Origin of the sequence: Nocardiopsis sp. NPDC006832 (assembly GCF_040635885.1) — a bacterium.
Taxonomy (GTDB): Bacteria; Actinomycetota; Actinomycetes; order Streptosporangiales; family Streptosporangiaceae; genus Nocardiopsis.
In genome coordinates this window covers 57,146-107,301 of sequence record NZ_JBEYLC010000014.1, presented here as the reverse complement: position 1 = coordinate 107,301, position 50,156 = coordinate 57,146, and the positions used below count along the sequence as shown (strand labels likewise).

Sequence of the window (50,156 nt, the reverse complement as noted above, 5' to 3'; positions counted from 1 at the left end):
GGGGAGGGCGTTCGTGAGCTGTTGGTCCGCCACTTCCAGGGGCAGAGCCGGGACGAGACGTTCGGCAACGGACGTGAGGCGCGGCGTCTGTTCGAGGAGATCGTCCAGGCCCAGGCCGGGAGGATCGTCGCCGGTGACGCCAGTTCCGTCGAGGCCCTCGCGCTGATCCTGCCCGAGGACCTGGAAGGTGTCGTGGACACCGGTCTGTCCGCGCGGGTGGGCGGTCCTCGGGACGCCGAACAGACCCGAGAGCTCATGGCCCGCCTGGAGAACATGGTGGGGCTCGCCGGGGTCAAGCGGGAGGTCGCCGACCTCATCAGCCTCATCTCCGCGAACCGACGCCGCGAGGAGGCGGGACTGGCCACCTCGATGTCCTCCCAACACCTGGTGTTCTCCGGTCCGCCCGGGACCGGCAAGACCACCGTGGCGCGCATCTACGGTCAGCTCATGGCGGCCCTGGGCGTGCTCGCGCAGGGGCAGGTGGTCGAGGCCGCCCGAGCCGATCTGGTGGGCTCCTACATCGGCCACACGGCGCAGAAGACCAAGGACGTGTTCGAACGGGCCCGCGGTGGGGTCCTGTTCGTCGACGAGGCCTACACGTTGGCTCGTCCGGGTGGTTCCGGCGGTGACTTCGGTCAGGAGGCCATCGACACCCTGCTCAAGCTCATGGAGGATCACCGTGACGAGGTGGTGGTGATCGCCGCGGGCTACACCGGCGAGATGGATGGTTTCCTGGCGAGCAACCCCGGGCTGGCCTCCCGCTTCTCCCGCACCGTCGAATTCGCTCCCTACGGCGGTGATGAACTACTGAGCATCTTCGTGGGAATGGCCGAAGGAGCCGACTTCTTGGTCCCCGAGGAGACCCGCGCGGCTCTGGCGGAGACCATGGGGCGCGAAGAGGCACGCCTGTCCGACGGCAACGGACGGGAGGTCCGCAAGCTGTTCGAGGCGAGCGTGACCCGGCAGGCGCGCCGGATCGAGGCCGCGGCCCTGGCCGGGGGCGTCCCCGACGTGAGCGAACTCCAGACACTGTCACCGGAGGACGTCGTCGGGTTCTGACCGACCCTGGCCACAAGGGGTACGGGCCGTATCGGGTTCCCGGACCCTGGGGTGGATACGGTACATAGCGCAGACCCTTTGGCGCGGCGCCGCGGCCGCTACCCCCTTGGGAGTCGATGGATGATCACGGTCCGCGTCTCGAAGACGGATTCCGCCGCGAGTTCTTCCCTGGGGCAGGTGCTCAGAGACCCCCGGTACACGGGCTCGGACCTCTACCTGCGGGTGGAGCCGGGCGAGTACGTCGAGCCCCAGGCGGTCGGAGTGCTACGGCGTGTGGTCGTGATGCCCACCGAAGGGGCGGGCACCGTCACGGTCACGGCGGGCAACGAGACCAACGTCTTCAACGTGCACAAGGGCGGCGACCTGGAGCTGTACGGGGTCGGCGTGCGTAGTTCATCGGACGAGTACCCGCCGCTGTACGTGCAGGAAGGGGCCCGGCTGCGCGCGGTCGACTGCGTCTTCACCTCACCGCGACGGGTGACCGTGTCCGGGGCGCACGCCGAGGTGATCGGCTGCCGATTCGAGGACAGCGGTCTGTTGTGGGACGGCAGCGAGGGCTTCGTACGCGACTGCTACTTCGCCGGCGCGGTGATCGCCGTCCAGGGGAGGTGTTCCCCGAAGATCGGCGGGACCATCTTCGCCGGGGCCCACGACGACTGGCACACCCTGTACGTGGCGGGGGCCTCCCCGGAGGTGACCGATTGCGCGCTGGTGGACGGCGGTGGCATCTACGTCCGGGATCGGGCCGCGCCCGAGTTCACCGACGTGCGGGTCACGGGCTCGCACGACTGGCCGGTCCGGGTCTACGAGCGTTCCCGTGCCGACTTCACCCGGCTGGTGGTGGAGTCGCCGCACAAGGAGGAGACGGACGCCTTCTTCGTCCATGGCGACTCCCAGAGCACCCTCCGCGACTGCGAGATCCTCGGCTCCACCCGGACCGGGCTGGCCATCGAGGGTGGTCGACTCATGGTGCGGGGCCTCAAGGTGGAGGGGGCCGCCGCCGACGCCGTCCTCATCGACGGCGCCGAGGCCACGGTGACCGACCTGCGCTGCGAGCAGGTCGGCAAGGCCGCCCTGCTGGTCGCCGATGGTGCCCGCGTGAAGGTGTCGGGGATGTCGGTGGCCGAGAGCGTCCAGGAGGGGCGTGGCGCGATCGCGGCGGTGCGTTCGCGTTTCGAGGTCGACGACCTGCGGGTGAGCCGATGGCATGGCCCGATGGCCATCGTGGTCGGTGGTACAGGGGGATTCGAGGACATCGTCGGCCACGACGTGGGGTCGGGGATCCACAGCCGTGAGGACGCCACGGTCACCGTGCGCGGCATGGTGCTGCGCGATGCCCGTGAGGACGGCCTCAACATCCTCGACGGCACCGAGGTGCGTCTGGTCGACGCCGACCTCTCCGAATGCGGGGAGGACGGCGTCTACGCGCAGGGTGGCTACGTCACGGTCCGCTCCTCCACGTTCTCGGGCAGCGGAGAGCGTGGTGTGCGTGTGGGTGAGGGCGCCGTGGTGGCCCTGGAGGACACCGCGATCAGGGACGGTCGGGGCGACGGTCTCATGGTGGAGGACGGTGGGCGGGTACGGCTGGTGCGCTGCACCGTGTCCGGCAACGACGACGAGGGTCTGTGGGCCGCCGCCGGCGCTTCGGTCTACCTGGAGGACAGCACCTTCAGCGACAACCGTGGGGGCGACGGCGAACGTGTGGTCGCCCGGGGCGGGGGTTCCTCCGGTCGTTCCGTCGGCGGGAACGGGGACGGGTCGGTACGGGACCGCGAACGCTCGCTGGACTCACTGCTCACCGAACTGAACGCGCTGGTCGGACAGGAACGGGTCAAACGGCAGGTCCGGGCCCTGGTCGACCTGCAACGGGTGAGCGCCGAACGGGTCGCGGCGGGGCTGCCCGGGTTGAACGTGGGCCGCCACCTGGTGTTGGCCGGACCGCCCGGGATCGGGAAGACGACCGTGGCCCGGCTGTACGGGCAGATCCTGAGGTCGTTGGGCGAGTCCGAACGTGGACGGTTCATCGAGGTGGCCCGGCCGGACCTGGTGGCCGAATACCAGGGAGGCACCCGGGACAGGGTGGCCGAGGCCGTGGAGCGGGCCCGCGGCGGGGTGCTGTTCGTCGACGGGGCGCACGCCCTGTTCGGTGAGTCCGGAACACCGGATGTGCACGGTCGAGAGGTGATCGACACCCTGGTCGCGCTGATGGAGGCGCCGGGCGAGGAATTCGTGTTGGTCCTGGCGGGGCACTCCGATCGGCTTCGGTCCCTGCTCGACGCCTCCCCCGGGCTGCGCGCGCGGGTGGCGCGGACCGTCGAGTTCGAGGAGTACTCACCCGAGCAACTGGCCGGGATCTTCGCCGGGGAGGCCGCTGAGCGCGGCTACGACCTGGGGGAGGGGGTGCATGACCTGTTGGTCGGTCACTTCCAACGCCGGGTCCGGGGCGTGGCCTTCGACAACGGGCGCGAGGTCCGCAGGGTGCTCGGTGGTGCGGTCCGGACCCAGTCCGAGCGGATCGTCGAGGGTGGTTACACGACCGTGGACGACCTCACCCGGCTCCTGTCCGAGGACCTGGAGGGGGTGACCGACCCCGTCGCGACCGATCCCGATCGGCGGATGGGCGGCCAGGTCACCGCGTTGATGGCCCGGCTGGACTCCCTGGCGGGCCGTGGTGAGGTCAAGGAGGCACTGGCCCGCCAACTGTCGAGCCTGCTGACATCACCCCGACGTGGTGGAGAGGAGGGGGAGGACCGGCGCTCACGCCACCTGGTGTTCTCCGGCCGGACCGGGACCGGGCGTTCCACCGTGGCCGGTCTGTACGGTGAACTCCTCGCCGCCCTGGGGCTGGCCGCGCGCGGACATTCGGTACGGCTGCGGGCCGAGGACCTGGTGGATCGGGGGCGCCCCTCCAAGGAGGCGCTGGCGGCCTTCGAACGAGCACGAGGCGGGGTGCTGTCGGTTCTCCTGCCGGAATCGGGAGGTTCCGGGGGAACCGGACTCGGTCAGGAGACGGCCGACGTCCTCGGCGGTCTGATGCGGACCCACCACGACGACGTCGCGGTGGTCCTGACCGGCGATCCCGAGTCGGTGGCGTCCCTGATGCGGGCCGGTCTTCGCCTGGCGGAGCGGTTCGCCGGACTGGTGGAGTTCGCGCCCTACAAGACCGACGAACTGGTGGAGGTCTTCGCGGCGATGGCCGAGGAGACCGGTCTGCGGTTGCCGAAACGGACCCGAGAGGCGCTGGCGGACCTGATCGGAGCGCCGACGGACGGGTTCGCCGAACGCGGCGGGATCGAGGTCCGCGCGCTCTTCGAGGAGTGTGTGGCGCGCCAGACGCGGCGGATCGAGGCCGCGGCCCACGGGGGCGAGATCCCCGAGGTGGCCGAACTCCAGACCCTGCTTCCCGAGGACCTGCCGCAGGGTTGGGGGAGCGGCGACTGACGCTCTGGACCGCTCCCGGCCTCTTGGTCCAATGATTACTCCGTGTGTGTCGGCGTTGAGCCTGCCGTGTCCGAAGTGTGGGTAGGTGGGCGATATGAGTCTGATGTTCATGTTGTTCGCCCTGATGGGCGCGGTGGTGGTTCTGGGCGTCGGATCCTACGTCCTACGAGGGGTGCTCGCCCGGATGGAGACGCGCCACGCGCTTCCCGAGCCGGAACCCCCGCCGCGAGCCGGCCCCAAGGAGGTCGTGGGCGGTTACGTTCCGGCGCAGCGTGATCCCGACGAGCTGCCCGCGGGGCTGCGCGCACGGGTACGCAACCTGATGGTCCTGGGGCATACCGACGAGGCGCTCGGTCTGGTCGCCTCGCACCTGGGCGGTGACCAGGCGCGCGCCCGCCGGGTGCTGCGACGTCTGGACGGGGGAGGGCGCCCGGCGCTGGAATCCTGAGGCGGTCGTCGGAGCGGTCAGATGTCCGGTCGGCTTTGCCAACGGGCCCAGACGGCGGTGGCGACGAAGAGGACGCCGCCGAGCAGTGCGAGCCAGAACAGGCCTTCGATCAGAGTGCCGACGATGGCGAGGATCAACCAGATCGCGAGCAGGGCGAGGACGAAGTACACCATGGGGCTCCCTGTGCGGTCATGTGGTCCGATGATCACCTACCCCACCGGTCGAGGACTGAAGCGCCGCCGCCGTGACCTGTGAGGACGGTGCCCCGTGGTGTCCGTTACGTCGCGTTGCCCCTGTGATCGGTGTGTGCGGTTGCCGACTTCTGGGGAAGGGAGGGTCATGAGTCTGGAAGAGGCATCACGTCAGCTGGAAGCCGCGATCCATGATGCGCGAGTGGCCTTCGACTGCATCCTCCTTGAGGAGTTGGACCGCGCGCACACCAACGCCATCACCGCCAGAGCGGCGGTGGACGCGGCGGAGCAGGCCATTCGGGTGGAGTTCGAACGCCGCCAGGCCGAGAAGGACGACAAGACGGACAAGGCCGGTTCGGGGTCCACGGAGAAGAAACCGGACTAGGGAATCGGACCGATTCACCCGGAGGTTATCGAACATACTTTCGAACAATGGGTATGCTGGGGGGCATGCCCGATCAGTCCCTGACGCCGGACTGGCCCGTGAGTGTGCACCCACCCGGGTCGGACTCCTTCGAGCAGACGGCCCTGGAGTGGTTGTTCGACCACGTGCCCGCCGACTACCGGTTGCACGGAGTCCTGCGCCGCCATCCCGTCGCTCTCTCCCGCCTGGCCCGCCAGTACGTCTCGGCGACGTTGGAGGCGGCCAGGGAGGGATATCGAACGGCCCGGGTGGACCTGCGTGGTCACCTGCCCCCGCACGCTCTCGACCAGGTCATGAGCGCCTACCTCGCCGAGGGTCGGCGCACGGCCGGGCTCCTCCGCTCCGTCGAGGCCGTGGACGAGGCCCTGCGCGCGGCCGGAACCGGGCGTTCCGATGGCGACTGAGGCGACCCCACGCCGCCCGAACTCCGGTTCAGGCGGTGACCCGTACCAGGATCGCGACCTCCTCACCGGTGTTCACCAGGTGCCGGCCTCCCCGCGTGCCACCGCCCACCACACGGGCCCGGCCCGAGGTCAGTTCCGCGGCCGACAGCATCTGACCGTCGGTGTCGGAGGTGATCAGGTGGGCGCGTCCGCTGACCAGGTACAGCGCCTCCAGGGTGTGCGCATTCTCGGCGCGCGGAGAGGGCCCGGCGATGAAGCCGTTGGGCTCCAGGGCCACGGACGTGACCCGGAAGCGCCCACGGACCAGGCGGCGGACGCTGCGCGGGGCGGGCTGCCAGCTCCCTCGGCGGGTCGGCCAGAGGGTCGGGCGCAGCGCGGTCGCGGCGTCCCTGGCGGCGACGACCACCTGTCCGAGAGTGGGCAGGCGGCGAGCGCCCAGGTGGGCGTAGCCGGAGGTGCGTCCGGCGTCCACGACGTCGCCGATCCCGTCCAGGGACACGGTCGCGGTGCGTTGTCGGGGGGCGTGCTCGGTCGGAACGCGAGGGGCGGTGGCCGGCGCGGAGGTCTGCTGCGGCATCGTGAGAGGATCCTTCACGTGTGCGTGATCACCGGTGTGGTGGGCGATCACGGGAAAGTCGTCATGGGGCCCGGGAGGTCCCGGAACGGTGGGGTCGATGCCTCCGAACGCGCGTTCGGAGAGGAAGATCACCCAAGCGAAGACCCGTCACGGCCGTCTCACGTCGAAGGACGGGGGCCGATCACGGGCCGGTCGTGCGGGGTCGGTGGAATCCGTCCCCTCGACTGCGACTCAGTGACGACAACACGGACACGCCGCACAAGCCTGCAGGCAGGAGGCCCCGTTGGGGGCCGTACGAGCCGAGGCGACGGTGCGGGTGCGCGGATACATGGCAGTAAGGAGATCAGCAAAGCCGGTGGTGAGTCAAGCGGACACCGGAAGACGAGCGCGTCGAACCGCTCACGCCGGAGACGTACCGGGCATGTTGCGGGTGGCGTCCCGTGGTGGTGACATGTGGAGCCCGGGAGAACGGCGTTCTCGCCGCTTCGGGCCCCACCTCCCAGAACAGCCGTAGTGACAGGAGTGGCAGTGCAGCCGTCCGTTCCCAGAGGGCAGCCTTGAACCCCGAGGCGCAGGGACTGTGGGCGCGTGTGCTGGTACGGGCCGTCGTCGTGGCCGCCACCGGGGTGATGGCGCTGGGTTTCCTCGGCGTGGAGGCGGCACTGCTCATCTGCTTCCTGTGCGTGCTCACCTACGTGCTCCTGTGGCTGCGGGCCAGGTACGGGAGCTTCCTCTTCGCGGGGGGCGAGAGACCGTCGCCGGAACCGGACTCCGAATCGGAACCGGGAGGCGGGGAGGAACCGGGTGGCTCGGACGGCGCCGGCGGCCCTCCGAACCCCCGAAGACCCATCGACGACGCCTGAGACCCCCACCGAGGTCGGACTTCGCGCGGTTTCCCGAGCTCCGCGCCATGGGCCGGATTCGAGGGAAGGCCGCCGTGTCTTTCCACGAACCGGAGAGCGCCGAGCGGCGCGCGGCGTAGATTCTAGGTCTATGACGGACCAGGACCTTCTGCACGACCTGCGTTCCGGTCGCGCGTGCCCGGCCGGCGTCTACGCTCGTCTCCTCGACGCCTACGGGGAGGAGTTGTACCGGTACTGCGTCCTGGTCCTACGCGATCGGGACACCGCGCACGTCGTGCTGCGGGACACCCTGATCGTGGCCAGGGCGCACAGCGTCCGCCTACGGGACTCCGCGCGGTTGGGGGAGTGGCTGCACGCGTTGGCCGAGGTGGAGTGCGGCCGCCACCGTGCCTGCGGGGCGGGTGGGGAGAGGATCGCTCGTCCGACCCTCGCGGGGCCCCACGGTCTGGTCCGGGTCCGTGTGCTCAACGGTCTGACCCGCCCCGAACTCGACGGATACCGGTCCCACGTCGCGGTCCGCGCCGACCAGTTCGGTCATGACGGCTTCCCCCTTCGACAGGGGGCGCGCAACAGCCTGCGCGGAGTGGTGTTCTCGATCCCCACGCCACAGGCGCTGATGCTGCTGGGCGTGTTGCTCCTGCTCCTGCTCCTGCCGCTGGGGACCGACTGAGGAACGAGGAACAGGGTTCCCCGGACACGAGCAGGCCCGGTGAGTCCACCTCACCGGGCCAGATCAGGTGCCGAGACGTGCGTCGGTCACTTGCCCTCGTTGGTGATGTGCGAGGAGTCCCCGTGCACACCGGCCTCTTCGGCGCGCTTCACCGACGCGATGATCTCCTGCTCGGCCTCGTGGCGGCCGACCCAGCTGGCGCCCTCGACGGACTTGCCCGGCTCCAGGTCCTTGTACACGGTGAAGAAGTGTTCGATTTCGAGACGCTCGAACTCGTTGACGTGGTGAATGTCACGCAGGTGCTCCTGGCGCGGGTCCGTCGCCGGGACGCACAGCAGCTTGTCGTCACCACCGGCCTCGTCGCGCATCCGGAACATGCCGATGGCGCGGGCGCGGATGAGGCAGCCGGGGAAGGTCGGGGCCTTGAGCAGGACGAGTGCGTCCAGCGGGTCACCGTCCTCACCGAGCGTTCCCTCTACGAAGCCGTAGTCGGCGGGGTAGGTGGTGGAGGTGAACAGCATGCGGTCGAGACGGATACGACCGGTCTCGTGGTCCACCTCGTACTTGTTGCGCTCCCCCTTGGGGATCTCGATCGTAACGTCGAATTCCATGCTGATCTCGGCTCCCAATGCGACTAATGTCGCCGTATAACAACAACGTCAGACCGCGACACCGAAGGAAGGGCAGGTGCCCCGGGTGCGACGGGTACGAGGCGAGGCGATCCTCGCGCTGGCCCTGCTCAACATATTCGTGCTGATCACCGGGTTCGTCGCCTTGGACGTGATCGAGGCACGACCGCTGCCGGCGGTGCCCAACCCCGTCACGCACGCCGACGGCGTGGCGGCGGTTGCACCCGCGGCTCCGACTCCGGTGGACCCGGAACGGGTCGCGGACGTTCTTGATGATCCCATGTCGTCGTCCGGGCTCGAGGAGGGCCTCTCCGGTTACGTGGTCGACGGATCGACCGGGGAGACACTCTTCGAACGGGACGCCGACGCCGCGGTGACCCCGGCGTCGACGACGAAGATCGCCACGGCCGTCACCGTCCTGGACACCGTCGGCCCCGACCACGTTCTACGGACCGAGGCATACCTCGATCCCGCGGAGAACCGTGTGGTGCTCCGTGGTGGGGGCGACGCGACTTTGACCGTGACCGCCGACTCCGCAGCTTACCCACAGGTAGCGACCCTGGAGGAGCTCGCGTCCGACACCGCCGCCTCCCTCGCCGAGCAGGGCGTGGACACCGTGAAGATCGGCTATGACGACTCTCTCTTCACCGGCTCGGACACCGGGCCGGGGTGGAAGCCCAACTACGTGACCGAGGGCAGCACCGCCACCATCCACGCGTTGCTCGTCGACCAGGGCAGGGTCGAACCGGACGTGTCCACCCGTGTGCCCGACCCACCACGGGCCGCCGCCGAGGCCTTCGCCGACCAACTGGAGCGGGCCGGACTCACCGTCGAGGGCGACCCGAGGGAGGCCGAATCCGTCGGCGAACCGGTGGCCTCGGTGGACTCCGCTCCGGTGAGTTCCCTCGTCGAGTTCATGATGTTGGCCAGCGACAACAACATGGCCGAGGCCCTGGGCCGCGTGGCCGCCCTGGAGTCGGGGGCGGAGGCGAGCTTCACCGGTGCTTCCGAGACCACTCACCGTGTCATGGACGACCTCGGTATCGACGGGGTCGACCTGGCGGACAACAGCGGTCTGAGCACCGAGAACCGCATCACCCCGCGGGCCCTCGTCCAGCTGCTCAAAGCAGCCGGCGAGCACCCCGAACTCAACGCGACCCTCACGGGGCTGCCCACCGCGCACTCCACCGGCACGCTCGCCGGTCGCTACTCCGAGTACTCCACCTCGCACCACGCGGCCGGCATGGTCCGGGGCAAGACCGGGACGCTCGACGGCGTCAGCACACTCGCCGGCACCATCCACGACCAGGAGGGCAACGCGTTCGTGTTCGCCTTCATGGCCAACGACGAGGCCGCCACCGGGCCGGCCTTGGACACCCTCGCCGCCGCCCTCGCCGAGTGCGGCTGTTCGTGAGGTCGTCGGCGGGCCCCAGGGTGGGATCCACCGTGGGGCCCGCCCGCTGATGGGCGATTCGCTCGGGTTCGTTTCGGCTCACCTCAGGGCGATCCCGGGGTCTGCCCTGAATTCGATCCCTGATCCCCGTGCCACCGGGCGTCCCGTGGGTAGGCTGGCGATGTGACTGTGATCGACTGGGACGTAGCCGTCAACACCGGTGTCCGCCTCGTGCGCCCTGGGCCGCAGGTGGATCTGGCCGACGCACGGCAGGCCGTCGCGCAGTTGCGCGACCTCTCCTCTGTGGCGGCCGGGCACGTGCGCGACTTCACCGGTATGAACCCCCTCGAACCCTCGGGTCCCGCGACCATCGTGGACAGACCCGGGTGGATTCGAGCCAACGTCAACGGGTTCCGGGTGGTGCTCGAACCCGTACTCGAACAGATGGGCGCCGATCGGCTGAACAAGAGCCCGGCCGGGAACCTGGCCGGCGCGGTCGGTTCACGTGTGACCGGGATGCAGCTCGGCGCCGTCCTGTCCTACCTGGCGGGGAAGGTCCTCGGCCAGTACGAGCTCTTCCTGCCACCGGACCCGAACGGCCACTCGCCGACCGGGCGACTGACCCTGGTGGCGCCCAACATCGTCAACACCGAACGCGAGTTGGACGTCGACCCTCGCGACTTCCGACTGTGGGTCTGCCTGCACGAGGAGACCCACCGGATGCAGTTCACGGCCACGCCGTGGCTGCGCGACCACGTCCAGCAGCTCATGCAGGAACTCCTGCTGTCCACGGAGATGGACGCCTCCGACCTCATCGACCGGCTCCGGCAGGCCGGTGAGGCCGTGGCCGAAGCCGTGCGGGGCGGCGAGGGGAACCTCCTCACCGCGTTCCAGACCCCGGAACAGAACGAGCTCATGGATCGGGTCACCGCGGTCATGAGCCTGGCCGAGGGGCACGGGGACTACGTGATGGACGCGGTCGGTCCCGAGGTCGTGCCCTCGGCCGAGACCATCCGGGCCCGCTTCCAGAAGCGGCGCGAGGGGGGCAACCCGCTCGACCGGATCATGCGCCAGCTCCTGGGCATGGACATGAAGATGAAGCAGTACGAGGAGGGCGCGACCTTCGTCCGACAGGTGGTCGCCCAGGTCGGCATGGCCGAGTTCAACAAGGTGTGGACCTCGCCCGAGACCCTGCCCACCATCGAGGAGATCCGTAATCCCTCGACGTGGATCGAACGGGTCGTGCGCCCCGCCGCCATCAGCGAGTGAGCGGTCCGCCCCCCGCCGTGGCCGCCGTTCGCTCGGCGGTCCGGCGGGTGCTGTCCGCTCTGCCGGCCGACACCACCGCGCTCGCGGCCTGTAGCGGCGGAGCGGACTCGTTGGCCCTGGCCGGGGCGCTCGCCTTCGAGGCGCCTCGGATGGGGCGCGCGGCGGGCGCCGTCACCGTGGACCACGGACTCCAGGAGGGCTCGGCCGAACGGGCCGAAGGGGTCGCCAAGGTGTTGCGCGGGATCGGCCTCGACCCCGTGGACGTGGCCACCGTGCGGGTGGCCGGCTCGGGCGGTCCCGAGGCCGCCGCCAGAAGGGCCCGCTATGACGCCCTGGACACGGCCGTACGGGAGCACGCTCCCGCGGTGGTGCTGCTCGGACACACCCTCGACGACCAGGCGGAGACGGTCCTGCTCGGACTGGCCCGCGGCTCGGGGGCCCGTTCCCTGGCGGGGATGTCCGCCTCCTCCGGGCCCTATCGTCGTCCCCTGCTGGAACTGGACCGGGCCACGGTCCGTGCGGCGTGCCGGCTCATGGACCTGAGCCCTTGGGAGGACCCGCACAACCACGACCCGCGGTTCGCCCGATCCCGGGTACGGCATGAGGCGCTTCCCGCCCTGGAACGGACGCTCGGCCCCGGGATCACGGCGGCCCTGGCACGTACCGCGACGATGCTCCGGGCCGACGCCGACACCCTGGACGACCTCGCCGCCACGCTGTACGACCGTGCGCTGGAGGCGGCCTCCGGTGCGGAGGGCCTGGCCGTCGGACCGCTGGAGGAGGCCGACACCTCACTGCGTACCCGCGTGCTGCGCCGTGCCGCGCTCGACGCCGGCTGTCCGGCCACCGACCTCACCGCCCGCCACGTACGCGAGCTCGAACGGTTGATCACGGAGTGGCGTGGCCAGGCCCACATCGACCTGCCCGGTGGCGTTCGTGGCCGCCGCACGGCCGGTCGCATCCACTTCGTTCACTGAAGTCGGCCCGTCGCGGGCGGTGACCCTGCCCTCTTGTGTCGCGGTCCGGCGCTGTCGCCACGTTCGGCACGTTTATCCTGGTTGCCGCAAACGGGGAATCCAGCAGCGAGGACAGTGAGCGTGGACGCTAAGGACATGGGCCAAGACCTGGAGAAGGTTCTGGTCACCGAGGAAGAGATCAATGCGCGTCTGGCCGAGCTGGGCGCGCGGATCGACGCGGACTACGCGGGCCGGGACCTGCTGATCGTCGGTGTGCTCAAGGGTGCCGTCATGGTCATGGCCGACCTGGCCCGAGTACTGCACACCTCGGTCTCGATGGACTGGATGGCGGTGTCCTCCTACGGAGCGGGCACCACGTCCTCGGGTGTGGTGCGCATCCTCAAGGACCTGGAGACCGACATCAAGGACCGTGACGTCCTGATCGTCGAGGACGTCATCGACTCCGGGCTGACCCTCTCCTGGCTGGTGGGCAACCTGCGTTCGCGCGGCCCGAAGTCGGTCGAGGTCTGCACCATGGTCCGCAAGCCGCTGGCCTTCGACGTCGACCTCGACGTCAAGTACATCGGTTTCGACCTGCCCAACGAGTTCATCGTCGGTTACGGACTGGACTACGCGGAGAAGTACCGGAACCTTCCGTTCATCGGCACCCTCGCTCCGCACGTCTACGAGAACTAGCCCGATCCCCGCCCGCGCGACCGTGTCATGGCCCACGCGGGCGGGGCTCGGGAACAACGGAACGGGTCGTCGTCGTTGCTTCCATGACGGCTCGCGTCCGGCCTCAGCGGTGTGCCCGCCCGGCGCGGCGAGGTGTACCGTCGAATATCCCGGCGTCAGCGCGGGGAGCACGTGTCCGATAGGTCCTGCTCCGGACAGTCCTCTGGGGCGGGCGGCCTGGTCTGGAGGGACGGACCCGACAGGGTTCCGCTCACATGAATCTGAAGCGTATTTTCCGCGGCCCGTGGATTTGGATCCTGGTCGTCGCCCTCATGCTCGTCATCGGCTTCCGCGTGTTCGACGTCGGTGGAGGCCCACAGCCGGAGGAAGCCGACATCTCCGAGGTCTACCGGCTCATCGAGCAGGACGAGGTCGAGGATGCCGAGATCGTCGATCGTGATCAGCGCATCGAGCTGACCACCGTCGACGGCGAGATCCTGGAGGCCTACTGGGTCGAAGGCCAGGGCATGGAACTGGCCACCCTGCTCCAGGAGTCGAGCCAGAACCCGGACGGCGCGCTGAAGGACTACAAGGTCTCCGTCGCCACCACCCCGGTCTGGACGACCGCGCTGTTCAGCCTCCTGCCGCTGATCATCATCATCGTCATCTTCTGGTTCATCTTCAGCCAGATGCAGGGCGGCGGCTCCCGCGTGATGAACTTCGGCAAGTCCAAGGCCAAGCTCATCACCAAGGACACGCCCAAGAACACCTTCGACGACGTCGCCGGGGCCGACGAGGCCATCGAGGAACTCCACGAGATCAAGGAGTTCCTGCAGAGCCCGGAGAAGTTCCAGTCGATGGGCGCCAAGATCCCCAAGGGCGTCCTGCTCATGGGCCCGCCCGGTACCGGTAAGACGCTGCTGGCCCGAGCCGTCGCCGGTGAGGCCGGGGTGCCGTTCTACTCCATCTCCGGTTCGGACTTCGTCGAGATGTTCGTCGGCGTCGGCGCCTCCCGCGTGCGGGACCTGTTCGAGCAGGCCAAGGCGAACGCGCCCGCGATCATCTTCATCGACGAGATCGACGCCGTCGGCCGCCACCGCGGCGCCGGCATGGGCGGCGGTCACGACGAGCGCGAGCAGACCCTCAACCAGATGCTGGTCGAGATGGACGGCTTCGACGTCAAAGGCGGCGTCATCCTCATCGCCGCCACCAACCGGCCCGACATCCTCGACCCGGCGCTGCTGCGTCCGGGCCGCTTCGACCGCCAGGTCGTCGTGGACCGTCCCGACCTGGACGGCCGTCGCGACATCCTTGAGGTGCACTCCAAGGGCAAGCCGATGGCCGACGACGTCGACTTCGCGGTCATCGCTCGCCAGACCGCAGGGATGACCGGTGCCGACCTGGCCAACGTCATCAACGAGGGCGCCCTGCTGTCCGCGCGCGCGGACAAGAAGGTCATCACCCACGCGATCCTGGAGGAGGCCATCGAACGTGTGATGGCCGGCCCCGAGCGCAAGTCCCGGGTGATGTCGGACCGTGAGAAGAAGGTCATCGCCTACCACGAGGGCGGTCACGCCCTGGTCGGGCACGCGCTGCCCAACGCCGACCCGGTGCACAAGATCACGATCCTGCCGCGCGGTCGCGCCCTCGGTTACACCATGTCGGTGCCGACCGAGGACAAGTTCCTCACCTCGCGTTCGCAGATGATGGACCAGCTGGCCATGATGCTCGGTGGTCGCGCCGCCGAGGAGCTCGTCTTCCACGAGCCCACCACCGGCGCGAGCAACGACATCGACAAGGCCACCGACCTGGCCCGCAACATGGTCACCGAGTACGGCATGAGCGAGCGCCTGGGCGCCCGCAAGTTCGGTTCCGCCAACAGCGAGCCGTTCCTGGGCCGCGAGATGTCGCACGCCCGCGAGTACTCCGAGGAGATCGCCTCCATCATCGACGAGGAGGTGCGTCGCCTCATCGAGTCGGCGCACGATGAGGCCTACGAGGTCCTCGTCGAATACCGGGACGTTCTCGACGACCTGGTCCTGCAGCTGTTGGAGCGGGAGACGCTCACCAAGGACGAGGTGTTGGCGGTCTTCGCCCCCGTCCGTAAGCGTCCCTCGCGCGGTTCCTACACCGGCTACGGCAAACGTCAGCCCTCCAACCGGCCGCCGGTGCGCTCCAAGAAGGAGATGACCCCACTCAACGGCGCCGAGGTGCAGGGATCGGAGTTCAATGGTCGGCTCCCCGAGGGAGTCGGCAACGAAGGAGAACAGGCGTGAGCGACCTTCCCTCCAGACCCGTGGATCGTGAGCGGATCGCCCGCGCGGTCCGTGAGATCCTCATCGCCATCGGGGAGGACCCCGACCGTGACGGGCTCGTCAAGACCCCCGATCGTGTCGCCAGGGCCTACGAGGAGCAGTTCTCGGGTCTGGGCCAGAAGCCGGGTGACGTGCTCACCACGGTCTTCGAGGCCGACCACGAGGAGATGGTCCTGGTCAAGGACATCGAGCTCTACTCGACGTGCGAGCACCACCTCGTGCCGTTCTACGGGGTGGCCCACGTGGGTTACATACCGGGAGTGGACGGCCGCATCACCGGCCTGAGCAAGCTCGCCCGCCTCGTGGACGTCTACGCCCGCAGGCCGCAGGTGCAGGAGCGGCTGACCGGTCAGGTCTCCGACGCCATCATGGACCACCTGGACCCGCGCGGCGTGATCGTGGTGGTCGAGGCGGAACACCTGTGCATGACCATGCGCGGGGTGCGCAAACCCGGTGCCAAGACGGTCACCTCCGCGGTGCGAGGGATATTCCGCAGCAGCGACCGTACTCGGTCCGAGGCCATGAGTCTCATCCTCGACCGGGGCTGAGACCGGGACCGAACCGTCCCGAGGGCCGGTCGCGACGAGTCGGCGTCGGGTCGGCCTGTGCGGCCGGTCCGGGGCGACCCGGAGAACACCTTCACAGGGGCCGGGGGCGGTGTGCCCCCGGCCCCTACGCGTACGCGTAGGGTGAAACGCATGGCGCCGAAACACACACTTCCAGGACTGCCCGACCGCGGGCGGTGCCTGGTCATGGGGGTCGTCAACGTCACCCCCGACTCCTTCTCCGACGGCGGATCCTGGTTCGATCCCGAACGCGCGATCGAACACGGTCTGCGGCTGGTCGAAGAGGGAGCCGACATCATCGACGTGGGCGGTGAGTCCACCCGGCCCGGCGCCCAACGTGTGGGCGCCGCCGAGGAACTGCGCCGCGTCGAACCGGTCGTGCGGGAACTCGCCTCCCGCGGGATCGCGGTCAGCGTCGACACCATGCGGGCCGAGGTGGCCGAGCGCGCGGTCGAGGCCGGCGCGGTCCTGGTCAACGACGTCAGCGGTGGGTTGGCCGACCCCGAGATGGCACGACTGGTCGCATCTTCCGGTGTCGCCTACGTGTTGATGCACTGGCGTGGGCATAGTCATGACATGCAGAGCCGTGCCGTGTACACGGATGTCGTCCAGGAGGTCCTCGATGAGCTCCGCGACCGTATGGAGGCCATGATCAGTGCAGGAGTCGACCCCGGCCAGATCGTTCTGGACCCGGGACTGGGATTCTCCAAACGCCCCGAACAGGCGCACAACTGGGCGCTGCTCCAGCACCTCGAACGGTTCCACGAACTGGGCCGTCCGGTGCTGGTCGCCGGTTCCCGCAAACGCTTCCTGAGCCGACTGCTCGGTGACGCCAAGGGCGAGGATCGCCCCTTCGTCGACTGTGACGCGGCCACCGCCGCGGTGACGACCCTGTCCGCGGATCGGGGCGCGTGGGCGGTACGCGTACACGACGTCCGTCCCAACGCCGACGCCGTACGCGTGGCGGCCGCCTGGTCCGACGGTGGCCGTGGGCTCGACGAGGGCCGTTCCGAGCCCTTGGTCCGGGGTGGCCTGTGAAGTCCCGCCAGGAGGTCATGGAGAGCGTCGCCGAGGCCAACTCCCAGTTCTACAGCGCCATCGAGAACGGCGACATCGACCTGATGGGCGCGGTGTGGGCCGAGGAGTACGAGGCCCCGGACCTGGTGTGCGTCAACCCCGGCTGGCCGCTGCTGCGCGGTCGTACCGAGATCATGCGCGCCTGGTCCCTGATCATGGCCAACGTCACCTACATCCAGTACGTGCTCACCGAGACGCACATCGGGGTGGGCGGTGACATCGCCATGGTCACGTGTGAGGAGAACGTGCTGACGGCCGAGGACGGCAGTCCCGGGTTCGTCGCGGGCGGGCAGGTGGTCACCACCAACCTGTTCGTCGACACCGAGCAGGGGTGGCGGTTGTGGTCGCACCACGCCTCGCCGGTCCTGATGGAGGAGGACGAACCGGAGGGCGAGGACTGATGTCGGACCGCATCGCGCTCCGTGGACTGCGGGCCCGGGGCAACCACGGCGTGTTCGACTTCGAGCGTCGTGAGGGCCAGGACTTCGTGGTCGACGCCGTGCTGTACCTGGACACGAGTTCGGCCGCGGTCAGCGACGACGTCGGAGACACCGTGCACTACGGGCTGCTCGCCGACCGTCTCGTCGCGATCGTCACCGGCGAACCGGTCAACCTGATCGAGACGCTGGCCGAACGGCTCGCCGCCGAGTGCATGGTCGAGTCGCTCGTGGAGGGGGTCGAGTTGACCGTGCACAAGCCGTCGGCGCCGATCGAGCACGAGTTCGAGGACGTCTCGGTCACGGTGACCCGTGGGAAGCGGGGTGCGTGGTGACCCGTGCCGTACTCGCCCTGGGTTCCAACCTGGGGGACCGCCACGCCACCCTGCGGGGGGCCGTGGAGGCGCTGTCGTCCGGGCCGGGGGCGCCCACGCCCGTCGCGCTCTCGCCGGTCTACGAGACCGCCCCGGTGGGGGGACCCGAACAGGACGCGTACCTGAACGCCGTCCTGGTCGTCGACTTCGACGGCACCGCCCGGGAACTGCTGGAGCGCGCACAGGCGGCCGAACGCGACTTCGATCGGGTCCGAGAGGTGCGGTGGGGTCCGCGCACGCTGGACGTGGACGTGATCGCCTTCGGGGACACCGTCGACGACGATCCGGTCCTGACGTTGCCGCACCCGCGCGCCCACCTGCGCGCGTTCGTGCTGCGCCCCTGGTTGGACGCCGATCCCGCGGCGGTCGTGCCCGGCCGGGCGCCGGTGGCGACGCTGCTCGCCGACGTGGAGGACGCCGACACCACCGGGGAACAGAAGCTGACGCGACGCGACGACCTGGCCCTGCGGCTTCCGGGGGAGGCGGATCGCTGATGTCCGATGACGGCGGGGGCACGCTCTCCCCGACCGGGTGGCGTGTCCCGTCCGTCCTGGCGGCCCTCGGGGCCCTGGTGGGCCTCTTCGTCGCCAACTCGCTGTCCGGGCTGCCACTGATCCCGTGGTCGGCGATCCCGACCCTGTTGCTGCTGGCCTTCGCCGAGTCCTACACGGCGGGGCGGACCGCGCGGCGCATTCGACGCGAGCCGGGGACCGAACCCATCGAACCGCTCAGCGCCGCCCGCCTACTGGCCCTGGCCAAGGCGAGCGCCCTGTTCGCGTCGATGGCCGCGGGCTTCTTCGCGGGCATGGCCCTGTCGATCACCGAACGACTGGACCTGCCCACGCATCGCGAGGCCTTCCTGGTCTCGGTGGGCACCGCCCTGGCCGCCGGCCTGCTCCTGGCCGCCGCGCTGTACCTGGAGCACGCCTGCCGGGTCCCCGACGACGACGGCGAGGACGACACCGACGACACGCCGCGGGCCGGCTGAACATCCGTTGTTCGCTGCGCGCCTTCACCGACCCTTGCGCGCTGATGGTTGACTGAGGCCGTGGAGACCAGTGAATCGACACCCGAGACCGAGTCCGAGACGGGATCGACGAAAGTGGAGCGGCCCCTGGACGTGGCCTTCGCCGCGCCCGAGGGTCTGCTCTGGCGGCGTATCCCACCGGCGTTGGCCTGGTACCGACGGCTGGTGACCACGGCGGGATGCCTGGTCGCCGGGGTGGGTGGCGGCGTGCTGCTGTTCATGTGGGGCCGTCCGCTGTGGGCCGGGATCTGGGCCGCTCTCGCCCTGGTCGTCGCGGTCGGCATGTGGTTCCTCGCGGGTCGGTTCCAACGCTCCTGGGGCTACACCGAGGCGCCGGCCGAGTTGTATCTGACCTACGGGGTGTTCGTTCGGCAACTCGTGGTGGTGCCCTACGGCCGGATGCAGGTCGTGGACGTCACCACCGACCTGCTCGAACAGGCGTTGGGGATCGCGACGGTGCGTGTGCGCACCGCGGCGAGCACCGCGGACGCGCGGGTGGTCGGGCTCCCGTTGGCCGATGCCGTCCAGTTGCGCGACCGGCTCGCCGCGCGCAGCGAGAGTTTCTCCACGGGGTTGTAAGTGCACGGATCGCCTCAGCAGGAACCAGGGTGGGCGCCGCCGGGAGGTGGGGCGCACCGGCCGCCGCAGGGCCCTGTGCAGGGCCCGCCTCCCGGCGGCCCCTACCAAGGGCCGCCCCAGGGGCCGCCCTCGAACCCGTACCAAGGTCCGTACCCGGGGCAGCACCAAGGCGCGCGTCCACCGGGGCCCGCGCCCTATCCACCGCAGCCGGGCCCCTACCCGCGTTTCCAGGGGCCGGCCATGCCGGCGGGGCTCAGGTGGGGGCCGCCGCTACCGCCGCCGCCTCCCAAGGACGACATCACCACCGGAGTGTTCCGGGCGCACTGGATGATCATCCCGTTGCAGATCATCGCGGTGACGCTGGTGTTCGTCGCGTTGATCGGGCCGATCCTGGTGATGTTCGGGTTCGCCTGGGTGCTGTTCATGGCGCTGGCCGTGCTGTTCGGCTCCTTCGCCTACGCGTTGCCCTCCTGGTGGTACGGCACCTTCGGGCTCCGAGAGGACCACCTGGTGGTGCACACGGGGCTGGTCCTGCGCAGCGCCAGGGAGATTCCGCTGAGTCGGCTCCAGGCGGTGGACGTGGTCCAGCCGTTGCTGATGCAGGTGTTCGGGATGGCGGAACTGCGCGTCGAACTGGCCGGCGGAGACGGTAGCGCCATCCGGTTGCGCTGTCTGCCCAAGGGCGTCGCGGAGCGGATGCGGGCGGCGGTGCTCGCCCACGCGGCGGGGCTTCCCGGCCGCGCTCCGCAGGCCCCGGAGTGGCCGTTCTACCGCCTGCCCTTCCCCCTGTTGCTGGGGGCGTTGACCTTCAGGGTGCCGATCCTGGTCTCCTTCATCCTGCTGCTCATGCTGGCCACGGCGTTCGTGGTCTTCCTGGAGCCGGGTGTGTTGGGCGCGGTGGTGCCGCTCGCGTTGGGGCTGCTGCGCTACTACTGGGGCCCGCTGGCGCGGTACACGGACTTCTACGCGTCGTTGTCCTCGGACGGGCTGAGGCTGCGCTACGGCATGTTCCAGCGTCGGATGCAGACCGTCCCGCCCGGCCGGGTACAGGCGGTGCGGATCGTGGAACCGATGCTGTGGCGGGCACTCGGGGTGGCCCGGGTGGAGGCGACCGTCGCGGGATACGCGGGGGCTCGACAGGGCGACTCAGCGGACCTGCTGCCGGTGGCGCCGCGGTCCAGGGCGTTCACGTTGGTGAACGAGGTCTTCCCCGGGAGCGAGGCGGCGGTGGTGCCGCTGGTGGCCGACCGGGGGCGGTCGACGGGCGCGGCCGGGGTGGACGAGCGGTTGTTCGTGAGCGTGCGCGGCGTGTTCTGTCGGGTCACGGAGATCGTCCCGGTGGAGCGGATGCAGACGCTGCGGCTCTCCGCCGGGCCGATCGCCCGCCTGCGAGGTCGGGTCACCGTCGACGTGGACACGCCTCCGGGGCCGGTGTCGGCGCGCGCGACCGACCGGGACGCGGTGGAGGGCCGTCGTTTCCTGGACGCCTTGGCCGAGGCCGGCAGGCGCGCACGGGTGCCCTCCGCGGGCACGGAACGGTGGGCGACCCGGGCGACCATGCACGCGGAATCCGGGCAGAGGGAGCACTCGGGCGAGGAAGTGGAGGTTTCTTCGGATGACACCCCCGAGACGTGAGTGTGGTGTGTGTCACATGAAGGGCTGTAAGTGGCTGTAGTTGTGGGTTGCATGTCCGACATGTCTGATCGCAACGGGTGATATTTCCTGGTCACGGGCCATGAAAGCTTCGGGTTTCTGGTCACGCTCGGCGGCTGAGTATGGCTAAATGGTGTCTGAACACGGGGAGTGTTCACTGTCATACACATCGTCAATGGTTTCGACCGTTTGGCGCCCCCCGCCAAACGGTCCTGACGGGAGATATTCATGCTGAAGAAGGCCTTCGCCGTTACCGCCATCACCGCCGCCGCTGCCGGCGTCCTCTTTGCCGGGTCCCCGGCCATGGCCAACAGCAACGCGTTCACCTCCGGCAACGGTGGCATCCTGAGCGGCAACCAGCTCATCGCCGACCTCGACGTGCCGGTCAACGTCTGCGGCAACTCGATCGCCATCCTGGGTGTCTCCGGCGCCAACTGCGTCGACTCCGGTGCCACCGTGAAGAACTAGTTCGGGTCACCGAACCGACCCGACTCGGGCGGGCTGAACGGCCGGAAGGCGCCTTCCGCCGAACCGCCCTCGGGTCCCTGGCTTCATCGCGTCAAGCGCCATCCCGTGACGACGGGGTGGCGCTTTTCGTGTGACCGGTACGGGCGGTCGCCCGGAGGTGGTGGAGGCCTTGGAGGGGTCGCCCGAGTCGGAGATCCTCAAGAGCCGGCGCTGTCAGCCCGTAGCCGCGATGAGTCAGGGCTTGTCGTAGACCCGCCCCGCCGAGAAACCAGGCAAGAGGACCCGGCCGCTATCCCACAGCGGTCGGGGCCTGGTGTCGTCGAGGGAGAAGATGGTCGACCGCAACCGGCGTTGTCGCCGCGCGATAACCCCGAAGTGGTGGTGACGTTGTGCGATCGGGTGCGATGCGAAGTCTGAGCCTTTGTCCGGGTGGGCCCCGGGAAGTACCGCGACCGTGGGTGACGAGCGTCGACTTTTTGTGATCAGTGCAGTTCAGGGTGTGTTTCGTGGGCGTCTTCGTAGGTAATTTCATCCCCGACGCCAACAGGCGTCGCAACACCGCGAGTCCGGGCGGCTCCCCCCGACCGGACGCCTAAGGAGACAAAGCAGTGCTGAAGAAGACGCTCGCAGTCGGTGCCGTGACCCTCGCCTCCGCCGGGATCATCCTCTCCGCCACACCGGCCGCGGCACAGGCCGGAGCCTGGACCTCCGCTTACGGCTCCGATGTCAGTGGCAACATCTCCTACATCAACGGTGTGGACAACACCAACGCCGGCTGCGGCAACTCCAACGCCGTGCTGGGCCAGTCCCTCGCCTCCTGCTACAACGCCGGGGTCATCATCCAGGACTGATCCCCGGACCCGGCCACCACGAGACGGATGGCCGGGACGGACGGAACACACGCGGGGGCGGGCGACGATGCCCGTCCCCGCTCCATGTCACCGGTCACCTCCCAGGGCCTTCCTCACCAGGGGCGGGGCGACGGTCCACCACGGGGGGAGGACTATCGTGTGCTCAGACCTCGGCGCGCCGGAAGCGAACGCGCACCGGATCAGGAGGGGACACGGAGTACATGGAGACGACACAGGGGCGTCCCGCCCGTCTGCGGGTCGGCGTCGTCGGAGCCGGACGTGTCGGCTCCGTCCTCGGCCTCGCCCTGGCCAGGGCCGGACACAAGGTCGTGGCGGCCAGTGCGGTCTCCGAGGCGTCGGTGACCCGGGCGGAGAAGCGTCTGGACGGTGCCCGCGTCCTCGAACCCGCACAGGTGGTCGAGGCCAGTGACCTGGTACTGCTCACCGTCCCCGACGACGCCCTCCCCGACCTGGTCGAGGGGCTCGCCGGAACCGGGGTCGACCTGCGCGGCAAGATCCTGGTCCACGCCAGCGGCGCCCACGGCTACAGCGTCCTCGCCCCCGCCACCATCGTCGGGGCCCTCCCCCTGGCGCTGCACCCCGCCATGACCTTCACCGGTCGCGACGAGGACATCGAAAGGCTCGCCGACTGCACCTTCGGGGTCACCGCCCCCGAACAGCTGCGTCCCATCGCCGAGGCCCTCGTCGTCGAGATGGGCGCCGAACCGGTGTGGATCGCCGAGGACAAACGCACCCTGTACCACGCGGCCCTGGCCGGCGGCGCCAACCACCTGGTCACCCTGGTCGCCGACAGCGCCTCCCTGCTCTCCGCCGCCGGGGTGCCCGAGCCCGGGCGCCTGCTCGCCCCGATGCTCTCCGCCGCCCTGGACAACGCCCTGCGCCTGGGCATCCACGGGCTCAGCGGTCCCGTCCTGCGCGGTGACGCCGGAACGGTCGCCGGCCACATCGAACAGCTGCGCGAGAACGCGCCCGAGAGCGTGGCCAGCTACGTCGAACTCGCCCGACTCACCGCGGACCGGGCCATCAACGCCGGGCTGCTCAAGCCGGAGGACGCCGCGCGGCTGCTCGATGTCCTGCGCCGCTGAGGAAGCGCACCGCCGAGCCCCGAACCACCCCGGCGCGCGAACCCCGGTCCGCGCGCCATCGTGCCCACCAGGGAGAGACCGATGACCGCCCCCACCATGCCCGCCGCAGACGGGCCCCTCGTCGTCCGAACGCCGGGCGAGCTGCGCCGTGCCCTCGACGGTCGTGGCCGTGTGGGTCTGGTCCCCACCATGGGAGCCCTCCACGGCGGCCACCGCACCCTCATGCGCCTGGCCCGGGAGAAGGCCGAGACCGTGGTGGTGAGCGTCTTCGTCAACCCCCTCCAATTCGGTCCGAACGAGGACCTGGACCGCTACCCGCGCGACCTGGCGGCCGACGTCCGAGTGTGCGCCGAGGAAGGGGTGGACGTGGTCTTCGCCCCCGAGGTCGAGACCATGTACCCCGCCGAGCAGATGGTCACCGTCGACGCCGGCGCCATGGGTGAACGGCTGGAGGGCGCCTCCAGGCCCGGGCACTTCACCGGTGTCCTGACCGTGGTCACCAAACTGTTCCAACTGGTCCGCCCACACCTCGCCGTCTTCGGGGAGAAGGACGCCCAGCAGATCGCCCTCGTCCGCCGCATGGTCGTCGACCTGAACCTCCCGGTCGAGATCGTCGGCGCCCCCACCCTGCGCGACGCCGACGGCCTGGCCTCCTCCAGCCGCAACGTCTACCTCGACGACGCACAGCGCGGCAGCGCCCTCGCGCTCTCCCGCGCCCTGCGCGCCGGGGCCGAGGCCGCCTCCGACGGGGCCGATGGCGTCCGAGAGGCCGCCCGCTCCGTCCTCGACGAGGCGGCGAAGGCGACCCCGCCGGTCGAACTCGACTACCTCGCCCTGGTGGACCCGGCGACCTTCGCCGAAGCCTCCTCGGAACACCGGGGCGCCGCCGTCCTGGCCGTCGCCGCCAGGGTCGGCCCCACCCGACTCATCGACAACGTGTCGGTGTCCCTCTAGTGGGGTCGGCCGGGCCGAGTCCGTTCAGATCGTTCAGAAAGCGACCCCCGGATGAGTGCTGACAGACAGACCCGGATCACGGCCCCCGAACCCGGGTGGGCCACCCACGCCGACGTCGTGGTCGTCGGTTCGGGCATCGCCGGCCTGAGCACCGCGCTGCGCTACGTCCAGGGCACCGACGTCGGTCGGGTCGTCCTGGTCACCAAGGACCGTCTGTCCACCGGTTCGACCGCCTTCGCCCAGGGCGGCATCGCCGCGGCCATGGCCCCCGAGGACGGACCCGTCGCCCACATGGTCGACACGCACCTGGCCGGGGCCGGCCTGTGCGACCCCCACGCCGTCAACGTGCTCGCCACCGAGGGACCCGACGCCCTGCGCTGGCTCATCGGACTGGGCGCCGAGTTCGACCGCGACGACGACGGTGGGCTCTCCCTCACCCGCGAGGGCGGCCACCGCACCGACCGGGTGGCCCACGCCGGAGGGGACGCCACCGGCGCGGAGATCCAACGCGCCCTCGTGCGCGCCGTACGCGACGCCGAACGCGTGGAGATCATCGAACACGCGCTGGCCCTGGACGTCCTGCGCGACCCCGCCACCGGCCGGGTCGGCGGAGTCACCCTGCACGTCATGGGGGAGGGCGAACGCGACGGGGTGGGCGCGGTCCGGGCCCCCGCCGTGGTCCTGGCCACCGGTGGCATGGGCCAGGTGTTCGCGGCCACCACCAACCCGCCAGTGTCCACCGGGGACGGCCTGGCACTGGCGGCCCGGGCCGGTGCGCGCCTGCGTGACCTGGAGTTCATCCAGTTCCATCCCACAGTCCTGTGGCTGGGCCCGGAGGCACGGGGCCGACAACCCCTCGTCTCGGAGGCGCTGCGCGGAGAGGGCGCCTACCTCGTCGACGCCGAGGGCCGCCGCATCATGGCGGGGGCGCACGAACTCGCCGACCTCGCCCCCCGCGACGTGGTCGCCCGCACCATCGCCCGGGTCATGGCCGCGCAGGACACCGACCACGTGTACCTGGAGACCCGCCACTTCGGCCGGGCCACGTGGGAGCGCCGCTTCCCCACCATCCTGGCGTCCTGTCGCGCCCACGGCATCGACCCACTGACCCAGGCCATCCCCGTGGCGCCGGCCGCCCATTACGCCTCCGGCGGGGTGGAGGTCGACATCGACGGCCGTACCGGGGTTCCCGGGCTGTGGGCCGTGGGCGAGGTGGCCCGCACCGGAGTGCACGGCGCCAACCGGCTGGCCTCCAACTCACTGCTGGAGGGTCTGGTCTACGCCGACCGCATCGCCGCCCGACTCGTCGAGGAACCCGCCCCCGAGCGGACGGAGGCCGTGACCGTCGGCGCGCCCGCTCCGCCGGTCGATCCGTCGACGGCCGCTCGGGTCCGCGCCCTGATGTCTCGTCACGCCGGGGTCCTGCGTACCGGCGACGGGCTCCAGACCCTGGTCACCGAACTCGACGCCCTGGTCGAGAACACCGGCGAGGTCGCCCCCGACACCGCGTCCTGGGAGACCGCCAACCTGCTCACCGTGGCCCGACTGGTGGCCGCCGCGGCCATGAGCCGCGCGGAGAGCCGAGGCTCCCACCAGCGCGCCGACACACCGGAGCCCCGACCCGAGCTGCGCACGCGGCCCGTGATCGTCCGACTTGAAGGGGACACCATCGTGACCACCGATGACAAGCGCGGGCCCTCGCTCCCGCCCGCCCTGGAAGCCGAGCTGGACGGCATCACCTTCCCCCTGGGCCGGCCCGACCCGGCACCGGAGGCGCGCGCGGAGTTCACGCTGCCCTGGACCGCGCCGCACCAGGGCCACGTGGACACCGTGCTGCGGGCCCTGTCCGAGGACCTCACCGCCGGCCCCCGCATCGACGTCACCACCGTGGCGACCATCCCCGCCGATCAGGTGCGCACCGCCCACGTGGTGGCGCGCGCCGACGGCACCGTCAGTGGCCTGCCCTTGGCGGAGCTGGTGTTCTGGCTGGTCGCCGACGGCGCCCTGGAGATCGCCCGGTCGGCGCGTGACGGCGACTCCGTCAAGGGTGGCGACGTGCTCATGACGGTCACCGCCCGCACCCGCGACCTGCTCACCGCCGAGCGCACCGCCCTCAACCTGCTCACCCACATGTCCGGGATCGCGACCGCCACCCGAACCTGGGTGGACGCCGTGGCCGGGACGGAAGCCCGTATTCGGGACAGCCGAAAGACCACCCCCGGACTGCGGGCCCTGGACAAGTACGCGGTGCGGTGCGGCGGCGGCGTCAACCACCGGTACTGCCTCAGCGACGCCGGACTGATCAAGGACAACCACGTCCTCGCCGCCGGAGGAGTGGGTGCGGCGGTCCGCGCCATCCGGGAACGCTTCCCCGATCTTCCCCTGGAGGTGGAGGTCGACCGGATCGATCAGATCGAGGACGCCCTGGCAGCGGGCGCGGAGGAGATCCTGCTCGACAACTTCTCGGTGCCGCGACTGCGCGAGGCGGTCGCCCTGGTGGCGGGCCGTGCCCGCCTGGAGTCCAGCGGGGGCCTCACCCTGAGGGTCGCCGCAGACGTTGCCGCCACCGGGGTCGACTACCTGGCGGTGGGTGCGCTCACCCACTCCAGCCCGGCGCTGGATATCGCACTCGACCTGGCCTGAACCGCCCGGGTGGTGGAAGATTCCCTTGGTACCCACCACTTCGACCAAAGATGAGGCCTTCAGAATGCTGCTGGCGATCGACGTCGGTAACTCCGAGACGGTGCTCGGACTCTTCGACTCCGATGACCTTCTCGAACATTGGAGGGTGGGGACCGACGTCCGCCGCACCGCGGACGAATGGGCGGTGGTGCTGCGCGGCCTCATCGACGGGAGCTCGCTGAGCGACCTGGGCGGGATCGACGGCATCGCCATGTGCTGCTCGGTGCCCTCGGTCCAACACGAGATGCGCGAGATGTTCCGCCGGCACTTCGGGGACCTGCCCGCGGTGATCGTCGAGCCGGGTGTGAAGACGGGTGTGCCGATCCGGATGGACAACCCCAAGGAGGTCGGCAGCGACCGGATCATCAACGCGCTGGCCGCCGGTCACCTCTACGGCGGCCCGAGCGTGGTGGTGGACTTCGGCACGGCGACCACGTTCGACGCGGTCAGTCCCAAGGGCGAGTACGTGGGCGGCGCCATCGCCCCGGGCATCGACATCTCCGTGGACGCGCTGTCCCGCAGGGGCGCCCAGCTGCACATGGTGGAGATCGTCAAGCCGCGTACGGCGATCGCGAAGAACACCACCGAGGCGCTGCGCTCGGGCATCGTGTTCGGGTTCGCCGGCCAGGTCGACGGGATCGTGGACCGGATGGTCGCGGAGCTGACCGACAACCCGGACGAGGTCACGGTCGTGGCCACCGGTGGCCTGGCCACGACGGTGGTGGACGAGTGCGAGACCATCGACGTGCACGAGCCCTGGTTGACCCTCACCGGCCTGCGCCTGGTCTTCGAACGCAACGTCGACTGAGCCGCCGACCGGGCGCGGCCTCGAACGAGGCCGTGACGGGAACGCGACCGGGACGGAACCCGGTCGCGTGGTGGAGCCGCGACGCTGGATGGGGAAGCCCCTTCCGAACGAAGGACCTCCATGGCGTTTCCCATCGCCCACGACGGCTCCAACGTTCATGACGCCTTCGAACACTCCTCGGCGGCCGCGCCCTTCGCTCTGGCGGGGGCCCTGCTCACCGGAGCCGGCCTGCTCTCGATGGTGCTGAGTCTGTTCCGAGAATCGGATGTTCCCTTCTCGGTCGGGCTGCTGTGCGTCTTCGCCACGCTCCTGTCGTTCCTCGCGACCCGTCGCGGCCACGTGATGATCCGGCTGGTGGCGCTGTTCACGTTCATGGTCGCCCTGTTCCCGGTGGGAGCGGGAAGTGAGCGTTTCCTGCTCCCCGTCTCCAGCGAGCCCGCCCTGTACCTGGAAGAGGTCGGTTCCTGGCTCGTCCTGGTCGGCGCCGCGGTCCTACTCCTGGCGGGCTCGCCGAAGCAGGCCGGTCCGGAACTTCGCCGGGTGGCCGTTCTGGTCACGTTTCTGCTGGGGGTGCCCACGGTATGGGTGCCGATGACGCTCGTTCCGGAGATCGGGCACACGGTCGCGGCCGAGACGGTGCCGGAGTGGTCCGGGAAACCGGCGTCGACGTTGGGCGAGCACGCGTGGACCTGGGTCCCCGAGGGGTATGGGCGGATCGAATCGGTGGTGGCCACCCCGAGCGTGGGACTGGTGTTGCTCGACCATGGGGTCGTCGGGCTGGATCCGGTCACCGGGCGGGAGGTGTGGAGCTACCGGCATCCGGCGATGGGCGGGGACGACCACGGGTACACGTCGTCCCGGGTCGACCCGGCTGGGGAGTCGGTGCACCTGGGTTTCGGGTTGGGGCGGCGCCACAACGGGCGGATCGTGTTGGACGTGGCCACCGGAGAAATGGAGTCGACGGCGTACTTTTGGGTTGGGAAGCGCGCCTTCGAGATGGATCCGGCGAAATTCGAGCGGACGGACACGGGCACCCTGCGCTTCGGATACGGGGAGGTGCGGCACGACACTGGGTACGCGGAGCACTCGTGGGAGTACGAGTTTGAGGACGGGTGCGACTTCGGGTCGAGCCGGCATTGGTCCGACGACACCGCGCGGGTCGAGGAGACGATCCTGCTGCCGCTCGTCTGCGGAGTCGACCGCGATGACCGGGGGAGGCGGATCGATGACGCGGACCTCGACGGTTTGATCGTGGCTCTGGACGCGAGCACCGGGCGAGAGCTCTGGCGGGTACCGATGGCTCACGTGTGGTCGGAGGATCATTCCATCCCCGAACCGAGGGACCTGCGGGTCTCGGCGGACGAGAGCGCCGTGTACACGCCGGAGGGGGACCTGGTCGCCGATCTGACCACGGGGGAGGTCCTGTACGAGGGCCCCGAACCCTTCTGGGCCGGTGCCGAGTTCGCGGGTGTGAGCGCGGACTCGTTCACGGTGTCGGTTCGGGACGGAGACCTCGTCCGGTTCGTGGAGCGGGACTGGGACGGCGATGGGACACGCGCCACGGGATCGTTGCCGGTCGCCGAGGACCGGCCCGTGTCCGAGGCGTTGTTCCTGGAGGACGTCGTGATCCGCCTGGTCTCCGGTGATTCCGGATGGGAGATGGCGGTCCACCCCTGGGACGACGCCGAACCGAGATCGATCCCCCTGGACGGGGAGGACCTGGCCGGTGGTCGGCCGAACGTGGCGGGGGCGCTCTTCGTCCCGGTCCACGAGACCGTGTTCGTCCACACCGGGAACGAGGGCCGGAGCCGGGTGGTGGTGGGGTTGCGCTGAGCCTCTCGCGCATGGGCCCGATCCGGTCGGTGGGAGTGTTCGACACGGGTAGGATCGGGCCCGTGAATGACGCGCACGACGACACCTACGACGACCTGCCCGAACAGATGCGAGTCCGGCGGCAGAAGCTGGACCGGCTCCGGGAGGAGGGCATCGACCCCTTCCCCGTGAACTACCCGCGGACCATGTCGATCGGCCCTGTGCGCGACAAACACCAGGGCCTGGAGCCCGACACCCACACAGGGGACAAGGTCGCCATCGCCGGCCGCGTCATGCTCTACCGCACCGGCGGCAAGCTCTGCTTCGCCACCCTGCGCGACGAGACCGGGGACGTGCAGATCATGCTGTCCCTGGACCAGGTCGGCAAGGAGAGCCTGGACGCCTGGAAGGCCGACATCGACCTCGGTGACCACGTGGGTGTGGAGGGCGAGGTCATCACCTCTCGCCGCGGTGAGCTGTCCATCCTGGTGAGCTCTTGGACGCTGACGGCCAAGTGCCTGCGTCCGCTCCCGGAGAAGCACAAGGGCCTGACCGACCCCGAGGCCCGCGTGCGTCAGCGCTACGTGGACCTCATCGTCAACCCCGACTCCCAGCAGATGGTGCGTCGCCGCTCGGCCGCCATCCGCGCGATCCGGGACGGCCTGAGCGACCGCGACTTCATCGAGGTCGAGACCCCCATGCTGATGCGGGTGCACGGTGGCGCCACGGCGCGTCCGTTCACCACGCACATCAACGCCTACGACATGGACCTGTACCTGCGCATCGCCCCGGAACTGTCGCTCAAGCGGCTGGTCGTGGGCGGCCTGGAGAAGGTCTTCGAGATCAACCGGAACTTCCGGAACGAGGGCGCGGACTCCACGCACAACCCCGAGTTCACGATGCTGGAGTTCTACCAGGCGTACGCGGACTACAACGTGATGGCCGACATCACCCGGAACCTGATCCAGGACGCGGCCCGCGCCGTCTACGGCTCCACCACGATCGAACGTGACGGCCAGACCTTCGACCTGGGCGGGGAGTGGCCGCGGATCACCCTTTACGGGGCGGTATCCGAGGCCCTGGGGACCGAGGTCACCCCGCGCACCCCGATCGAGGAGGTCCGTCGATCGGCCCAGGCCAAGGGTGTGGAGTTCGACCACGCCTGGGGTCAGGGCAAGCTCGTCGAGCACGTCTTCGAGGAGCTGGTGGAGCACACCCTGGTCCAGCCCACGTTCGTGTGCGACTACCCCGTGGAGACGAGCCCGCTCACCCGCCCGCACCGTGAGGACCCGCTGCTCACCGAGAAGTGGGACCTCATCGGCTTCGGCATGGAGCTGGGCACGGGCTACTCGGAACTGGTCGACCCGGTCGAGCAGCGCCGTCGACTCACCGAGCAGTCGCTGATGGCGGCCGAGGGCGACCCCGAGGCGATGCAGTTGGACGAGGACTTCCTGCGGGCGCTGGAGTACGGCATGCCGCCGACCGGTGGTGTGGGTGTGGGTATCGACCGACTGCTGATGGCCTTCACCGGTAAGAACATTCGGGAAACCGTCCTTTTCCCGATCGTGAAGCCGTCCGGGGAGTAACGTCGCGCACCTTGACCCTGCTTTGGGATGAATAGGTGCAGAGGGAATCCCGTTACGGGATGACCGAAAGAAGTCAGGGGGCCGTCGCGGCATCGAAGCGGCGGCCCTCGTTCGTCGCTTCGGCCACCTGGAGGAATGTGGCCTAAGGCACGAGATGTCGCTCACCTTCCGGGTATAGGGAACAAACTTCCGGTCAGGTCGAGATGGCCACCCGGCCAGAACCTTCTTTTTCCGAGGGGTTCCGGTGTGCGCGGCACCGTTCTCGGGTGAAGATTGTTTACGCAGGTCAGCGCCGGAGGGGTATTTCATCTTCCATGGCATTGCGACCCAGTGTCCATTGTCCATCACGCATGGTCATTTATCGGCCCTTGACGGTAACAACGGAGCGGCCTAGCGTGCTGAGAGCGGACCTTGGTCCGTGAGTTCGCCGAAGTGGATCGAGAAGAACGGTGAGCCGGGATGTCGGACCGAGGACCGGTCCAGCGTCCCCCGCACACGTAGCCACGGTGTGGTCTGTCCGTCCCAGACCACAACATCCCTGGCATCACGTGTGTCTCGTGCTCCCTACCGCCCCCAACCCCTGTGCCAGAGGGGTTCGTCGGGGAGGGTCGGGTGGCCGGGACTCACCACGCGCCGACAGCCGGTCGGATGCGCCCTTCGGTCGATGAGTCGATGTTCCGCACTCATATGAATGAGGGAGGACGGAGTGGAACAGGCCACACTCGTACGCCGTGCCGTTGAGGACCAGAGCCTCATACGAGCCCCCCGGGAGAACGTGGTTCCCCTGCAGGGCCGGCGGGAGCACGCCCAATCGGGCGTGTACACCCCGGTCGAACTGGGCCACGAAGAGCTGGAACTGCTCGCCGAGATCGCCACGGGTGTCACCACCGAAGTGGCCGCGCGGCACCTAGAGCTCAGTGCTCGAACCCTGCGACGTCGCATTCGCAACATCTGTGACGTACTCGGAGTGAACACACCCATCGAGGCGGTCGTCTGGGCCGCGAGGCGTCAGCTCATCTGAGCCGACCACGCCCGGGAGACGCCCGGGTGACACATACGGGCATACCGGCCCCGCGCGCCAGCGCGCCCCACCGGTGGAAGAGCGTTCCGGTCGGAGGTCGTGAAGGCGTAGTCTGGTCCGGCTATGCCCGTTCGTCATGTTCGGGTGCGTCGGGCGCGTACGTCCGACGTCACCCACATTCGCCGCCTCGTCGACACCTACTCCGTCGACCGCCGTGTGCTCTCCAAGAGCACGGTCAACCTCTATGAGGACGTCCAGGAGTTCTGGGTGGCCGAGGTGGAGACCGCCTCCGACGGACCCGAGGATCCCGTGTCCGAGCGAGAGGGCCTCTCCGTGGTCGGCTGCGGGGCGCTGCACGTTCTTTGGGAGGACCTCGCGGAGGTCCGCACGGTCGCGGTCGATCCCGCGTTGCGTGGTTTCGGCGTGGGTCACCGAATCGTGACCGCATTGCTCGATACGGCCCGCGGGCTGGGTGTGCGTCGTGTGTTCTGCCTGACATTCGAGACCGGTTTCTTCGCCCGACACGGCTTTGTCCCGATCCAGGGCACTCCGGTCTCCTTCCGTGTGTACGAGGAACTTCTACGTTCCTATGACGAGGGTGTCGCGGAATTCCTCGACCTGGAGCGGGTCAAACCCAACACTCTCGGGAACACGAGGATGCTTGTACATCTCGACGATGACCCCGTAGGTGCCTCGCGCTAAAGGTTTCGGGTGTCGATAGGTACCCGCCGGCCATACGTCCCCGGGCATCGGGTCCATGTGGTGGAGAGATCGAGCGCTTAAGTGCACCGGGGGTATGGGAGTGGAAGAGGGCGGGTAATGTGTACCTGCGTCCGCCGGGGCGGCGGGGTCCGTCGACTACCGATGAGATGACGGGATCGCGCGTTTTTCGCTTCCATCGAGTGGCCGCTCCTCACCTTCCGTCCGCGAACCGGTGCGGGGCGGGAACAACCGATCGGACATTGGCCGCCCAAGGGCTTTGACGAGACCTCTTCGGTACGTCCGGTGTCGAACCGGGGGCAAACGATGTCTATGATGTCTGGTATGCGATTGCCCGGGCCCACCGGCGCGCCATCCCCCCGGACCGGCCCGACACTGAGTCGGGTATTTGCTGCAATAAGTAACAACCAGGAAGGGTAGGGCGCTTCGATGGGTGACTTTTTGTCATCGGTGCTTCCCCCTGGGCTGATCGACGTATTGTCCGCGCTCATCCCACCGGTGGTTGTCGGGACCGTCTTCTGTGCCTTCGTCATCAAGCTGCTCCGCAGGGAGATGGCTCCGAGGCGGATGGACGGAAGCCTGGTCGACGAGGACGCCACCTCGGATGACAGCGCGGGTGACAAGGGCGCGGCCAAGGTCGAGGAGACCAAGGCGACGAACGAGACGCCGATTACCCAGGATGGCGAACGCACCGAATCCGAGGGGCGTTAGATACGCTGCCGGTTCGACCCGGCCATCGCGACTCCCCGGCGTCGGGGGACCCGTGAGCGCGGGCCTACTCATGTGCCCCGTGCGGTTCCGGTGACCCCGAATCCTCGTCCGGTGGACGACGTCGATTTCATCGCGTCGGGAATTGTCTTTCGCGTTCCCGCGAGATAGCTTTATATTCAGGTGCTACAGACACCTCTCTTCTGAAAGGTTTGATTCCATGGCACAGAAGGTCCAGGTTTTCCTGGTGGACGACCTCGACGGCGGTGAGGCCGAGGAGACGGTGACGTTCGGTCTCGACGGGTCGACGTACGAAATCGACCTCAGCGCGGATAATGCCGGCAAGCTCCGCGAGGCCCTTAGCCCGTTCGTCGAGGCCTCTCGTAAGGCCCCCGCGAAGCAGGGTCGTGGCGGCGCTCGGCGTGGAAGCCGGAATGCCCCGAGCCGTGAGCGCAGCGCCGAGATTCGCGCCTGGGCGAAGGCCGCGGGGAAGCCGGTCAATGAGCGTGGCCGTATCCCCGCCGCCATCGTCGCCGAATATGAGGCCATCAAGGGCTGATTTCGCCGTCGGCTCGGTCCGCCGAAATGTTGTCAGGTCTTGATCGAATTTCGACCTGAGTCCCGCCGACGTCGCACCCGATCCTCCGGCAGGCTTCGGTCCGTCATCGAACGGACCGTGATCCACCGGACGCAGGGGATAACGGGGGAGGCGAGGATTGTCGGTGGAATCGGGCGGAGCCGCTCGGTCGTGAGCGCCAAGCCGGTGCGGAGACCGTTCGTTGGAGGACACCCCGCGCCGCGGGCACGCGGTCCCCGCTCCTGTTTGGCCCGACCTCGACGCACTCCGATCCATGAGCAGACCGCGCATTCGGTGGTCCGGTGCGTGGCGGTCCCATCGTGGGCCGCCGCCCCTATGGGCCACCGACCCGGTCGGGTCGGAAGCATCGACATCCGCGGACCAATTCCGCTCGAAGAACAACACGCTTCGGCTTGTTCGCTAAGAGCCGATAATGGGGCTAACGCACGTGCGGCCCGGGCACTCTCGTGATGGATGGGATGCCCGGGCCGTTCGCCTTCGGCGTACAGGGAAATCTGACGCGGCAATTGGTAGTTGGATGTTGGGTGAACGCCCTATCGTCGGGGAAAGTCTCTGGCACGGACGGCTGCGGTCGGTCGTGCGGGAGATGTTCGTCCGAGCCGGCCATGGTCGGTGAGGACGAGCGGTGCGACAGCGCTCCCCGGGGCGGTTATCCCTGTGGGGCCTATATGCGGAAGAGTCGGGTCGGTATCGACCGTCCCTGCCTGACCGCTCTGTAGAGGAGCGACGAGACATGTTCGAGAGGTTTACCGACCGCGCGCGGCGAGTGGTGGTTCTGGCTCAGGAAGAAGCCAGGATGCTCAACCACAACTACATCGGTACGGAGCACATCCTGCTCGGCCTCATCCACGAGGGTGAGGGTGTCGCCGCCAAGGCCCTGGAGAGTCTTGGGATCAGCCTCGAAGCGGTTCGGCAGCAGGTCGAGGAGATCATCGGCCAGGGCCAACAGGCTCCGTCGGGGCACATTCCCTTCACCCCCCGGGCCAAGAAGGTCCTTGAGCTGTCGCTGCGCGAGGCGCTTCAGCTCGGTCACAACTACATCGGTACCGAGCACATACTGCTGGGCCTGATCCGCGAGGGCGAGGGCGTCGCCGCCCAGGTCCTCGTCAAGCTGGGCGCCGACCTCAACCGGGTCCGCCAGCAGGTCATCCAGCTGCTGCACGGTTACCAGGGCAAGGAGCCGCAGGCCACCGGAGCCTCCTCCGAGTCCACACCCTCCACCTCGCTGGTACTGGACCAGTTCGGCCGCAACCTGACGCAGGCCGCTCGCGAGTCCAAGCTCGACCCGGTCATCGGTCGTGACAACGAGATCGAGCGGGTCATGCAGGTCCTGTCCCGCAGGACCAAGAACAACCCGGTCCTCATCGGTGAGCCCGGCGTCGGTAAGACGGCGGTCGTCGAGGGGCTGGCGCAGAAGATCGTCAAGGGGGAGATCCCCGAGACGCTCAAGGACAAGCAGCTCTACACCCTCGACCTGGGCGCCCTGGTCGCGGGCAGCCGCTACCGCGGTGACTTCGAGGAGCGCCTCAAGAAGGTGCTCAAGGAGATCCGCACCCGCGGTGACATCATCCTCTTCATCGACGAGCTGCACACGCTGGTCGGCGCGGGGGCGGCGGAAGGTGCCATAGACGCCGCTTCCATCCTGAAGCCCATGCTGGCCCGGGGTGAGCTGCAGACCATCGGTGCGACCACGCTCGACGAGTACCGCAAGTACTTGGAGAAGGACGCCGCGCTGGAGCGCCGTTTCCAGCCGATCCAGGTCGACGAGCCCACCACCAAGCACACCATCGAGATCCTCAAGGGTCTGCGCGACCGGTACGAGGCCCACCACCGGGTCTCCATCACCGACAGCGCGCTCGTGGCCGCCGCGCAGCTCGCGGACCGCTACATCAGCGACCGCTTCCTGCCGGACAAGGCGATCGACCTCATCGACGAGGCCGGTTCGCGGATGCGCATCCGTCGGATGACCGCTCCGCCGGACCTGCGCGAGTTCGACGAGAAGATCGCCAAGGTGCGCCGCGACAAGGAATCGGCCATCGACGAGCAGGACTTCGAGAAGGCCGCGTCCCTGCGCGACGACGAGAAGCAGCTGCTCAACAAGAAGGCGCAGCGGGAGAAGGAGTGGAAGGCCGGCGACATGGACGTCGTGGCCGAGGTCGATGAGGAGCTCATCGCCGAGGTCCTGGCCGCGTCCACCGGCATCCCGGTCTTCAAGCTGACCGAGGAGGAGAGCTCGCGCCTGCTGCGCATGGAGGACGAGCTGCACCAGCGGGTCATCGGCCAGGAGGACGCCATCAAGGCGCTCTCGCAGGCCATCCGCAGGACCCGCGCGGGCCTGAAGGACCCCAAGCGTCCCGGTGGTTCGTTCATCTTCGCCGGTCCGTCCGGTGTGGGTAAGACCGAGCTGTCCAAGACCCTCGCGGAGTTCCTCTTCGGGGACGAGGACGCGCTGATCCAGCTCGACATGTCCGAGTTCATGGAGAAGCACACCGTTTCGCGGCTGTTCGGTTCGCCTCCCGGCTACGTCGGTTACGAAGAGGGCGGCCAGCTCACCGAGAAGGTGCGCCGCAAGCCGTTCTCCGTGGTCCTGTTCGACGAGATCGAAAAGGCCCACAACGACATCTTCAACTCGCTCCTGCAGGTGCTGGAGGAGGGTCGTCTCACCGACGCCCAGGGTCGCAACGTCGACTTCAAGAACACGGTCATCATCATGACGACCAACCTGGGTACGCGTGACATCTCCAAGGGCCAGGCCATGGGCTTCGCCAAGGAGGACGACGCCACCACCAACTACGAGCGGATGAAGGCCAAGGTCAACGAGGAGCTGAAGACCAACTTCAGGCCCGAGTTCCTCAACCGTGTGGACGACGTCATCGTCTTCCACCAGTTGACCCAGAAGGAGATCTTCCAGATCGTCGACCTGATGATCACGAACCTGGACTCCCGGCTCAAGGAGCGGGACATGGGCATCGAGCTTCGGTCGAACGCCAAGAAGGTCCTCTCCGAGCGTGGGTTCGACCCGGTGCTGGGCGCGCGTCCGCTGCGTCGCACGATCCAGCGGGAGATCGAGGACCAGCTGTCCGAGAAGATCCTGTTCGGTGACCTCAAGGCCGGCCAGATCGTGGTGATCGACGCCGAGGGCGAGGGCACGGACGCCAAGTTCACCTTCAAGGGTGTGCCGAAGCCCGCCGCGGTTCCGGACACCCCCGAGGTGGAGTCCGCCGCCAAGGGCGAGTAGGGACATCGGCCGGCCGAGCGCCGGTACGAACGGGGGCATCCCTTCGGGGGTGCCCCCTTTCCCATGCCCGGGGGAGGGCCGCGGGGTAGGGTGCCCCAGTGTCCTCACCGAATGATCCCCACCAGAACGGCCCCCAGCGGCCCCAGGAACCGTTCCCCGGCTCGTACCCACCTCAGGGTCCGCACGGCGCTCCCTCGCACCAGGGGCCGCCGCAGGGGCCACCTTCTCAGGGGCCTCCGCCGGGATACCCGCCCCAAGGCGCTCCGCCGCCCGGGTACCCGCCGCAGGGGCCTCCGCCCGGACACCCGCCGGCGGGCCCGCCCGGATACCCCTACCAGGGCCCACCGCGCAAGCGCGGCGGCGCGCTGCCCTGGGTGATCGGTGGAAGCGCCCTCGCCATCGTCCTGATCGGTGTCACGGGCCTCGGGCTGTGGTGGGCCATGGGTGATCCCGGCGACGCCGACCCGGGTGAGAGCGGTGCGAGCGGGGACGGCCAGGGCGAGGTCCAACTCTTCGAGGGGCTGTCCGCCGAGCACGTGGATCCCGCAGAGACCGTCGACTACGCGCAACACCCTCCGGTCGGCGGCGAGCACTACCCCTTCTGGCAGAACTGTGGCGTCTACGACGAGCCGGTGCTGACCGAGGCCGCGGTCCACTCCCTGGAGCACGGCACGGTCTGGATCACCTACGATCCGTCGCTGGACTCGGGCCAGGTCGAACAATTGGCCTCCTACCACGCGCCCGGCTCGTACGTTCTGGTCAGCCCGATGGAGGACCTTCCCACGCCGATCGTGGCCTCGGCCTGGGGCGCCCAGATCCAGTTGGAGGACGCCTCGGACGAACGGATCGGCGACTTCCTGCGCGAGTACGAGCAGAGCCCCGCGGCCCCCGAACCGGGCGCGCCGTGCAGTGGTGCCTACGACGGCAACGACGCCGACTTCGACCCCGAGACCGTCGACGCCCGGATGAACTGACCTCGCCGTTCGAGGGCCCCGGTCACGTGTCCGAGGGCCTCAGCCGGGCAGGGCGAAACGGCCGTCCCCGAGCGGATCGACCAGGCCGTCGTCGATGAGCGCGTCCAAGGCGCGTTCGCGTTGGACGTGGTCGTCCCACACGGCGTCCAGGGCCGACTTGGCGACGGGTTCCGTGGAGTCGCGCAGGACGGCCAGGAGTTTGCCGCGCACCTGGCGGTCGGTCCCGGCGTAGGTCTGACCGCGCCGGGGCGGTCCGTCGTAGGCGGGGCGGCCGGCCAGCCGCCAGGCGCACTGACCGGCGATGGGGCAGTCGGCGCAGCGCGGGGAGCGGGCGGTGCACACCAGGGCTCCCAGCTCCATCACGGCCACGCCCCAGCGGGCGGCCACCGACGGCAGCGGCGGCAGCAGTGACTCGGCCAGGGCGACCTCCGCCTTGGTCTGGGTTTTCGGCGGGTACTCGACCCCGGTTTCGGCCCTGGCCAGGACACGCCGAACGTTGGTGTCCAGAATGGCGTGCCGCTGCCCGTAAGCGAAGCTCGCCACCGCCGCCGCGGTGTAGACACCGATACCCGGAAGGGCCAACAAGGTGGCGTGGTCGTCGGGGACCTCGCCGCCGTGCTCCTCGGTGATGGCCACCGCGCAGGCGTGCAGACGCAGGGCGCGGCGTGGGTACCCCAGCCGATTCCACATGCGCACGGCTTCGCCCGAGGGTTCTTTCGCCAGGTGGGCGGGGGTGGGCCAGCGTTCCATCCACGCCTCCCAAGCAGGCAGGACTCGGACGACCGGGGTCTGCTGGAGCATGATCTCGCTGACCAGGATCGACCAAGGGGAGGCGTCCGGGCGACGCCAGGGAAGGTCGCGGGCGTTGGTCTCGTACCACGCCAGAACTGCGGTGCTGTAAGGGTTATCGCTCATCTTTAACGGCAAATCGGCGGGTTGAGTGGATGGGGGGCGCACAAAACCGCAATACTACGGCCCATGGCGTCAAGTACCGGACACACCGCACCCGTCGGCAAGGACATCTACTGGAGGCGCAGAGCCTTCGTGCTGATCGGCGTGCTGCTGTTGTTCGCGCTGATCGCCTACGCCTGTAGTCCCTCCGAGAGCGAGAACACGTCGGGCAGCAACCAGGCGGGCGTCGAGGACCCCTCGCCCTCCCCCAGTGAGCCCGAGGAGAAGCCTTCCGAGGAGGCCTCCGAGGAACCGGAGGAGGACGCCTCCCCGTCACCGTCCGACGAACCCTCCGAGGGCGAGGACGAGGGTGAGGACGAGGAATCGGAGGAGGGTTCCTCCGGTGGTGACTCCGCCGAGGCCGCCGCGCCCGAGAAGCCCGAGGACCCCTGCCGTCCGCAGGACGTGGTGGTCTCCTTCGACTTCGCCGAGGCCGACCGGGAGGCCTACGGGGCCGACACCGATCCCGGGTTCAAGGTCTCCGTGGTCAACGTCGGCGAACAGACCTGCACCGTGGACGTGGGACCGGAGGCACTCGAACTGATCGTGCACTCCGGCGAGGACCGGATCTACTCCACCGCGGACTGCGTGGAGGGCAAGGCCGCCCAGGAACGCCAGCTGGAGCAGGGCCGCCCGCACGACTACACGATCACCTGGGAGCGGGACCGTTCCTTCACCGACTGCCGGTCGACCTCGTCGCAGGCCCAGGCCGGTTGGTACAAGGCCAACCTCCGGGGCGACATCGTCAGCGGCGTGGACCAACTGGTCTTCCAGCTCAAGGCCTGAGGGCGCTACGCCCGGGGCACGAAGTCGGCACACCGGTTTTCACGAACACCAGGACTCTTCGTCATCAGGTCACTACGATTCGTGGTGACCTGATCTCGTCGTCGTTGGAGTGAAACCATGAGGACAGCCCTGGGGCTCGTCGCAGCCACCGCCCTCGCCCTCTCCCTGGCCTCGCCCGCGCAGGCCGAGGCCACGAGCTACGAACTCCGCCTCTCTCCCGCGTCGCCGGGTGGGGCCGAGACCACCGGGACCACACCGATCCGTTCGGTGGTCCTGGAGTGCGGACCGGCCGGAGGGACGCACCCGGAGGCCGAGGCGGCCTGTGACCTCATCGGGGAGGCCGGCGGGCGGGTCTCCGACGTCGAGACCGGAACCGGTGGAGCCTGCACCATGATCCACCGACCGGTGACCGTGGTCGCCGACGGTGGGGGAGAGCGCTACGAGGAGACCTTCGGAAACGAATGCCTCCTGAGCCAGGCCAAGGGCGCGGTCTTCGCCTTCTGATCGCGGACGTGGCGCCCCGGCCCGTCAGAACGGGGGTTCCTCGGCGATGGTGAGCTTCGGACGCGCCTGCTTCTTGGTGTCCTTCGGCCTGTCCGGGGCGCCCTTCTTGCGGCGGCTCTTGGCGATCCACTTCAGGGCGTCCTTCAGTTCCTCGGCCTCGTGAACGCGGATGCCGGGGATGGGGTCGCCGAAGCCCTTCGGTACGACCGCCTGGGTGAAACCGAGGCGCTGCGCCTCGGCCACCCGGCGGCGTACCCCCTGGACGGAACGTACGTCCCCGGCCAGCCCGACCTCGCCGATGGCCACGAACCCCTTGGGCAGGGCGATGTCGTTGTGGGAGCCGCCGGCGGCGATGGCCAGCGCCAGGTCGACGGCGGGTTCGGTCAGTTTCACACCGCCCACGGTGGAGGCGTAGACGTCCAGGTTGGCGAGCTTCATGCCCGAACGCTTCTCCAACACGGCCAGGATCATGTTCACCCGTGAGGTGTCCAGGCCGGAGGTGGCGCGGCGCGGAGCCGGCAGCGGTGAGGGCGCGACCAGCGCTTGTACCTCGGTGATGAGGGGGCGCCGCCCCTCCAGGGTGACGGTGACGCAGGTGCCCGGGGCCGGATCGGTGCGATCGGAGAGGAACAGCCCGCTGGGGTCGGGCAGGCCCTCGATGCCCTTGTCGCTCAGCTCGAACACGCCGATCTCGTCGGTGGGGCCGTAGCGGTTCTTGACCGCGCGCAGCAGTCGCAACTGGGAGTGGCGTTCGCCCTCGAAGTGCAGGACGACGTCGACCAGGTGCTCCAACATCCGGGGGCCGGCGATGGAACCGTCCTTGGTGACGTGGCCGACCAGCACGGTGGCGATGTTGCGTTCCTTGGCGATCTGGATGAGGGCGCCGGAGACCTGGCGGATCTGGGTGACACCGCCGGGGACGCCGGATGCCTCGGGGGAGACCATGGTCTGCACGGAGTCGACGATGAGCAGCTTCGGCGCGACCGCGTCCACGTGGGCGGCCAGGGTCGCCACCGAGGTCTCCGCGGCCAGGTACAGCCGCTCGGAGAGGGCGCCCAGGCGTTCGGCGCGCAGCCGTACCTGCCCGGCCGACTCCTCGCCGGTGATGTACAGGACCGGAGCGTCGGCGGCGCGCATCGCGGCGACCTCCAGGAGCAGGGTCGACTTGCCCACACCGGGTTCACCGGCCAGCAGCACCACCCCGCCGGGGACGGCGCCGCCGCCCAGGACGCGGTCGAGTTCGTCCACGCCGGTGGGGATCGCCTCGGCGGTCTCCACGCTGATCTCGGTGATGGGGCGGGCCCTGGCGGTGACGGGGGCGGGCGCGACGGCGCTGGGGGCGGGCGCCCCGGCCTCCTCGACGGTGCCCCATGCCTGGCACTCACCGCAGCGCCCGACCCATTTGAGGGTGCTCCAGCCGCACTCGACGCACCGGAACGAGGTCTTCACTGCTTTTGCCATGGTCGCCACGCTAACGGGTGCCGGTGACATGCGTGGAGCGTCGTCCACAGGTGCTCCGCGGCCACCGGAATTCCGAGGGAGACACATGAAAGTTACCTACGAGTTAGGTCATGAATCCGGTAAATCATGTTAGAGAATGTGTGGGGAGTCACTCCCCGGCGGTATCTGACAATTCCTGTCCCCCGCTCCTTCGAGAGGAAGTCCCTCGTGTCCCGCTCACACGAATCCCCCACCCCCCACCGCTCCCGTACCGGGCTCCGGCGCCGTCTGGCCCGGATCGTCGCCCCCGTCGCCATCGCGGCACTGGGCGTCACGATGGCATCGGCGCCCGCCGCGGCCGACGACGCCGAGACCGCCGCCTACTCGCACTACGTGGCCATCGGTGACTCCTTCACCGCCGGCCCCATGGTGAGTGCGCAGATGCCGTTGCTGGGCTGCATGCAGTCGTCCGTCAACTACCCCAAGCGCCTCGCCGAGGAGCTGGGGATCGAGGAGATCACCGACGTCAGCTGTTCCGGCGCGGTGATGAGCCACCTGTACGAGAAGCAGTTCGACGACACCGAACCGCAGCTCGACGCCCTTCGCCCCGAGACCGACCTGGTCACGGTCGGGATCGCCGGCAACGACTTCGGCTTCTCCGAGATGCTCGTGGAGTGTGCCAAGCAGAGCCTGAGCAACCCGGTGGGCAGCCCCTGCGCCGACCACTACGGCACCGAGCTGGACGACCGGATCGAGGGGATGCGAGGCGAGGTGTCCCAGGTCTACGCCGACATCGCCGAGCGCAGCCCGAACGCGACCGTGCTCGCCGTCGGGTACCTCCAGATCATGCCGGAGAGCGGCGGCTGCTGGCCGAGCACGCCGATCGCCCGTGGTGACGTCCCGTTCCTGGACGAGGCGCAGACCGCGCTCAACACGATGATCGCCGAGGAGTCCGCGGCCCACGGCGCGGTCTTCGTGGACACCTTCGAGCGGGGTCACGACGTCTGCCAGGGGTCGGACACCCGCTGGGTCGAGGGGCTGATCCCCGAGGACGGTGCTCCGGTCCACCCGAACAACCTGGGCATGCAGGCGACGACCGACTTCGTCCGTGACGCCCTCGGGGTCCCGGCCCCCTAGGGCGGCGTCCACGGAACGCGCCCTGGGTTCCAATGACCCTTGGTCCCCGGTGATGACCCCGGTGGATGGTGTTCGGTTGGTACTTCTCCGACCGAAATGTCCGCCGGGGTCAAGCAGTCTTTACCGTTCTTGGGGATCGCCTGAATCACGGAGAGTGACTTAACGTAATCAATATGTGACCAATGGTGATGGGCCGGTGGTGGGAGATCCACGTCACAGCGGCGTGGTCCGCCCCGGTCGATCGAGGAGGGTCACCACATGTGCCTACCGCGACACCACGAGCAAACGCGGGCCTGCCGTTCCATCACGGACCCGGAACAGCAGGCCGTCACCGTCGGGGCGCACCGTCGGGGAAAGCGGGCACTCGTCGTCGCCGCGCTCGCCGCGGCGGCCCTGGCCACCGGGACCGCACCGGCGCTCTCCCAGCCCCATCAGCCGACCGCTCCGGTCGCCGCCGCGCAGCAGAGCGGACCGGAACGTGTCCACCAGGCACTCACCTCGTCCGCCATCGAGAAGGCCATCGGCGCCGCGGAGGCCCAGACGGGCAAACCCTACGGCTGGGGCGGCACCGGCCCCGGCTCCTTCGACTGCTCCGGGCTCGTACAGCACGCCTTCGGGAAGGCGGGTGTGAGCCTGCCCCGCATCGCCCACGACCAGGTCGCCTCCGGAACCCGTGTCTCCTACGCCAACGCCGAGCGCGGTGATCTCCTTTACTGGACCGACTCGGGCGGTTACGCCTACCACGTCGCCATCTACCTCGGAGGCGGCCGCATGATCGACGCCCCGAGTTCCGGCGGCAAGGTCGGAGAGCGCGCGGTGACGCGCTACAACCTCGCCGGAGGTGTGCGGCTGTAGCCGCTCCGGCCCCGTCACTCTTCCCGACGGTCGTCGCCCACAGGGGCCACGGCCGTCGGCCCCTTTCACGGGAGTGCGCCGGAACGGTCGGGACGAAGGTCCCTCGCCACGCCGCGTTGGCGTACCCGGTCGCCCCAAGGACGCCGAAAGCGCATACCCTGGAACCTGTGAGCCCTATCCAGGTCCCAGACGCGCCCGTGGTCCTATCGACGGCGTCGGTCTACCCGGAGAAGACCCCGGCCGCCTTCGAGATCGCGGCGAAGCTGGGGTACGACGGTGTGGAGGTGCTCGTCTCCTCCGACCCGGCCAGCCAGGACATCGAACTCCTCCGGCGCCTCTCGGACTACCACCAGATGCCCGTCACCGCAGTCCATTCGCCCTGCCTCGTCCTCACCCAACGGGTGTGGGGCAAGGATCCCTGGGGCAAGCTCGTCCGTTCCAAGGAGATGGCCGAGGCCCTCGGGGCCAAGGCGATCGTGGTCCACCCGGCCTTCCGCTGGCAGCGCGAATACGCCAAGGACTTCGAGATCGGCGTCTCCCGCATGCAGGACGAGACCGACGTGGTCTTCGCGGTGGAGAACATGTACCCGGTCCGGGTGCGCGACCGAGAGGTCGTCCCCTACGCCCCGAGCTGGAACCCGCTCGACCGCGACTACGCCGACGTGACCCTCGACCTGTCGCACACCGCCATGTCCGGTTCCGACGCGATGGACATGGCCAAGCGGTTGGGCGATCGCCTCTCCCACGTGCACGTCGCCGACGGTCTGGGCGGCCAGAACCTGGACGAGCACCTCATCCCCGGGCGGGGGAGCCAGCCCGTGGCCGAACTCCTCGAACACCTGGCGGGCAACCGGTACGAAGGTCAGCTCGTCCTGGAGGTGAGCACCCGCAAGGCCCCCGATCGGCAGACCCGGATGCGCGAGTTGGCCGAGGCGCTGGCCTTCACCCGACTGCACTTCGCCGGACCACGCGAGCCCGAACCCGCGCTGGGCCGTCGTGAGCGGATCGCGCTGCTGCGCCGCCGCCCCCAGGCGCCGCCGCGACGCTTCGCCGTGGACGAGGGCGGGGCCGTCGACGACGAGGGCACCGTCGACCCGGACTGAGGCACCCGTCGCCACCGCCCCGGAGAGGTTGTCCACGGGTTGGGACGTGTGGTCCACCTCGGCCCGGCGGGACGGTTAGCGTGGAGGGATCCGCAGAGAGGACCCCTTCATGATCGCGATCATCGGCGCAGGCAAGATGGGCGAGGCACTGCTCGCCGGGCTGTTGGCCAAGGACCGTTCCCCAGGGGACGTCCTGGTCACCGAACCGCGCGAGGAGCACGCCGCGGAGCTTCGCGCGCGCTACGGGGTCGAGACCGTGCCGGCCCTCGACGCCGTCAAGCGCGCCGGCACCCTGCTCCTGGCCCTCAAGCCCCAGGACATGCTCGCCCTGCTGGACGAGGTCTCCGCGCACCTGTCCGAGGAGCGACTGGTCATCTCGGTCGCGGCGGGGCTGACCACCGCCGTGTTGGAGAGCCATCTGCCCTCCGGTGTCCCCGTGGTCCGGGCCATGCCCAACACCCCGGCCCTCATGGGGAAGGGGATGACCGCCGTCTCCGGCGGAGCGCACACGCGGACCGAACACCTGGACCGGGCCGAGGAGTTGTTGAGCACGGTCGGCGAGGTGATCCGGGTCGGTGAGCAGCACATGGACACCGTGACCGCGATCTCCGGGAGCGGGCCGGCCTACTTCTACTTCATCGCCGAGACCATGATCGAGGCCGGAGTGGCGATGGGTATGCCGCGCGCCACGGCACAGCGGTTGGTCGGCCAGACGATCACCGGATCCGCCGCCATGCTCGACGGCTCGGGAGAACACCCGGTGGTCCTGCGGGAAGCGGTCACCTCACCGGGTGGGACCACCGCCGCCGCCCTGCGCGAGTTGGAACGGCACGGTGTGCGGACCGCGTTCACCGACGCGATCGAGGCCGCGAGGGACCGGAGCAGGGCTCTCTCCGGGCACTGACCGCAGGGTATGTGACGTAAATCACATAAAAATCCGTAACGGTTCGTGATCGAGGGGCGCTGGAAGTGGCGTCGTATGGGATGCATAAAGTCGGGCAGAGCGGGTGGAACCCCGCCTCCTTCCACCCCACGCACTCCCAGTACCTCCTCCACAGATTCCGGGGCCCCATGACCAACTCTCAACCGCCATCGGACCCTTCCCAACAGCCCGGACAGCCCGGGCCGAACACGCCCCCGCCCGGAGCTCCGAGTGGCCCCCAGGTCCCTGGGAACCCCTCCGGCGGCCAGACCCCTCCCGGGCCGAACACGGGAGGGCGGCCCGCGGCGGGCCCGCCACCGGCCGGCCCGCCATCGGGTGGACCACCACCCGGTGGACCACCACCCCAGGGGGGAGCCCCCTCCGGTGGTCGGCCGCCGCTCGGCCCCCCGAGCGGTGGACAGCCGAACTTCGGACCTCCGAGCGCGGGACCCCCGGGCGGAATGCCGCCGGGTGGTCCGCCGCCTCCCGGAGGAATGCCCCCTGGCGGGATGGGCGCCGGCGGTCTGCCCCCGGGCGGTCCCGGAGGACCCGGCGGCCCCGGAGGCCCCGGAGGCCCGGGCATGCCGCCGCCCCCCGGTCCCTATGGTGGTCCCCCCGGCCCGCCGCCCCTGCCCCCGCTCGGCCTGTTCAAGTCCAAATCGGGCCTGCGCGCCGCGCTGCTCAACCTGTCCGGGGTCGGCGCGGGCTACTTCTACCTGCGCAGTTGGCTGTTCTTCGGGATCAACGTAGGTGTCACGCTCGCACTCCTGGTCACCGCGGCGATCCTCGGCGCGGCCGACAACCTGCTCGTGTGGGTTCCCTCGCTGCTCTTCTGGATCCTGATCACCGTCGTGCACGGCCTGTTCGCCGGCCGCTCGCACGACCGACGGCTCATGGGCGTGGGACAACAACCCTCCGCCAAGCCCATGCCGATGATCCTGGCGGCCTGCCTGGTGCTGGTGATGGCCGCCTCGCTGGTCGGGGTGTGGCAGGCCGGTGAGTGGCGCCTGCGGGTGGCAGACGCGGCTCACGCGCGTGGTGACTGCGACGCCGCGATCGACGCCTACAACGGGGTCGAGGCCGGGTTCCAACTCTCCATGTCCCCGAGCCTGATGAACCGGGCACGTTCTGGCGTGGAGGCCTGTGAGCTGCTGCGTCGCGCCCAGGCCGACGTGGAGAACGAGGCCTACGACCACGCCCTGGAGTCCTACAGCGAGTACTTCGCGCATGGGTCCGCCCAGTGGGAGGACACCGACGGCAGCGTCGCCGAGGTCCACCTGGACTACGCCTCCCAGCTCGCGACGGAGGCCGACGAGCTGTACAGCGGAGAGGTGACCTCGGAGGTCGAGGAGGCCTTCCGCCAGGCCCAGGAGACCTACACCTTCGTGGCCGAGGACTTCTCGGACACCCCCGCCGCGGGAGAGGTGCCCGCGGCCCTGGTCGACCTGTACGACCTGGCGACCGGCGACTACGCCGAAGAGAGCTGGTGCGGGGCCTTCGGTCAGATCGGCATGTTCGACGGTCTGAACTGGGACTCCGCGCCCGAGATCGCCGACCGCATCGAGGAGGAGCGTCCCAACGCCGCCCTTCAGTGTGGTTGGGACCAGATCGACGAGGGGAACTTCGACGAGGCGGAGGAGCAGGTCGAGTTCCTCGCCGCCGACTACCCCGAGCACGAGGCCGACGAGGTCGAGGACCTGGAGCGGCACGTCGGCGCCGGCCGCATCGAGCAGCAGATGGACCTCGCGGTCATCGTCGGAGAGAGCGACCTGGACGGCACCGCCTGGGAGACCGGCGGTGGTGACAAGGTCGAGGTCCAGTACGTCAACCACACCGACGAGGACATGCGTTTCCTCTACGTCGGACCTGACGCGGTGCACGGTGAGGTCATCATCGAGCCCTGCGACAGCTGTGACACGTCCTCCGCGCCCACCGACACCTCCTGCCTCAGCGACTCCAACGCGATGGACCTGACGCTGGACCCGGGCGAGTACCGGATCGTCATCGGATCGGTCGACGGCTTCACCAGCCGCCCCCTGCACAACACCATCGACATGAAGGCCGGGGAGACGTACGCGGACTGCTTCTACATGGAGTGATCCCGAGCGTTTCACGACCACGAGGAAACCGAACGGGGCCCGCACGAGTCACCATCGTGCGGGCCCCGAGGTTCTGAGGTGGACCCGGTTTGCGTACTGTGTGCTTCGGAGCACGTACACCTGGAACGGGGGTCACCATATGGGAGGGCACACGTCCTGCTCGCTTCGGGTGGCATGGGACGAAGGACTCACCACCTACGACTTCGGGGCGCAGCACCCGATGGCGCCGATCCGGGTCGAACTGACCATGGCGCTCAGTCGTGAACTCGGCGTCTTCGACGGGCCGGGCGTGGACCTGATCGACGTGGAGCCGGCCTCCGACGAACTGCTCTCCCTGGTGCACGACCCCGCCTACATCAAGGCGGTCAAGCGGGCGGGCAAGACCCTCCAACCCGACGACACACACCTGCTCGGCACCGTCGACAATCCCGTCTTCCCCGACATGCACGACGCGGCCGCGCTGATCTCCGGCGCCTCGGTGGCCGCCGCCGAGTCGGTGTGGACGGGAAAGAGCGCGCACGCCGCGAACATCGCGGGCGGCCTGCACCACGCCATGCGCGGACACGCCTGGGGCTTTTGCGTCTACAACGACCCCGCGTTGGCCATCGCCTGGCTGTTGGAGCAGGGGGCCAAGCGGATCGCTTACGTGGACGTGGACGTCCACCACGGCGACGGCGTCCAGAAGGCCTTCTACAACGACCCGCGCGTGCTCACCATCAGCCTGCACGAATCCCCGGTGACTCTGTTCCCCGGCACCGGCCAGGCCTCTGAGACGGGTGGTCCGGACGCGGAGGGCTACGCCGTGAACGTCGCCTTGCCCGCGGGCACCGGCGACACCGGCTGGCACCGCGCCTTCGACGCGGTCGTCCCACCGCTGCTGCACGAGTTCCAGCCGGAGATCCTGGTGACCCAGCAGGGGTGCGACACCCACGCGCTGGACCCCCTGGCCAACCTCACGCTCAGCGTGGACGGGCAGCGTCGCGCCTACCAGGAACTGCACAAGCTGGCCCGCAAGACCGCGGGCGGTCGTTGGCTGATGTTCGGCGGTGGCGGGTACGGCCTGGTCCACGTCGTGCCCAGGGCCTGGAGTCACCTGCTCGGCGAAGCGGCCGGTGCCCCCATCGACCCCGACCGCGAGACCCCGCAGAAGTGGCGCGACTTCGTACGTGAGCGCACCGGCGAACTCGCGCCGCTGTACATGACGGACGGGCGCGAGGTCACCTTCACACCCTTCGAGAACGGCTACGACCCGGGCGACCCCATCGACCGGGCCATCCACGCCACCCGCACCGCGATCTTCCCCAGCCACGGTATCGACCCCACTCTCTGAACCTTCCGATCCCACTCGATCGGATCGTCGGGTCACACGATGGTTGAAATCCGCGTGTTCGCGGAGTGGCCGGCTCGTGGCGGGTAGGAAGGGGATGAATACCGGGCGAACGCGAGTCGGCGCCTCGGTGGCCGCCCGACGTGTCACCGCGATCGCCGCTCAGGAAAGGAAGGGGAACGCAGGTGACGCCGCCGACACGCGCCGAACTCATCACCTATCTGGTTCGCACGGGGATCGCGGGGCATGTCGACACCCCACGGCAGAACAACCTGCGCCATTATCGACGGCTCGTCCAGAAGGACCCCTATCACCAGTTCGGCCTGACCTTCTCGCACGACTGGACCTTCAGCGAGGTCCTCTCACTGCTGAGCAAGCGGTGCGGTGTGGTGGACGACGAGGAGTACGTGTGGGGGATCGACACGATCGACCCGGACCGGACCATCGACGCGCTGGAGGCCCTCGCCGACCGGTTGGCG

General features: G+C 69.2%; 48 protein-coding genes (1 of these 48 cut by a window edge). 43 read left to right on the top strand and 5 right to left on the bottom strand.

Features of this window, described 5'->3' with window-relative positions:
• The 3 genes from ABZ717_RS09870 to ABZ717_RS09860 all read left to right on the top strand — a co-directional run.
• On the top strand, positions 1-1,059 hold a 1,059-nt coding region (locus tag ABZ717_RS09870), incomplete at its 5' end, for an AAA family ATPase (protein ID WP_358507804.1).
• Between the two features lie 120 nt (positions 1,060-1,179).
• Positions 1,180-4,500: a right-handed parallel beta-helix repeat-containing protein gene (locus ABZ717_RS09865; protein ID WP_358507802.1), complete on the top strand. Its 3,321-nt coding sequence runs from the start codon at positions 1,180-1,182 to the stop codon at positions 4,498-4,500.
• A 94-nt stretch (positions 4,501-4,594) separates the two neighbouring features.
• Entirely contained in the window at positions 4,595-4,948 is a 354-nt protein-coding gene (locus ABZ717_RS09860; protein ID WP_358507800.1) for a hypothetical protein, read from the top strand.
• Between the two features lie 17 nt (positions 4,949-4,965).
• On the opposite strand, the gene ABZ717_RS09855 is transcribed toward ABZ717_RS09860, so the two are convergent.
• Entirely contained in the window at positions 4,966-5,121 is a 156-nt protein-coding gene (locus ABZ717_RS09855; protein WP_358507798.1) for a hypothetical protein, read from the bottom strand.
• A 166-nt stretch (positions 5,122-5,287) separates the two neighbouring features.
• On the opposite strand from ABZ717_RS09855, the gene ABZ717_RS09850 reads away from it, so the two are divergent.
• Both ABZ717_RS09850 and ABZ717_RS09845 read left to right on the top strand, forming a co-directional pair.
• On the top strand, positions 5,288-5,524 hold the full coding sequence (locus ABZ717_RS09850) for a hypothetical protein (RefSeq protein WP_358507797.1): 237 nt from the start codon (positions 5,288-5,290) through the stop codon (positions 5,522-5,524).
• A gap of 53 nt (positions 5,525-5,577) precedes the next feature.
• Positions 5,578-5,967, top strand: a complete 390-nt coding sequence (locus ABZ717_RS09845) for a hypothetical protein (RefSeq protein ID WP_358507817.1) — start codon at positions 5,578-5,580, stop codon at positions 5,965-5,967.
• A gap of 28 nt (positions 5,968-5,995) precedes the next feature.
• Here ABZ717_RS09845 and ABZ717_RS09840 read toward each other — a convergent pair whose 3' ends face one another.
• Entirely contained in the window at positions 5,996-6,544 is a 549-nt protein-coding gene (locus ABZ717_RS09840; RefSeq protein WP_358507795.1) for a hypothetical protein, read from the bottom strand.
• 557 nt (positions 6,545-7,101) lie between these two features.
• Here ABZ717_RS09840 and ABZ717_RS09835 point away from each other — a divergent pair.
• Positions 7,102-7,407: a hypothetical protein gene (locus tag ABZ717_RS09835; RefSeq protein WP_358507793.1), complete on the top strand. Its 306-nt coding sequence runs from the start codon at positions 7,102-7,104 to the stop codon at positions 7,405-7,407.
• Between the two features lie 130 nt (positions 7,408-7,537).
• A complete protein-coding gene (locus tag ABZ717_RS09830; protein WP_358507791.1) occupies positions 7,538-8,077 on the top strand; it encodes a sigma-70 family RNA polymerase sigma factor in 540 nt (179 codons plus the stop codon).
• Positions 8,078-8,163: 86 nt separating this feature from the next.
• Here the strand turns inward: ABZ717_RS09830 and ABZ717_RS09825 are convergent, their stop codons facing one another.
• Positions 8,164-8,688 carry an inorganic diphosphatase gene (locus ABZ717_RS09825; RefSeq protein WP_358507789.1) on the bottom strand — a complete coding sequence of 175 codons (525 nt, stop codon included), beginning with the start codon at positions 8,686-8,688 and terminating at the stop codon, positions 8,164-8,166.
• Positions 8,689-8,764: 76 nt separating this feature from the next.
• Between ABZ717_RS09825 and dacB the strand changes: the two genes are divergently transcribed.
• From dacB to ABZ717_RS09690, 27 genes are all read left to right on the top strand, one after another.
• Entirely contained in the window at positions 8,765-10,120 is a 1,356-nt protein-coding gene (dacB, locus tag ABZ717_RS09820) for a D-alanyl-D-alanine carboxypeptidase/D-alanyl-D-alanine-endopeptidase (RefSeq protein ID WP_358507787.1), read from the top strand.
• 168 nt (positions 10,121-10,288) lie between these two features.
• On the top strand, positions 10,289-11,368 hold the full coding sequence (locus ABZ717_RS09815) for a zinc-dependent metalloprotease (RefSeq protein ID WP_358507816.1): 1,080 nt from the start codon (positions 10,289-10,291) through the stop codon (positions 11,366-11,368).
• On the top strand, positions 11,365-12,345 hold the full coding sequence (gene tilS / locus ABZ717_RS09810) for a tRNA lysidine(34) synthetase TilS (RefSeq protein ID WP_358507785.1): 981 nt from the start codon (positions 11,365-11,367) through the stop codon (positions 12,343-12,345). Before ABZ717_RS09815 ends, tilS begins: the two co-directional genes overlap by 4 nt.
• 120 nt (positions 12,346-12,465) lie before the next feature.
• Positions 12,466-13,020 carry a hypoxanthine phosphoribosyltransferase gene (hpt, locus tag ABZ717_RS09805; protein WP_358507783.1) on the top strand — a complete coding sequence of 185 codons (555 nt, stop codon included), beginning with the start codon at positions 12,466-12,468 and terminating at the stop codon, positions 13,018-13,020.
• A 254-nt stretch (positions 13,021-13,274) separates the two neighbouring features.
• Positions 13,275-15,275, top strand: coding sequence for an ATP-dependent zinc metalloprotease FtsH (gene ftsH, locus ABZ717_RS09800; RefSeq protein ID WP_358507781.1), 2,001 nt, complete (start codon positions 13,275-13,277; stop codon positions 15,273-15,275).
• Positions 15,272-15,862, top strand: a complete 591-nt coding sequence (folE, locus tag ABZ717_RS09795) for a GTP cyclohydrolase I FolE (protein ID WP_358507779.1) — start codon at positions 15,272-15,274, stop codon at positions 15,860-15,862. The genes ftsH and folE overlap by 4 nt, the downstream gene beginning before the upstream one ends.
• Before the next feature lie 150 nt (positions 15,863-16,012).
• Entirely contained in the window at positions 16,013-16,918 is a 906-nt protein-coding gene (folP, locus tag ABZ717_RS09790) for a dihydropteroate synthase (protein WP_358507777.1), read from the top strand.
• The gene (locus ABZ717_RS09785) at positions 16,915-17,358 is read left to right on the top strand and encodes a nuclear transport factor 2 family protein (RefSeq protein ID WP_067606263.1); all 444 of its coding nucleotides are present in this window, start codon (positions 16,915-16,917) and stop codon (positions 17,356-17,358) included. The genes folP and ABZ717_RS09785 overlap by 4 nt, the downstream gene beginning before the upstream one ends.
• Positions 17,358-17,729 (top strand): dihydroneopterin aldolase, encoded by a 372-nt coding sequence (folB, locus tag ABZ717_RS09780; protein WP_358507775.1) that lies wholly within the window; start codon positions 17,358-17,360, stop codon positions 17,727-17,729. The genes ABZ717_RS09785 and folB overlap by 1 nt, the downstream gene beginning before the upstream one ends.
• Entirely contained in the window at positions 17,726-18,262 is a 537-nt protein-coding gene (folK, locus tag ABZ717_RS09775; RefSeq protein ID WP_358507773.1) for a 2-amino-4-hydroxy-6-hydroxymethyldihydropteridine diphosphokinase, read from the top strand. Before folB ends, folK begins: the two co-directional genes overlap by 4 nt.
• On the top strand, positions 18,262-18,756 hold the full coding sequence (locus tag ABZ717_RS09770; protein ID WP_358507772.1) for a DUF3180 domain-containing protein: 495 nt from the start codon (positions 18,262-18,264) through the stop codon (positions 18,754-18,756). The genes folK and ABZ717_RS09770 overlap by 1 nt, the downstream gene beginning before the upstream one ends.
• 171 nt (positions 18,757-18,927) lie before the next feature.
• Positions 18,928-19,374, top strand: coding sequence for a PH domain-containing protein (locus ABZ717_RS09765; protein WP_358507814.1), 447 nt, complete (start codon positions 18,928-18,930; stop codon positions 19,372-19,374).
• Positions 19,375-19,614: 240 nt separating this feature from the next.
• Complete coding sequence (locus tag ABZ717_RS09760; RefSeq protein WP_358507770.1) at positions 19,615-21,009, top strand: PH domain-containing protein; 1,395 nt, start codon at positions 19,615-19,617, stop codon at positions 21,007-21,009.
• 246 nt (positions 21,010-21,255) lie between these two features.
• A complete protein-coding gene (locus tag ABZ717_RS09755) occupies positions 21,256-21,495 on the top strand; it encodes a chaplin family protein (protein WP_358507768.1) in 240 nt (79 codons plus the stop codon).
• Between the two features lie 608 nt (positions 21,496-22,103).
• Entirely contained in the window at positions 22,104-22,346 is a 243-nt protein-coding gene (locus ABZ717_RS09750) for a hypothetical protein (RefSeq protein WP_358507766.1), read from the top strand.
• A gap of 221 nt (positions 22,347-22,567) precedes the next feature.
• Positions 22,568-23,452 (top strand): DUF2520 domain-containing protein, encoded by an 885-nt coding sequence (locus ABZ717_RS09745; protein WP_358507764.1) that lies wholly within the window; start codon positions 22,568-22,570, stop codon positions 23,450-23,452.
• 81 nt (positions 23,453-23,533) lie between these two features.
• On the top strand, positions 23,534-24,406 hold the full coding sequence (gene panC, locus ABZ717_RS09740; RefSeq protein WP_358507763.1) for a pantoate--beta-alanine ligase: 873 nt from the start codon (positions 23,534-23,536) through the stop codon (positions 24,404-24,406).
• 51 nt (positions 24,407-24,457) lie between these two features.
• Positions 24,458-27,049, top strand: coding sequence for an L-aspartate oxidase (locus tag ABZ717_RS09735; protein WP_358507761.1), 2,592 nt, complete (start codon positions 24,458-24,460; stop codon positions 27,047-27,049).
• Between the two features lie 64 nt (positions 27,050-27,113).
• Positions 27,114-27,896, top strand: coding sequence for a type III pantothenate kinase (locus ABZ717_RS09730; protein WP_358507760.1), 783 nt, complete (start codon positions 27,114-27,116; stop codon positions 27,894-27,896).
• A 120-nt stretch (positions 27,897-28,016) separates the two neighbouring features.
• On the top strand, positions 28,017-29,729 hold the full coding sequence (locus ABZ717_RS09725) for a hypothetical protein (protein WP_358507758.1): 1,713 nt from the start codon (positions 28,017-28,019) through the stop codon (positions 29,727-29,729).
• A gap of 62 nt (positions 29,730-29,791) precedes the next feature.
• Positions 29,792-31,294, top strand: coding sequence for a bifunctional lysylphosphatidylglycerol synthetase/lysine--tRNA ligase LysX (lysX, locus tag ABZ717_RS09720; RefSeq protein WP_358507757.1), 1,503 nt, complete (start codon positions 29,792-29,794; stop codon positions 31,292-31,294).
• 706 nt (positions 31,295-32,000) lie between these two features.
• On the top strand, positions 32,001-32,315 hold the full coding sequence (locus ABZ717_RS09715) for a LuxR C-terminal-related transcriptional regulator (RefSeq protein ID WP_358507756.1): 315 nt from the start codon (positions 32,001-32,003) through the stop codon (positions 32,313-32,315).
• Between the two features lie 123 nt (positions 32,316-32,438).
• Complete coding sequence (locus ABZ717_RS09710; RefSeq protein ID WP_358507754.1) at positions 32,439-33,017, top strand: amino-acid N-acetyltransferase; 579 nt, start codon at positions 32,439-32,441, stop codon at positions 33,015-33,017.
• 447 nt (positions 33,018-33,464) lie between these two features.
• Positions 33,465-33,746: a hypothetical protein gene (locus ABZ717_RS09705; protein WP_358507752.1), complete on the top strand. Its 282-nt coding sequence runs from the start codon at positions 33,465-33,467 to the stop codon at positions 33,744-33,746.
• Positions 33,747-33,963: 217 nt separating this feature from the next.
• Positions 33,964-34,302, top strand: coding sequence for an Lsr2 family protein (locus ABZ717_RS09700; protein ID WP_067606297.1), 339 nt, complete (start codon positions 33,964-33,966; stop codon positions 34,300-34,302).
• A gap of 772 nt (positions 34,303-35,074) precedes the next feature.
• A complete protein-coding gene (locus tag ABZ717_RS09695; protein ID WP_358507751.1) occupies positions 35,075-37,579 on the top strand; it encodes an ATP-dependent Clp protease ATP-binding subunit in 2,505 nt (834 codons plus the stop codon).
• 374 nt (positions 37,580-37,953) lie between these two features.
• The gene (locus tag ABZ717_RS09690; RefSeq protein WP_358507749.1) at positions 37,954-38,553 is read left to right on the top strand and encodes a DUF3105 domain-containing protein; all 600 of its coding nucleotides are present in this window, start codon (positions 37,954-37,956) and stop codon (positions 38,551-38,553) included.
• A gap of 39 nt (positions 38,554-38,592) precedes the next feature.
• Here ABZ717_RS09690 and ABZ717_RS09685 read toward each other — a convergent pair whose 3' ends face one another.
• Complete coding sequence (locus tag ABZ717_RS09685) at positions 38,593-39,468, bottom strand: A/G-specific adenine glycosylase (protein WP_358507747.1); 876 nt, start codon at positions 39,466-39,468, stop codon at positions 38,593-38,595.
• 63 nt (positions 39,469-39,531) lie between these two features.
• On the opposite strand from ABZ717_RS09685, the gene ABZ717_RS09680 reads away from it, so the two are divergent.
• Together ABZ717_RS09680 and ABZ717_RS09675 are read left to right on the top strand one after the other, a co-directional pair.
• Positions 39,532-40,290 (top strand): hypothetical protein, encoded by a 759-nt coding sequence (locus tag ABZ717_RS09680; protein ID WP_358507745.1) that lies wholly within the window; start codon positions 39,532-39,534, stop codon positions 40,288-40,290.
• A gap of 117 nt (positions 40,291-40,407) precedes the next feature.
• Positions 40,408-40,794 (top strand): SSI family serine proteinase inhibitor, encoded by a 387-nt coding sequence (locus ABZ717_RS09675; protein WP_358507743.1) that lies wholly within the window; start codon positions 40,408-40,410, stop codon positions 40,792-40,794.
• A 24-nt stretch (positions 40,795-40,818) separates the two neighbouring features.
• Here the strand turns inward: ABZ717_RS09675 and radA are convergent, their stop codons facing one another.
• Positions 40,819-42,255, bottom strand: coding sequence for a DNA repair protein RadA (radA, locus tag ABZ717_RS09670; protein ID WP_358507742.1), 1,437 nt, complete (start codon positions 42,253-42,255; stop codon positions 40,819-40,821).
• A 207-nt stretch (positions 42,256-42,462) separates the two neighbouring features.
• Here radA and ABZ717_RS09665 point away from each other — a divergent pair, with 207 nt between their 5' ends.
• From ABZ717_RS09665 to ABZ717_RS09635, 7 genes are all read left to right on the top strand, one after another.
• Positions 42,463-43,371 carry an SGNH/GDSL hydrolase family protein gene (locus ABZ717_RS09665; protein WP_358507740.1) on the top strand — a complete coding sequence of 303 codons (909 nt, stop codon included), beginning with the start codon at positions 42,463-42,465 and terminating at the stop codon, positions 43,369-43,371.
• A 258-nt stretch (positions 43,372-43,629) separates the two neighbouring features.
• Positions 43,630-44,226: a C40 family peptidase gene (locus tag ABZ717_RS09660; protein WP_358507738.1), complete on the top strand. Its 597-nt coding sequence runs from the start codon at positions 43,630-43,632 to the stop codon at positions 44,224-44,226.
• 167 nt (positions 44,227-44,393) lie between these two features.
• The gene (locus tag ABZ717_RS09655; protein WP_358507736.1) at positions 44,394-45,329 is read left to right on the top strand and encodes a sugar phosphate isomerase/epimerase; all 936 of its coding nucleotides are present in this window, start codon (positions 44,394-44,396) and stop codon (positions 45,327-45,329) included.
• A gap of 109 nt (positions 45,330-45,438) precedes the next feature.
• Positions 45,439-46,233 carry a pyrroline-5-carboxylate reductase gene (gene proC / locus ABZ717_RS09650; protein WP_358507734.1) on the top strand — a complete coding sequence of 265 codons (795 nt, stop codon included), beginning with the start codon at positions 45,439-45,441 and terminating at the stop codon, positions 46,231-46,233.
• Between the two features lie 599 nt (positions 46,234-46,832).
• Positions 46,833-48,350 carry a DUF1109 domain-containing protein gene (locus ABZ717_RS09645; protein WP_358507733.1) on the top strand — a complete coding sequence of 506 codons (1,518 nt, stop codon included), beginning with the start codon at positions 46,833-46,835 and terminating at the stop codon, positions 48,348-48,350.
• Positions 48,351-48,519: 169 nt separating this feature from the next.
• Positions 48,520-49,680 carry an acetoin utilization protein AcuC gene (locus ABZ717_RS09640; protein WP_358507731.1) on the top strand — a complete coding sequence of 387 codons (1,161 nt, stop codon included), beginning with the start codon at positions 48,520-48,522 and terminating at the stop codon, positions 49,678-49,680.
• A gap of 182 nt (positions 49,681-49,862) precedes the next feature.
• Positions 49,863-50,156: the beginning of a phosphatase gene (locus ABZ717_RS09635; protein WP_358507729.1), read on the top strand. Its footprint extends 504 nt past the window's final position; the window shows 294 of its 798 coding nt (coding positions 1-294); it begins with the start codon at positions 49,863-49,865; its stop codon lies beyond the right edge, outside the window.

What these genes read in the sequence shown, in the direction of transcription:
- ABZ717_RS09865 (WP_358507802.1), top strand. Translation starts at nt 1,180, where the DNA reads ATGATCACGGTCCGCGTCTCGAAGACGGATTCCGCCGCGAGTTCTTCC.
- ABZ717_RS09860 (WP_358507800.1), top strand. Translation starts at nt 4,595, where the DNA reads ATGAGTCTGATGTTCATGTTGTTCGCCCTGATGGGCGCGGTGGTGGTT.
- ABZ717_RS09855 (WP_358507798.1), bottom strand. Translation starts at nt 5,121, where the DNA reads ATGGTGTACTTCGTCCTCGCCCTGCTCGCGATCTGGTTGATCCTCGCC.
- ABZ717_RS09850 (WP_358507797.1), top strand. Translation starts at nt 5,288, where the DNA reads ATGAGTCTGGAAGAGGCATCACGTCAGCTGGAAGCCGCGATCCATGAT.
- ABZ717_RS09845 (WP_358507817.1), top strand. Translation starts at nt 5,578, where the DNA reads ATGCTGGGGGGCATGCCCGATCAGTCCCTGACGCCGGACTGGCCCGTG.
- ABZ717_RS09840 (WP_358507795.1), bottom strand. Translation starts at nt 6,544, where the DNA reads ATGCCGCAGCAGACCTCCGCGCCGGCCACCGCCCCTCGCGTTCCGACC.
- ABZ717_RS09830 (WP_358507791.1), top strand. Translation starts at nt 7,538, where the DNA reads ATGACGGACCAGGACCTTCTGCACGACCTGCGTTCCGGTCGCGCGTGC.
- ABZ717_RS09825 (WP_358507789.1), bottom strand. Translation starts at nt 8,688, where the DNA reads ATGGAATTCGACGTTACGATCGAGATCCCCAAGGGGGAGCGCAACAAG.
- ftsH (WP_358507781.1), top strand. Translation starts at nt 13,275, where the DNA reads ATGAATCTGAAGCGTATTTTCCGCGGCCCGTGGATTTGGATCCTGGTC.
- folP (WP_358507777.1), top strand. Translation starts at nt 16,013, where the DNA reads ATGGCGCCGAAACACACACTTCCAGGACTGCCCGACCGCGGGCGGTGC.
- folB (WP_358507775.1), top strand. Translation starts at nt 17,358, where the DNA reads ATGTCGGACCGCATCGCGCTCCGTGGACTGCGGGCCCGGGGCAACCAC.
- ABZ717_RS09770 (WP_358507772.1), top strand. Translation starts at nt 18,262, where the DNA reads ATGTCCGATGACGGCGGGGGCACGCTCTCCCCGACCGGGTGGCGTGTC.
- ABZ717_RS09760 (WP_358507770.1), top strand. Translation starts at nt 19,615, where the DNA reads ATGCCGGCGGGGCTCAGGTGGGGGCCGCCGCTACCGCCGCCGCCTCCC.
- ABZ717_RS09755 (WP_358507768.1), top strand. Translation starts at nt 21,256, where the DNA reads ATGCTGAAGAAGGCCTTCGCCGTTACCGCCATCACCGCCGCCGCTGCC.
- ABZ717_RS09745 (WP_358507764.1), top strand. Translation starts at nt 22,568, where the DNA reads ATGGAGACGACACAGGGGCGTCCCGCCCGTCTGCGGGTCGGCGTCGTC.
- panC (WP_358507763.1), top strand. Translation starts at nt 23,534, where the DNA reads ATGACCGCCCCCACCATGCCCGCCGCAGACGGGCCCCTCGTCGTCCGA.
- ABZ717_RS09735 (WP_358507761.1), top strand. Translation starts at nt 24,458, where the DNA reads ATGAGTGCTGACAGACAGACCCGGATCACGGCCCCCGAACCCGGGTGG.
- ABZ717_RS09730 (WP_358507760.1), top strand. Translation starts at nt 27,114, where the DNA reads ATGCTGCTGGCGATCGACGTCGGTAACTCCGAGACGGTGCTCGGACTC.
- ABZ717_RS09725 (WP_358507758.1), top strand. Translation starts at nt 28,017, where the DNA reads ATGGCGTTTCCCATCGCCCACGACGGCTCCAACGTTCATGACGCCTTC.
- ABZ717_RS09710 (WP_358507754.1), top strand. Translation starts at nt 32,439, where the DNA reads ATGCCCGTTCGTCATGTTCGGGTGCGTCGGGCGCGTACGTCCGACGTC.
- ABZ717_RS09705 (WP_358507752.1), top strand. Translation starts at nt 33,465, where the DNA reads ATGGGTGACTTTTTGTCATCGGTGCTTCCCCCTGGGCTGATCGACGTA.
- ABZ717_RS09700 (WP_067606297.1), top strand. Translation starts at nt 33,964, where the DNA reads ATGGCACAGAAGGTCCAGGTTTTCCTGGTGGACGACCTCGACGGCGGT.
- ABZ717_RS09695 (WP_358507751.1), top strand. Translation starts at nt 35,075, where the DNA reads ATGTTCGAGAGGTTTACCGACCGCGCGCGGCGAGTGGTGGTTCTGGCT.
- ABZ717_RS09685 (WP_358507747.1), bottom strand. Translation starts at nt 39,468, where the DNA reads ATGAGCGATAACCCTTACAGCACCGCAGTTCTGGCGTGGTACGAGACC.
- ABZ717_RS09680 (WP_358507745.1), top strand. Translation starts at nt 39,532, where the DNA reads ATGGCGTCAAGTACCGGACACACCGCACCCGTCGGCAAGGACATCTAC.
- ABZ717_RS09675 (WP_358507743.1), top strand. Translation starts at nt 40,408, where the DNA reads ATGAGGACAGCCCTGGGGCTCGTCGCAGCCACCGCCCTCGCCCTCTCC.
- radA (WP_358507742.1), bottom strand. Translation starts at nt 42,255, where the DNA reads ATGGCAAAAGCAGTGAAGACCTCGTTCCGGTGCGTCGAGTGCGGCTGG.
- ABZ717_RS09660 (WP_358507738.1), top strand. Translation starts at nt 43,630, where the DNA reads ATGTGCCTACCGCGACACCACGAGCAAACGCGGGCCTGCCGTTCCATC.
- proC (WP_358507734.1), top strand. Translation starts at nt 45,439, where the DNA reads ATGATCGCGATCATCGGCGCAGGCAAGATGGGCGAGGCACTGCTCGCC.
- ABZ717_RS09645 (WP_358507733.1), top strand. Translation starts at nt 46,833, where the DNA reads ATGCCGCCGCCCCCCGGTCCCTATGGTGGTCCCCCCGGCCCGCCGCCC.